Genomic DNA, 53,940 nt, shown 5'->3' with positions numbered 1-53,940 from the left:
TTCGTTCTACGCCGTCGACTATGCCGCTCGGGTGGCCGGTGAGCTGGGCGCGGACGTGGTGAAGGTGAACTTCCCGCACCCGGGCAAGCGCGACAACGTCAAGCCGCCGTACGAGGAGATCTTCACGCCGCAGCAGGCGATCGACGGTGTGGTCCGCTCCGCCAACCGCACGCTGGTGCTGGTCTCCGGCGGCGAGCGGTCCGGCGACGACGCGATGTACCGCAAGGCCGAGCAGGCGATGGACGCCGGCGGGCTCGGACTGATCTTCGGCCGCAACGTCTGGCAGCGCGGGTACGACGAGTCGCTGGCCTTCGTCGACGGCCTCAAGGAAATCCTCGTCCAGCATCCCAGTCGATGAAAGGAACCCGCTCATGACGAAGTACATCCTCGTCGGTGTCGACGGCTCGCCCGAGGCACAGATCGCGCTGCACTGGGCCGTCGACGCCGCGGCGGAGCGCGACCTGCCGGTCCGGGTGATCCGTGCCTACCTGGACGAGGCGAGCCGTTGGCCGGACATGGGGGCCGAGGGATACCTGCCGCCGCCGATGCCGCTCGACCGGTTCGAGCAGGAACTGGACGCCGCGGTGCGGTACGCGCGGGACCGGCTCGGCTACCAGGGCGGCTCGGGATGGCTGGCGAACTCCGATCCGGCCGATGCGCTGCTGATCGAGGCCGAGAACGCCGAGATGGTGGTGGTCGGGACCCGCTCGCGGAACAAGATGTCCGCCGCGTTCCTGGGCTCGGTGGCGACGGCGGTGTCGGCGAAGGCGCCGTGCTCGGTCGTCGTCGTCCGCGGCGAACTCCGGACCGGACCGGTTGTCGTGGGCACCGACGGGTCGCCGGACTCGGAGGCGGCCATGACCTTCGCCTTCGAGGAGGCGGCGCGCAGCGGTCAACGCTTGGAGGTCGTGTACTGCTGGCAACCGCAGGCCGACCACACGGCGTCGATCGACAGCACCGAAGGGCTGCTGAAGAACTGGCTCGCGGAGAGCCTCGAACCGTATCGGGACAAGTACCCCACGGTCGCGGTGCGCGCGTCCGTCCTCGACGGCCGGGCGAGTACACGACTGATCGAGAAGTCCGGCACGGCCTCGCTGGTCGTCGTCGGTTCGCGGGGCCGCGGCGGCGTCGCCGGGCTGCTGATGGGCTCGGTCAGTCAGAGCCTTCTGCACCATGCGGAGTCGCCGGTCGCGATCGTCCGCCGGCACAAGGAGTCGTGATGCGTCATTTCCTGACTGTCTCCGACGTGATGACCAAGGACGTGGTCACCGTCGCCGAGGACACTGCGTTCAAGACGGTCGCCGCCGTCCTGGCCGAGCACCACATCAGCGCGGTGCCGGTGCGCAGCGCGTTCGGCGGGATCGTCGGCATCATCTCCGAGACCGATCTGCTGCGGAAGGAGGAGTTCCAGCGCCGCCCGCGCCGGCCCTGGCAGCGCGGCGGGACGCGCACGAAGGCGGACGCGACGACGGCGCAGCTGCTGATGTCCAGCCCGGCGGTGACGATCGAAGGCGGCTGCACGCTGGACGAGGCGGCCCGGTTGATGGCGGCGCGCCGGATCACCCGGCTGGTGGTGATGGACGGTGACGAGCTCGCCGGCATCGTGACCCGGTCCGATCTGCTGCGCGCCTTCCTGGCTCCGGATCAGGAGATCCTGGCCCGGGTCCGGCGCGACGTCGTCGAGCGGCACCTGTGGGACGAGCCGCTGGCCGTGCGGATCGACGTACGCGAAGGTGTCGTGACCCTGTCCGGGCAGGTTCCGCAGCGCAGCACCGTCGCGCGGGCGGGCAATCTGGTCGCCGGGGTGGACGGCGTGGTCGGCGTGCGCAACGAGCTGACCTGGGCGTTCGACGACACCGCCCGCGCCACCGGACCGTTCTACTGACGGATCCTCGAGGGCGCCGACGTACCGTATGCGTCATGGCGCCGCGGCGGAGTTGGGTCGAGCAGATCATGGGTCTGCCGGTCAGCGTGCTCGCGCGTGGCGAGGCGGCTGATTCCGAGCAGGCGGAGGTCGCGGTGCGAGACGTCTTCGCCGAGCTGTCCGGGGTCGATCGGGTCTTCTCGCCGTACCGGACCGACAGCGCGGTGAGTCGGCTGGCACGAGGCGAGGTGGGTTGGGACCAGGTGGATCCGCTGGTGCGGGAGGTCGCCGAGCGGTGCGCGGCCGCGCGGGAGCTGACCGGTGGACTCTTCGACGCCCAGGTGCCCGGTGGCGGCTGGGATCCGTCGGGACTGGTGAAAGGGTGGGCTGTCGAGCGGGCCGGCGAACGACTGCGGGAGGTCGCCGACGTGGACTGGTGCCTGAACGCCGGCGGCGACGTCCTCGTGGTGTGCCCGAGCGGCGAGCCGTTCACCGTGGGCATCCAGGACCCGCGTGATCCGGGCCGGGTGATCGCCGGCGTGCCGCGGACCGGGGGAGCGGTGGCGACGAGTGGGACGGCTGCGCGGGGCGCGCACCTGTACGACCCGCGAACCGGTGGCCCGGCCGGGACACGGTGGCTGTCGGTATCGGTGACCGGACCGTCGCTGGAGTACGCCGACGTCCTCGCGACGGCCGCGTTCGTGGCCGGTGACGACTGGCCGGCCGTCCTGCTGCCCGGCTACGAGGGGCTCGGTGTTCTTGCCGACGGCAACTTGTCCGCCACGGCGTGCTGGGGGCGGGCGTGACGTCGAGGGTCCTGGTGATCGAGGACGACGCCGACCTGGCCCGCCTGCTGGAGCGCGTGCTGACCGACGAGGGGTATGCCGTCACGCTCGCGGCCGACGGGCACCGTGGGCTGCATCTCGCGCTCACGCGGCCGGTGGACGCGATGATCGTCGACCGTGGCCTGCCCGCCGTGGAAGGCCTGGACCTGATCGCGCGGCTGCGGAACCGCGGCGTCGGTACGCCGATCCTCGTGCTGTCGGCGCGGAACAGCACGGCGGATCGGGTCGAAGGCCTCGACGCGGGCGCCGAGGACTACCTGACGAAGCCGTTCGAGCTGACCGAGCTGCTGGCCCGCGTGCGTGCCCTGCTCAGGCGTCACCTGGACCATGCCGTCGAGCTCGCCATCCCTGGTGGCGCGCTGGACCTGGCCGCCCGGTCGGTCCGGCGGACCGACGGAGGATCCGTGGAGCTGTCGGAGCGGGAGGCGGCGCTGCTCGGGCTGTTGGCGGCCCGGCCGGCGGCGGTGTTCAGCCGGGCGGAGCTGCTGGATCGCGTGTTCGACGCCGCCGAGTCGGAGACCGTCGTCGACACCTACGTGCACTACTGCCGCCGGAAGCTCGGGCGGGACGTCATCAAGACTGTGCGCGGGCTCGGCTACCGGCTGGGGAAGCTGTGAGCGGCAGCCCGATCGGTGACGAGGTCCTCGTCCGTCGGGCCGGTCGCGGAGTCGCTGTGCAGGCCGCGGCTCTGGTCGCGCTGGCCATGCTGCTGCTGATCGCCCTGGTCACCGTGGTCGTCGTCCGTGGCCAGGCCGGCGCGGCCGACGATCTGCTCCGGTCGGCTGTCGCGACGGCCGACGACGTCGGCGATCCACCTGCAGGTACGTGGCTGGTCATGAGTGGCCCGTCCGGTACGACGAGCTCACCAGGCCTGCCGGACGAGCTGTTGCCTGAGCTGGAGGCGTTGCGGGCCCAGGCGACGGGACAGGTCCGGCTGACCACGGTGGAGAACGACGACGGCGAGTACCGCATCGCCACCGGCCTGGTGAAAGAGCGCCCGGTGCAAGCAGTGCTGAACCTCGCGACGGCCCACAAGGAGCGTGCTCGCCTCCTGCAGGCGATGGGTCTCGCGACCGTGCTCGCGCTGCTGCTGGCCGGCCTGCTGGGCGTACTGATCGGGCGACGCGCCGTACGGCCGTTGGCGCAGGCCCTGACCTTGCAGCGTGCGTTTGTGGCTGATGCCGGGCACGAGCTGCGGACACCGCTGACGCTGTTGAGTACGCGCGCGCAAGTTCTCGAAAGAGCCCTGCGACGGAGCGGCGCCGGCAACCAGCTTCTGGTCGACGCGAGCGGAGTGGTTGGCGACACACGACGGCTGGCCGACGTGGTGGACGACCTGCTGGCCGCGGCCGATCCGCGAGGCGCCGAGGACCACGAGCCGGTCGACCTGACCGGGATCGCCCAGGAGGTCGCAGCGGCGGCGGGCGCCCATGCCGAGCAGGCGGGCGTCCATCTGCACTGGACGGCGGACACCGAAGCGGCGACCGCTCTGGGGTCGCCGAGCGCGATCCGCCGGGCGACGTTGGCGCTGGTCGACAACGCGATCGACCACACGCCACGCGACGGCGACGTCCGCATCGCCGTACGACGGCAGCGCCGCGAGGTGATCCTGGCGGTCAGCGACACCGGCCCCGGGATCGGTCCGGAGGCTGCCCAGCGGGTCCTGCGCCGCTTCGACTCCGGCGGTCACCGGGCCGGGCGCAAGCACTACGGCCTCGGTCTGGCGCTCGCTCATGACGTCGCGAACCGGCTCGGTGGGCAGCTCCGGCTGGTCCCGAGCGACATCGGCGCGACCTTCGAGCTCGTACTGCCCGCCGTCACCGAGGGCGGTCCAAGGAAGGACTAAGAATCCGCGGTCATCGTCGGAGCATGACGAACCGCGGTGCTGCACCGGTGGCGAACCGGCCGCGAACGACGCACGCCCGCAGGCAGCCACGGCGTACGCCGTCGTGGTGGCGCGATCTGGCCGCGGTGCTGTGCTGGGCGAGCGTGCTGGTGGTCGTGGCGCTGTGGGTGTCCGGGCGTGGCGTGCAGACGCTCCTGAACGGGCCGGCCGATCTGTTCACGTCGCTCGGCCGGTTGTCCGGTCTGGTGGCCGCGGACCTGTTGCTGGTGCAGGTGTTCCTGATGGCACGAGTGCCGATGATCGAGCGGAGCTACGGTCAGGACGCGCTGGCGCGCCGGCACCGCCTGGTCGGCTTCTGGTCGTTCAACCTGCTGCTGGTCCACATCGTCCTGATCCTCGTCGGCTACACGGCACGCGATCACAACAACCTGCTGCGCGAGACGTGGACCGTGGTCACGACGTACGGCGGAATGCTCCTGGCCGTGGCGGCGAGCGTCGCGCTGACGGTGGTCGTGGTCACCTCGCTCAGGGTTGCGCGGCGGGCACTGCGGTACGAGTCCTGGCACCTGCTGCACCTGTACGCCTATGTAGGCGTCGGGCTGTCCGTTCCGCACGAGATCTGGACCGGAGCGGACTTCACGACCTCTCGGCTCGCGCAGGTGTACTGGTGGTCGGCGTACGGTGTCGCGCTCGGCGCGATCGTGTTGTACCGGGTGTTGCTGCCGGTCTGGCGGACGCTGCGGCACGGGCTCACAGTGCGCGAGGTCGTCCACGAGGCACCCGGTGTGGTGACCGTGACGCTCGGCGGACGAGGGCTGCACCGGATGCCGGTTCGGGCGGGGCAGTACTTCGTGTTCCGGTTCCTCGACGGTCCGGGCTGGTCACGGGGCAACCCGTACTCGTTGTCCGCGTCACCCGCACCTGACCGGCTCCGGGTGACCGCGAAGGCCGCGGGCGACGGCAGTAGTCGGCTGGCCCGGGTGCGGCCCGGAACGCGGGTCGCGGTCGAGGGGCCGTACGGGCGGCTGACCGCCGAGCGGCGGGCCACCGACCGGGTCGCGATGCTTGCCTGCGGCATTGGCATCACGCCGCTGCGGGCGCTGCTCGAGGAGCTCGACTATGAGCCGGGCGACGCGGTGCTGGTGTACCGGGCGCACAGCGTCGAGGACCTGGTGTTCCGCGACGAGCTCGACCAACTCGCCCGTCGCCGCGGCATCACGGTGCACTACCTGCTCGGGCCCCGGCTGCGTGGGCGTGCGTCGTGGCTGCCGGAGAGTGCCGCGTCCTGGTCCGACGCGGATGCCGTACGGCGGCTGCTGCCGGGACTCTCGCAGTACGACGTGTATGTCTGCGGCCCGGACCGCTGGATGGATGCGGCCTGTGCGGCTGTGCTCGCGGCCGGGCTGCCCGCGAACCAGCTGCACCAGGAACGGTTCTCGTGGTGAGAGGAGAGTGCTGGTGAGGCGCGGGCTCAAGGTGCTGATGACGATCGCGACGACAGCTGTGGTCGCGGTGGCGTTCCGGGCGAGCCTGCAGCCCCCCGCTGGAAGTGCCGCGGTGGTAGGCGCCGAGGTCGTGCCGTCCACTCGACCGACGGCGTCACCCCGCAGATCGCCGCGCGCGGACAAGAGCACCCGGGCCTCCCGGCGGGCGCCGAGCGCGCCGATCAGCCCGCCCAGCAGGTCACCCAGCAGCGCGCCGGCCGAATCGGTTGTCGTGGCGGGTGGCGTGGCCGATACGCAGTACGGGCCGGTGCAGGTCGAGATCACCGTCCGCAGTGGTCGGATCGTCAAGGCACGAACGTTGCAGCATCCGAGCGGCGACGGGCAGACCGACCAGATCAACGCCTACGCGGTACCGCGACTGGACCAGGAGGCGATGGCGGCACAGACCGCCCACATCGACACGGTGTCCGGGGCAACCTTCACCTCCGAGGGATACCGCCGATCGCTGCAGTCGGCGCTCGATGCCGCGCACCAGGCAGGCGCGCGATGACGGTGCACTCGCGCCGGCTCCGTCGCAACGTCGTGGTCGGCGGCACCACCGGCGTACTCCTGCTGCTGCTCTTCCTCTTCCCGACCAGCCGCAACCACGTCTCGGCCCCCGCGCGTCCAGTCGCGACACCGGGCGTCGTCAGCACCGGCTCAGGCGAGGTGACGGTGAACGGGACGTCCGAAGGCACCCGGTACGGACCGGTACAGGTGCGGATCACCATCCGCAGCCGGCGGCTGGTGGCGGTGACCGCCGTGACCTATCCGGCCTCGGGCGGCCGCGATCGCGAGATCAGCTCGTTCGCGCTGCCGCAGCTGGAGCGGGAGGCGGTCGCGGCCCAGGGTGCCCGTATCGACACGGTGTCAGGGGCAACGTTCACGTCGGACGGGTACCGCCGCTCGCTGCAGTCCGCCCTGGACGCCGCGCACTTCCGTGCGGCGGGCTGAGGCGTTCCAAGAATTCCCCAAGATCCGGCTGCCAGTGTGGGGCCTCCGAGTCGAGTCGAAGGAAACCTGAATGCAGACTGTCAACGGTCTCCCCGCCCACGTCCTGCTCGTGCACGCGATCGTCGTCCTGCTCCCGCTCTCCGCGGCGCTGCTGGCGCTGACAGCTCTCTGGCCCGCGGGCAGGCGTCGCCTGGCCGGGCCGAACGCAGTGCTGTCCGTGGTCGTCGTCGTGCTGGTCCCGATCACCACGAGTGCCGGCGAATGGCTTGAGCGTCGGGTCGCGCCCAGCGCTCTCGTCCATCGGCACGCCGAGCTCGGTGACACCGCCATCTACGCAGCGATCGCGGTCGCGGCGCTGGCGCTCGTGACCTGGTGGCGGCAGCGGGAGAGCACCGGACGGACGCCCGCGAAGCGCACGTTCCTCGCGCCGTCGTCGAACACCCTCACCGCGGCGCTGACCGTGCTCGCGGTCGTGGTCTCGGCCGCGGCGGTCTACGACGTCGTCCGGATCGGTGACTCCGGCGCCAAGGCCAGCTGGAGCAACTGGGCCGCGCGCCCCTGACCACCGCGCCGGTCACTGGCGCGTGGCCGGGCCGAACCGGCGCTCGGACACCCGGAAGGTGAGATGCGCGGTGAGGCTGATGCACCACAGGACCAGGATCGAGCCGATCGAGATGGTGGCGAGCAAGGCCGAGGGCACGGCGATCGCCACCGCGCCGGTGACCGCGGAAGCCACGGCGAGGGCGATGGCGAGCCACCCGCCGAGATCCGGGCGCAGCGTCCCGGCGAGGAGCAGGACGACGCCGCCGATCGCCATCAACGACAGGCACGCACCCGCACGGTTGCTCAACGCAACGAACGGGAGTTGGATCGCCAGCAGACCGATGATCAGCAGCGAGACGAGGACGTCGCGGCGCGGAAGGGTGGGCATGGTCAGCCTGCGTGTGCGGTCGAGATGTCGCGGCCGTCGAGGGCCGGCAGGGCGAACAGCGTGACGACTACCGCCCCGGCGACCAGCCACAGGTAGCTGAGCTGGAGCCCTGCGCCCAACGGCCCGTCGTGGAAGGCCTGGTGGATAGGGGAGTACGGCTGCCAGGACTCGAACCGCGGCAGGATCAGCCCGATCGCATACACGACGTACGCCGCCGTGGCGGCCGCGGCCGCGATCGCGAGAGCGGTGCCGCGACGGCCGGTCACTGCTCCGGCCGCGAGTGCGAGGACGCCGAACTCGATGCCGAGCAGGGTCAGCGCGAGCGCGCCGCCCGCGGCCTGCGGTACGGAGATCCCGAGGTCGAAGACCAGGCTGCCGATACTCGTCGCCGCGAACAGCGCGACACCCAGCGCGGCGACCGACACCGCCAGGGCCGCCGCCTTGTCGAGGACGATCCGCGAGCCCGAGACCGGTGTCACCAGCAGAAGCTCGAGCGTCCCGCGTTCCTCCTCGCCGGCCAGCGCCCGGGCGCCGTGCCCGATGCCGTAGACCAGGAACAGCGCCGGAAGCAGAAGCGTGAACAGCTCCGCGTTGAGGAAGCCGGCGCCGGTCGTCATCGCCTCCAGGTTGAAGAACTTGCGCAACTCCTCGGGGAACGACCGGTACAGCTCCTTCAGGTCCGGCATGTCCCGGACCGACGGCCACAGCGCGCACTCGAGCAGCACCAGGACGGCGATCGCGATCGACCAGCCGACCAGTCCGCGGCGGGCGTCGTGCAGCGACTTCAGGAAGACGTTGCGGAACATGGCTCCTCCGGGCCGTCGTAGTAGTCGAGGAACGCCGCCTCGAGGTCCGCCTCGTGGCTGAGCACGTTGGTGACGTCGTACGGCGCGACCGCCCGGATCAGCGCGGCCGTCGACCCGGTGACGGTGGTCCGTGCCGTGTGGCCGTCCACCTCGACGTTGTGCACGCCGGGGACGCCGCGGATCGCTGCGGCCGGTGGTACGTCGGCGAAGGTGAGGTCGAGACGGCGCCGGGCCCGGTCCTTGAGGGCCTGCACCGACTGGACGGTGACCAGGCGGCCGGCGCGCAGGATCGCGACGGTGTCGGCGACGGCCTCCACCTCGGACAGCACGTGCGACGACAGGAACACGGTCCGGCCGGCGTCGCGGGTCTCGCGCAGCAATGCGCGGAACTCGCGCTGCATCAGGGGATCGAGGCCCGAGGTGGGCTCGTCGAGGATGAGCAGGTCCGGGTCGTGCATGAACGCCTGGACGATGCCGACCTTCTGCCGGTTGCCGCGCGACAGCGTCCCGATGCGCAGGCCGAGATCGAGGTCGAACCGCTTCGCCAGCAGGTCGATCCGGCTGCTGTCGACGCCGCCGTACAGGTGGGCGAAGTAGTCCAGGTACTGCGTGCCGGTGAGGTCCGGGTAGGCCACGAACTCGCCCGGCAGGTAGCCGATCCGGCGCTGCAGGGCGTCGTACTGGTCGGCGGCGTCGAAGCCGAACACGATCGCGGACCCGGCGGTCGGGCGGATCAGCCCGGCCAGCAGCCGGATCGTGGTGGTCTTGCCGGCGCCGTTCGGGCCGAGGTATCCGACGATCACTCCGGGCGGTACGTCGAGGTCGAGCCGGTCGAGCGCGGTCCGGCGGCCGAAGCGCTTCGTCAGCCCGCGCGTCTTGATGACGGTGTCCATGTCACGGCTCCTGGTGGTGGACCACGGCGACCGGGCAGTGCGAGTGGTAAAGCAGCCCGCGCGCCACGGAGCCGAGCCGCAGCTCGGAGAACGCGGTCTGCCCGACGCCGCCGACGACGACCAGGTCGGCGTCCGCGGACTCGCGGGCCAGGACCAGGACGGGGTGGTCGGTGATGCCGTGCCGCTCCACCGGGACGCCGGGGTACTTCGCGGTCCAGCCGTCGAGGGTCTGGGTCAGGAGTTCGTCGCACTTGTCGATCCACGGCTGCCGGTCCGGGTCGAGCCACACGCGCGGATCCGGGTAGTTCTCCCGGATCTCGACGGCGTGCACGCCGACGATGCCGGAGTGCGTGGCGGCGGCCAGCTCGAACGCGTACCGCACGGCGTCCTGCCCCTCGAGCGAGCCGTCGACCCCGACCACGATCCGGCCGCGGGCCGGTGCGGCCGGGTCCCAGGTGTCGGGTACGACGATCAGCGGGACCTCGGTGCTCAGCGCCGTACAGACCTGGGACGTCGAGCCGAGGACCAGCTCGGCGAAGCCGCCCATACCGCGGCGTCCGACGACCAGGGCGATCGACCGCTCGGCGAGCTCGAGCAGTGTCTGCGCGGGATGCCCGTGCCGGACCTCGAGCGAGGCCGACCGGAAGCCGATCCGCTCCAGCTCCCGGAGTGCGTCGTCGAGGACCTCGGTGCCGTCGTCGGGCCCTTCGACCGGCGCGCCGGGCGGCGACTGCTGTTCGTCGTCGACCACGTACACCGCGTGCAGGGGCGCGCCTCGCAAGGTGGCGTACCAGGCGGCCCAGGTGAGTGCGATCAGGCCGTCGCGGGATCCGTCGATCCCGACCAGTACGGGCAGTTCGCTGGTCATCGGGCGCCTCCTCGGGGTCGTACCACCGCAGTTCCAGTCAAGCGGGGCACGCTGCCGCGGGGCAGGGCCGAAGGTCCCGCCGGGACGTGTTGTTCGGCCGCTGTCCGCGCTGTTCGGAGCAGCCAGAGTCGAAGGTGGGAAGTTTCGCTCAGGGAGGTTCGTGATGAAGGCATTGGTCTACAACGGTCCGGGCAAGCGGAGCTGGCACGACGTGCCGGATCCGGTGATCCAGGATCCCGAGGACGCGATCGTGCGCGTCGACGCGGTGACGATCTGCGGCACCGACCTGCACATCCTGAAAGGCGACGTACCCACCGTCGAGCCCGGGCGGATCCTCGGGCACGAGGCGGTCGGCACGATCACCGCCGTCGGCGACGGCGTGCGCGGTGTGGCGGTCGGCGACCGGGTCCTGATCTCGTGCATCACGGCCTGCGGCCGGTGCGAGTACTGCCGGCAAGGCCACTACGGTCAGTGCCTCGGCGGTGGCGGCTGGATCCTCGGTCACCTGATCGACGGCACCCAGGCCGAGCAGGTGCGGGTTCCGTTCGCCGACCGGTCGGTGTACAAGCTGCCGGACAACGTCAGCAACGAGGAAGCGGTGCTGCTGGCCGACATCCTGCCGACGTCGTACGAGGTCGGCGTCCTGAACGGTGAGGTGTCGCCCGGCGACACCGTCGTGATCGTCGGCGCCGGCCCGATCGGCCTGGCGGCGCTGGCGACCAGCAAGCTGTTCACGCCGGCGCGGGTCGTGATCGTCGACGCGGCCGACTCACGGCGCAAGGCCGCGCTCGAACGCGGTGCCGATCTGGCACTCGGGCCGGACGAGGACGTGGAGGCGAAGGTTCGGGAGCTGACCGGCGGGCTCGGCGCCGACGTGGCGATCGAGGCGGTCGGCGTACCGGCGACGTTCGAGCTCTGCGCCCGCGTCGTCCGTCCGGGTGGCACCGTCGCGAACGTCGGCGTCCACGGCGCCCCGGCGACGCTGCACCTGGAAGACCTGTGGATCAAGAACGTGACCATCAGGACCGGCCTGGTCGACACGTTCTCCACGCCGCGTCTGCTGTCGATGCTGGCGGCCGGCCGGCTGCAGCTGCCCGGCCTGATCACCCACCGGTTCGGCCTCGACGAGATGCAGGACGCGTACGACGTGTTCGCGGACCCGGCCACCACCGGCGCACTGAAGGTCGCACTGTTCGGGGAGCAGGGCTTCTAGCACCACAACGAAACCGCGGTCCGCGACGAGGTGTCGCGGACCGCGGTCCGTCGTGGCTCAGTGCACGACGGCGATCGGGCAGTGGGCGTGGTGCAGAACCGTCTGGCCCACGGATCCGAGCAGCAGGCCGGTGAACCCGCCGCGGCCGCGGGAGCCGACGACGACCAGGTCCGCGGACTCGGCCCGCCGTACCAGGGCCTGGGCGGCGCCGCCCATCGTCAGCTCTGTCGTCCAGTGCACGTCCGGGTGTTCGGCCGCCGCGCCGGCCACGGACTCCGCGACCAGCAGCCGGGCCTCCTCGCGGACCTTCGCCTCGTCGAACTGCAGCATCGACGCGCCGTCGGCGTAGGTCAGGAACGGGCTCGTCCACGCGTGCAGGGCGACGACCTCGGCGTGCATCGCCTCGGCCTGGTCGAACGCGAAGTCGATCGCCTTCGCCGAGGCCTTCGAGCCGTCGACACCGACGAGCACGGTCGGTCCCAGGTGCGCGTGCGGCCGTTGATCGTGCGGGATCACCACGACCGGGCACTGCGCGTGCGTGGTCACCTGCACGGCGACCGAGCCGACCAGGAGGCCGCTCCAGCCGCCGAGGCCGCGCGAACCGAGGACGACCGTGCGGGCCTCCGCGGCGGCGTCGATCAGCGCTCGCGCCGCCGGACCTCCCTCCAGCCGGGTCTCCACGGTGAGGCCGGGATGATGCAGACGGACGTTCTCGGCGACGGCGTCGAGCCCCGTCTGACGCGCCGTCCGGACCGCCTCGAGCGGTACGACGTGACCGGGGGAGGGCCGGGCGGTGATGACGAGTTCGAACGCTTCGACGAGCCGGAGCGGCGCCATCGTCCGGACGGCCTCCGCGGTGGCCCAGCGGAGGGCGCTCTGGCTGCCGGTCGAGCCGTCGTAGCCGACGACGATCGGGGCGGGCTGCGTGGTCATGGGATCTCCTTGTCTAGAACCACCGGTCGAAGGATTCGCGCCAGTTCCGGCGACCGGTGTGGCCGTTGGACTGCGCGGGATAGCCGATCCGCAGGACCATCTGCGGCCACCGGCCGCAGATGAGCTCGCGGACCTGGGCGCGCGGCGCCGGGCGCTCGAGGAGCTGGTCGAGGAACGACGCCCTGAGGTCGTACGACGTGGCCACGAGCAGCACCCGCTGCAAGGCCTCACCGGCCCGCGTCCAGGCGTCGGTGTCCTCGTCGTCGGTACTCAGCACGGCGATGGCCGGGGTCGTCTCGTAGACGGCCTGGCTGCGCTGCGTGCTGTCGAAGCCGGCGGACAGGTCGCGGACGAACGACGGCCGGACCGGCTGCGGACCCAGCGCGCTCTCGGGGACGCCGTCACCCGACCGGTCACCGCCGATCCAGGTCGCCCGCTCCTGACGGCGCTCCTCGTCGTAGTGGTCCTCGGCATCGGCCTGGCGGAGCAGCAGCTCGACGCCGGAGACGGCCGGCGGTTCGAGCCAGTGCAGCTCGGCCCCTTCCGCGCGCGCGGCCTCGCAGAGTTCGCGCCGTACGCCCGGGTGGACCGGGTGATCGAGCAGCGGCCCGCGGTACGTGTGCCGCTGCGCCACCTCGCCGTACAGGCAGCTGAGATCGGGGACCGGCGTGCCGCGGCCGTCCAGGTAGACCCGGGCCTTGATCTCGGGGCGGGCCGGGTCGGGTGACGTCGCGAGGCGGGTCCGGTGGCCGAGCATGGCGGCCGCGACCCGGATGTTGAACACCGCGGCGCCGACGCCGAGGTGGGCGCCGCGGCCGGAGACGTCCTCGAACGGCAGGCCGCGTTCCTCGTCGAGCAGGACGTCGACGACCGGGCCGTGCACCTCGAAGCGCCACGGCTGGGTGTTGTGCATGGACGGGGCGTGGACGGCGGCGGTCAGCAGGATGCCGATCTCGTCCTCGGTCAGTTCGGCGATCATCTCGGGTCCGTTCCGGTCCGCTCCCCGAAGCGGATCAGGGTGTGGTTCAGGCAGTCGGCGCGCACGTCGTGCGCGGTGGCGGTGAGCAGGACGCGTTCCAGGGCGATCCCGGCCCGGACCTGGTCCGCGGGTTCGGCGCCGGGCGTCACGACGACGGCCAGCGAGTCGAGCGGGAGCCAGGTCAGCCGCGCGTCCTCGATGGCGGCGGCGCGGGCGAGGATCCGGCGGACCTGCTCGTCCGGCGGCGTCGCCGGCCGGGCGAGCTCCCGGGACAGGATCGCGGTGTAGAGCTCCCGCAGCTCCTGGTCGGGAAGCCCGGTGGGCTCGACGAGGATCCGGGCGGCGAGGCCGGGATCGTGCGGGTACGGGTACAGGCTCACCCAGCTGTCGAAGCTGAGCGAGGCCGCGGCGCAGCGCAGGTTGAAGACGGCCGCGCCGGTCGCGATCCGCTGCACCCGCGCGACCGCGTCGGGCGTCGCCGGCCCGTCGTCGAGGTAGAGGTCGACGAGGTGGCCGTCGACCTCGGCGCGCCACGGACGCGGGACGTGCAGACCCGGCGCCGCCCCGGCCGCGTGCAGCAGCACGCCGAGCGCCGCGGACGTCAGTTGGTCGGTCAGCATCGGTACCTCCGTGCCGGCGGTTCTGTGCCTGTCTCTGGGATTCCAGCGTCGGCCCGCGGGCGCCCCGCCGGGCAGCGGCATACGTCCCGGGACCCACGGGCCGTTCGGCACCGGCTGCTGGGGTGACACGACTCTGAACGGCACGCCCGCGAACGACCACGATCGAAGTGACGGATCGATGGAAAGGACGAGACCATGACCAGCACGACGCATCGGCGTCAGTTCCCCGCTCCCACCATGGAGCCAGACGGTGATCGGCACCCGATCATCACCACCGCGGGCGGCCGGGCACTGGCGGTCCTGCGGATCGCGTTCGGCCTGACCTTCCTGTGGGCCTTCTTCGACAAGTTGTTCGGCTTCGGTTACGCCACCCCGTCCGGCAAGGGCTGGATCGACGGCGGCGACCCGACCGCCGGCTTCCTCGGCAAGGGAACCTCCGGCCCGCTGGCGGACTTCTACCAGTCGCTGGTCGGTGACTGGTGGGTCACCCCGCTGTTCATGGTCGGCCTGGCCGGTATCGGCTTCGCGCTGACTCTCGGTATCGGGATGCGGATCGCCGCCGTCGCCGGGTCGCTGCTGTACCTGCTGATGTGGTCCGCGAACCTGCCGCCGGAGAACAACCCGGTGCTGGACGACCACATCCTCGGCGCCATCACGCTGGTCACCCTCGCACTGCTTGCTGCTGGCAACGTGTGGGGCCTGGGCAGGTGGTGGAGCAGCCTGGACTTCGTCCGGAAGTACCCGTGGCTGCGGTGAACACGACGACCGTGCGACCGGTCATCCACGTGGGAGTCGACGGCTCCTGGCGTGACACCGGTGCGCTGGAGTGGGCCCTGCAGGAGTCGTTGCTCCGGCAGGAGCCCCTCCAGGCGGTGCACGTGATCGACGAGCGGCTGCGGCACGCACCCGGCTGGGAGCCGGACGCGGTCGACGACGCGTCGACGGAACTCGTCGACCAGGTCCAGCAGTATCTCGACGCCGCCCCGGGGACGCTCGACCACGAGGCCGACCTGCTGGTCGGCCCGCCGGCCCGCAAGCTGGTCGACGCGGCCGCGGGCAGCCGGATGCTGGTCGTCGGCCGCCGCGGACTGGGGACGTTCAAGCGGTTGCTGATCGGCTCCACGTCGGAGGCCGTCGTGACACACGCGGCCCATCCGCCCGTACCGGTGGTGATCGTGCCGCCGGACTGGAAGCCGACCGACCACGCGGGGCCGGTGGTGGTCGCCGTCGACGACAGCGGCCGGACCACCGGGGACACCACCGACGACAGCGCTGCGATCGAGTTCGCGATCGAGGCCGCCGCCGAACGGAACGTGCCGGTCCGCCTGCTGCACGTGTGGGACCTGCCGGCCATCTACAGCTGGGACGCCATGAACACCAGCAGTGCGGGCGCCGAGTGGGCCGACAACGCGCAGCGGCACTTCGAGAACCTCGCCGCCGAGTGGCAGAACAAGTACCCGGAGACGACCGTCCAGGTCGAGGTCCGGCGCGGCCACGCGGTCGACGGCGTGGTCGCCGGCGCCGAGGAGTCCGACGCCCAGCTACTGGTCGTCGGCAGCCGGCACCGCAGCAGGCTGATGTCCGTCCTGCTCGGTTCGGTCACCCGCGGCGCCCTGCATCACGCGACGTGCCCACTGGCCGTCGTACCAGTTCAAGTATGAGGTGAGAGAAATGAATGCCTGGAACCGGACCGGGCCCGTCGTGGTCGAGGTCGACGGGACCGCGGAGAACCTTCGGGTGGTGGACTACGCCGCCGCGGAGGCGCTGCGGTCCGGAGCCGAGCTGGTGCTCGTGGCGCCGTACTCGGCGCACGGCCCGGCCACCCCGATGACGGGGTACGTGCCGAAGCCCCCGGCCGAGATGGCCGACGCGGCGTTGCGTACGGCGGTCGCCCATCTGCGGCACCGCAACGGGTACGGGCTGGAGCTGGCGGCGGTCGCCGGTGAGGGATCGCGGTCGCGGGTGCTCGCCCACGCGGCGCGGACGGCGCGGATGCTGGTGGTCGGACGATCCCGCAGCCGCGGCCCGCAGCGGCTGGTGCACACGCAGGCGAACCTGACCCTGACGGCGCGCGCCGGTTGCCCCGTGGTCGTCGTCCCGCTGTCCTGGAAGCCGTCGCTGCTGGACCGCAAGGTTGCCGTCGGCATCGACGGTACGGCGCTGTCGGCCGAGGCGCTGGAGTTCGCGTTCGGGGAGGCGGCGGCCCGCGAGGGCGGCCTGATCGTGGTGCACGCCGGGTTGCCGGCCGAGCGCCCGTTCGTGGACGAGGATCCGGAATGCTCCTGGATCAGCCGGGCCGAGTACGTGCTGTCGGAGACGCTGGCACCGTGGACCAGCCGGTTCCCGGACGTGAAGGTGACGCGGTTCCTGAGCAGCCGGCCGCCGGCCGCGGCGCTGGTGCACGAGAGCGGCGAGGTCGGCCTGGTGGTCGTCGGCGCGCACGGCGGGCCGTTGCCGATCGACCCGGTCGCGCGCCGGTCGACGGCCGCGATGACCTGCCCGGTCGCGATCGTCCCGCATCACCTGACCGAGACGGAGCGGGAACGCCAGGTCGTGGCCCGGCGCGCCGGCGCCGTCGTCCCGGCGACCTGAGAGGAAGGAAGAGTCATGTCTGGGACAGGTCGTGCACTGATCGTGTACGAGACCATGTTCGGCAACACCGAGCGGATCGCGCGAGCGATCCGGGACGGGCTGCGAACCTACGTCCAGGCCGACATGGTGCCGGTCAACCGGGCACCGGATGTCGTGCCCGGTGACGTCCGGCTGCTGGTGGTCGGCGGACCGACCCACGCGTTCTCGATGAGCCGGCCGTCGACGCGCAAGGACGCGTGGCAGCAGGGCGATGTGGTGATGCCGACCGAGGTCGGTATCCGCGAATGGCTGGACGCGCTCGAGCGCGCGGGCGGGAACCGCCCGCGGGACCTGCGGGTGACGACGTTCGACACCCGGATCGCCAAGGTCCGGCGGCTGCCGGGCTCGGCGGCCCGGTCGGCGGCGAAACTCCTGCGCCGGATGGGCTACCGGATGATCGGCACGTCCGAGAGCTTCTTCGTCAACGAGATGACCGGACCGATCCGCGACGTCGAGATCGAGCGGGCCCGGCGCTGGGGCGCGGAGCTCGGCCGGCTGACGACCGGTGCCGCGCGGGTCGCCGGGTAGGGGAGGGACCGACGATGATGCACTCGACAGCGGACGCGGCCTTCTGGTCGATCCTGGTGCTCGTCCTGTGGATCCTCGTGGTCGGCGGGGCGGCCGTGGCAGCGGTCCGGATCATCCGGCACCCGCAGCCCAAGCCGCCCGCCCTCCCGTCCCCGCTGGACATCCTCGAACGCAGGTACGCCGCCGGCGAGATCACCCGTGAGGACTTCGACGAGGCCCGGGCCCGGCTGCGCGAACACGAGATCGACGTCTGAACCCGATGCCCGGGGGTTGCCCAGATCGTTGCCTGCCGCATCGGCTCCTGGCTCACCAGGAGCGGATGCGGCGGCCGGTGATCCGGCGGGGGTCGACGACCATGTAGGTGTCGCGGGTGCCGCCGGCCCAGGGGTCGACGCGGCCGCGGGCGGCGGCGGTCTCGGCCTCGGTGGCCGGACGGACCATCCCGTTGACCAGGACGCTCCAGCCGTCCTGCATCCCTTCGTCGAACAGGTCGAGCTCGAACGCGACCGGCTCCAGGTCGAACTGCGCGACCGCGCTGTCGGCCGCGGTGCGGAAGACGATCAGCTCGTCGCGGTAGCAGTAGTTCACCGGGATCACGACGACCTCGTCGATCCCGGCGTACGCGATCCGCCCGACCGAGCCGGACCGGATCAGCACGATGCACTCCTCGCGCCGCATCGGCTCCAGGACGGGGTCGATCGGCGGCTGGTGCGCGCCCGCCGGGTGCCGTGGCCCGGTCAGCTCCTCGATCGTGGCGTCGAGCGCGTGGGCGAGCCGGAGCAACTCGGCCCCGGTCAGCGCGAACGGGCGGGTCTCGATCTGCTTGATGCGGTCGGCGGTGAGTCCGGCGCGTTCGGCGACCTCCGCGGGGCTCAGACCGAGGGCCTGCCGGCGGTGCCGGATCCGGGTGCCGAGGCTGCTCGGCCCGCCTGTGGTCTGGGTGTCCATCGGGGTGTCCATCGGGCTCTGCCTTTCCGGTCGGTCTGTCAGTTCCAGACAACCAGCCGGACGTCCGCGCGGGCAGGGTCCGAGGTCACTCCCGGACGGGCCGGACGGCACGCGCCGAAGGTCCCGGCACGGTCGGGACCGAGGTCCCTGGCAGTACCGTGGGGACAGCGGCATGCTGAAGCGAGCGCCCGGCTGGGGCGGGGTACGGCGTGAAGCCAAGGAGACGACGATGACGATCAAGGTGTTCCTTCTCGACGACCACGAGGTGGTCCGGCTGGGGCTGCACCAGCTGCTCGACGCGGAGCCGGATATCGAGGTCGTCGGGGACGCGGCGACGGCCGCCGAGGCGGTCGCCCGGATCCCCGCCGTCCGGCCCGATGTCGCGGTGCTGGACGTGCGGCTGCCCGACGGCGACGGCATCAGCGTGTGCCGGGAGGTCCGCTCGCAGATGGACCAGCCGCCGGCCTGCCTGATGCTGACGTCGTTCTCCGACGACGAGGCGCTGTTCACCGCGATCATGGCCGGCGCCGCCGGGTACCTGCTCAAGCAGGTCAACGGCCAGGCGCTGATCGACGCCGTCCGCCGGCTGGCCGCCGGGGAGTCGCTGCTCGACCCGTCGATGACGGTGAAGGTGCTCGAGCGGCTGCGGCACCCGGCCGAGGCGGAGGACCCGCGGTACGCGTCGCTGACCGAGCAGGAGCGCCGCATCCTCGCCGAGATCGCCGAGGGCAAGACCAACCGCCAGATCGCCCAGTCGCTGTTCCTGGCCGAGAAGACCGTGAAGAACTACGTGTCCTCACTGCTGCGCAAGCTCGACCTGGAACGCCGCACCGAAGCCGCCGTCTTCGCCGTCGAACACGCGAAACGGCAGAACCGCCGCTAGCCCACGACGTCAGCCTTGTGCGCGGCCCTCATCGGGTTCGGCCGGGACGTCGACCTCGTTCTCCGCGGCGATGTGCAGCAGGCTGTCGAGCTCACCGGCGTACACGCGCTCGGCATCGAGATCCGCGGCGGCTCGTGCCGCGCGCAGCGCGTCGCGCGCGGCGGCGATCCTGCGGTTCAGTTCGACGGCGAACTCGGTCATGATCTGCCGGCTACCGGACCGAGGCGCCTTCCGGGGTGTAGGTGGCCAGTTCCACCTGGTAGCCGTCGGGATCCTCCAGGGTGAGCGCCTGGGCGGGGGCGGTGGCAGTCGTGCGTGGATGGACCGATCCGTGGACGGCGTGCAGTTGCTCGGCGCGCTCGTACAGGGCGTCGATCGAGGCGTCGGCGATCAGGCAGACGCCGATCGACCCGCGCGGCGCCGGTGTGCCGGCGCGGAGCCGGATCGCCTGCCCGCCGACGACGAACGACACCTCCCCTTCATGGTCCAGCGTCGCGTGAGCACCGGTCAGCGCCGACCACCAGCGCCGGCTCGCGTCGACGTCGGAGACGTTCAGGACAACATGGTCCAGACAAGTGGTGCGAATCTTCATGACATGACTCCTTCCACCACTTCTGACTGTCCTCCGCCGCACCACCGCACGTCCAGACGCAGGCGGGACCGTCCGGTGCCCGTCGTCCCGGCTAGGCGGTCTCGGGCCGCGGGGCCGGGTGCTCGGCCAGGAGCCGGAGCCGGCGTCCGAGATCCTGCTGGTCGACCACACCGAGCAGCCGGTGGTCGTGGTCGATGACCAGGGCGAGGGTGCGTGCGCCCATCCGGACGGCCAGGTCGGCGACGCGGTCGTCCGGACCCGCGACCGGGACGTCCTTGAGCGGGGTTCTGATCTCGGCGATCCGGGTCGACGGAGCGAGGCTGCGCGGCACGCGGACGAGGCGGTGCAGTGCGACCGTTCCGGCGGCGCGGCCGTCCAGGTCGACGACCGGGTAGACGAGCTCGGGGGTCCCGGGGACGATCTCGGCGAGGAAGCGGTCGACGCTCGTCGCGTCGTACGCGATCGCGCGGGGTGCGGACATCACGTCGGCGACCCTGGTCGTCCCGAGGGCGATGCGCAGCCGGGCCGTCTGCGACTCCGCCCCTGCCGACGTCATGATCATCAAGCCGACGAGGACCAGCCAGAGCCCCGCGAACTCACCGGTGAACGACTGCACGAAGCCCAGCGCGATCAGGAGGACGCCGAGGACCTGTCCGGCTCGCGCCGCCCCGGCCTCCGCACGGTCGGGGTCACCGGATCGCCGCCAGAGGACGGCGCGCAGGATGCGGCCGCCGTCCAGCGGATTGCCCGGAAGCAGGTTGAACACGGCGAGGAAGACGTTGATCGTGCCCAGCCAGAGCGCGGAACTCACCACCAGTTGCGGAGCTCCGAAGAGGCTCAACGCCAAAGCGCCACCGCCGGCGACCATTCCCAGCCCGATACTCGTCAGCGGACCCGCCGCCGCGATCCAGAACGCCGACCGGGGCGACGCCGGCTCGCCACCGAGCACACTCACCCCGCCCAGCGCCCACAAGGTGATGCGTTCCACGGGCACGCCGGCTCGTCGCGCCACGACGGAGTGCGCGAGCTCGTGCAGCAGCAACGAGCCGGCGATCAGCAGCCCGCACACTGCTCCGGCCGACCAGTACCCGGTTGTGCTGTGCCCCGGCGTCAGCTCGGGCAGGACTACCGTGGCGAGCCCGTTGGTCACCAGGAAGATCAGCACGAGCAGGGACCAGTTGGCCCCGACGTCGACACCGAAGATCCGGCCGAACCGAACCGTCTGCCTCATCTACCCCTCCAACCACTGCCAAACCACTGCCAATCCACTGCAGCCGCTCGTGCAGCCGGTCCCCGTCGGTGAGGTCCGCGGCGTCGGTCGGTCGTCATCGGGTCGCGGGGCGATGCCAGGTGCTGCGTTCGGTGGCGTCGATGGAGGCGCTGATATCGCCTGCCCAGGCGCGGATCTTGTCCCAGTCGCGGGAGTCGCCGGCGAGGTTGCCGGTGGCCAGGCGGCGGGCCAGGAAACCCTTGGCGGTGTCCGGTTCGAGACGGCCGGCGAACGTCACCGCGGGCGTCGCACCGATCTCGTGGGCAAGCCGGCCGACGGCCGGTGGCATGTCCTGCTCCTCGTCCTTGTCCGGTCCGACGGGACCGCTGTGGAACAGCCAGACCTGGCGCTCGCGGAGCGCGTCGGCGTTGTGGCGCAGGAACCGTACGGCGTCCTTCCGCCACCGGCGGATGTAGATCGCGCTACCCAGGATCACGACGTCGTACCGCGTGAGGTCCTGGACCTGGTTGACATCGAGGACGTCGGTGTCGTGCCCGTGCGCCCGGAGTTCGGCGCCGATCGCCTCGGCGATGCCGGCCGTCGCCCCCGCCTTGCTGGCGTACGCGACGAGTACCTTCTTGGACATCACGACCTCCTTCGATCCTTCCCAGAACATCAGCCGGCGCCCCCGCGCCGGCAGTGCCGAACGACCCGGCTAGACGGGACCTTCGATCGCGGCCTGCGGGATGACCGCGACCGGGCAGGGCGACTGGTGCAGCATGGTCTGGCTCACCGAGCCGAGCACCATCCGGGCGAAGCCGCCGCGGCCGCGGGACCCGACCACGAGCAGCTCGGCGTCGGCGGACCATTCGAGCAGCAGCTCCGACGGATGGCCGGTCACCTCGACGAGTTCGGTGTCGGCCGCGAGAGCGTGCCGGCGGACTCCGGCGAGGAGGGCGTGGTCGTCGTCCTTGTCGTTGGCCCGGACCGCGACGATCCGGGCGGGCAGCCCGCGCCGGCGCGCGTACTCGAGGCCGAAGTCGACCGCGACGTCGGCCGGGCGCGAGCCGTCGTACCCGATCACGACGCGGCTGCCGGCGAGCGCGTCCTCGGTGGGCCGGACGACGACCACCGGGCAGTGGGCGTGCACCGCGAGCTCGGCGCCGGGTGAGCTGACGATCAGCCTGAGCAGCCGTCCGGTGACCCGGCTGCCGATCACGACGACATCGGCGTGCCGCGACGCGACCCGCAGGACGGCGGCCGGGAAGCCGTCGACGCGCTCTCCGGTGACCGGTACGCCGGGCTCGCACTTGCGGGCCAGCTCGACCGCGTCCGCGACGATGAGGTCGGCCTGCGCGCGCAGGCCCGGCGCCATGTCGCTCGCGCCGAGCGGGACCCCGCGGAACTCCGACCAGACGAAGGCGTGCACCAGGTGCAGGGGAACGCCGCGGGCGGCGGCTTCGGCGGCCGCCCAGCGGATCGCGTTCTCCGAATCGGGCCGGCCGTCGATACCGACGACGACCTTGCCGGCGTTCATGGCGTCCTCCACTGCCAGTTCCGGATCTCGGGCAGGTCCTCGCCGTGCTCGAGGATGTAGGCGTGGTGCCGGGCCCGCTGGTCGATCAGCCACTGGCGGACGTCGGCGGCGCGCTGCCCGAGACCGGGCACCCGGTCGATCACGTCGAGCGCGAGGTGGAAGCGGTCGAGGTCGTTGCGTACGACCATGTCGAAGGGCGTCGTCGTGGTGCCCTCCTCCTTGTAGCCGCGCACGTGCAGGTTGTCGTGGTTCGACCGCCGGTAGGTGAGCCGATGGATCAGCCACGGGTAGCCGTGGTAGGCGAAGATGATCGGCTTGTTCGTGGTGAACAGCGCGTCGAAGTCGGCGTCGGCCAGACCGTGCGGATGTTCGCTCGCGGGCTGCAGGCGCATCAGGTCGACGACGTTGACGACGCGGATCTTCAACGACGGCAGGTGCTCGCGCAACAGGCTGACAGCGGCGAGCGTCTCCATCGTCGGTACGTCGCCGGCGCAGGCCATCACCACGTCGGGGGTGCCGTCGTCGTTGCTCGCGAACTCCCAGACGCCGAGACCGCGGGCGCAGTGCAGGGCGGCGGCCTCGGGGCCGAGCCAGTCGGCCTGCGGCTGCTTCCCGGCGACGACGACGTTGATGTAGTCCTTGCTCCGCAGGCAGTGGTCCGCCGTCGCCAGCAGCGTGTTGGTGTCCGGCGGCAGGTAGACGCGGATGACCTCGGCCTTCTTGTTGACGACGTGGTCGATGAAGCCGGGGTCCTGGTGCGAGAAGCCGTTGTGGTCCTGCCGCCACACGTGCGAGGTCAGCAGGTAGTTGAGTGAGGCAAGCGGCCGGCGCCAGGGGAGTGCACGGGTGACCTTGAGCCACTTAGCGTGCTGGTTGACCATCGAGTCGACGAGGTGCACGAACGCCTCGTAGCAGGAGAACCAGCCGTGCCGTCCGGTCAGCAGATAGCCCTCCAGCCAGCCTTGGCAGGTGTGCTCGCTGAGGATCTCCATCACCCGGCCGTCGACGGCGAGGTGCTCGTCGGTCGGCAGCACCTCGGCGTTCCAGGCCTTGCCGGTGACGTCGTAGAGCGCGTCCAGCCGGTTCGAGGCGGTCTCGTCGGGCCCGAAGACCCGGAAGTTGCGATGCGGCAGGTTGGCGCGCATCACGTCGCGCAGGTAGTCGCCGAGCACCCGCGTCGGCTCGTCCTCGGTCTGACCGGGCAGCTCCACCGGTACGGCGTACTGCGAGACGTCGGGCAGGTCGAGGTCACGCCGGAGCAGCCCGCCGTTGCTGTGCGGGCTGGACCCCATCCGGCGCTCGGAGTCGGGTACCTGACGGAGCAGGCGCTCCACCGGTCTGCCGTCCGCGTCGAACAGCTCCTCCGGCCGGTAGCTGCGCAGCCATTCCTCCAGCATCCGCAGGTGATCAGGCGACGTCCGTACGCCGGACAGCGGCACCTGGTGCGCCCGCCACGTCCCCTCCACCGGCACGCCGTCGACCTCGCGCGGACCTGTCCAGCCCTTCGGCGTCCGCAGCACGATCATCGGCCACGGGCGACGCGCCACGTCGTTGCGCGACCGCGCGTCGGCCTGGATGGTCGCGATGTCGTCGAGCGCCTGGTCGAGCGTGAGCGCGAGGGCCTGGTGGACGTGCTCGGGTTCCGCGCCGTCGACCAGGTACGGCCGGTACCCGTACCCCTCCAGCAGCCGGGTGAGCTCGTCGTCGCCGATCCGCGCCAGCACCGTCGGGTTGGCGATCTTGTACCCGTTGAGGTGCAGGATCGGCAGGACGGCGCCGTCGGTCGCCGGGTCGACGAACTTGTTCGAGTGCCACGACGCCGCCAGCGGACCGGTCTCGGCCTCACCGTCGCCGATCACGCACGCGACGACGAGATCGGGGTTGTCGAGTACGGCGCCGTACGCGTGGCTGAGCGAGTACCCGAGCTCGCCGCCCTCGTGGATCGAACCGGGCAGCTCGGGCGCCACGTGGCTCGGGATACCGCCGGGGAACGAGAACTGCCGGAACAGCCGGGCCATGCCGGCCGCGTCGCGGGACACGTCCGGGTAGGTGTCGCTGTAGCTGCCTTCGAGCCAGGTGTTCGCGGCGATCGCCGGGCCGCCGTGGCCGGGGCCGATGACGTACATCATGCTCAGGTCGCGGCGGCGGATCACCCGGTTGAGGTGGGTGTAGAGCATGTTGAGACCGGGCGTCGTACCCCAGTGCCCGAGGCGTCGCGGCTTGATGTGCTCGGCCCGGAGCGGCTCGGTCAGAAGCGGGTTCCCGAGCAGGTAGATCTGACCGGCGGACAGGTAGTTGGCCGCCCGCCAGTACGCGTCCAGGTCGGCGACTTCCTCAGCGGACAGGGGCTTTCCGGTGAGTTCGTGCATGAATTCTCCTCCGAGGCAACGGCGATCCGGTCGACGCCTTCAGCGTCGCGGCAACCGGCGGGGGCGCCCTAGAGGCGAAGGTCCCGGCGGCCCGGGACCCAACGGCTCTGGAGCCGGACTCCTGTGCCGCGGTGAGCTGGTGGAGTGTCGAAGGGAGCCGCGATGACGGCTGTGGAGCACCCGGGCGCGGGGTGGGACGTGCTGGCCGCGGACGGATCGGTGATCCGGATCCGGCCGGTGCGCGAGGACGACGAGCCGGCGCTGACGGCGATGAACAGCCGGGTGTCGGACGAGTCGATCTACCTGCGGTTCTTCGGCATCAGTCGCTTGATGGCCGACGAGTACACCCATCACCTCGCCGTCGAGCACGACGGGCACGTCGCCCTGGTCGCGGAGTACGGCGAGGACGTGGTCGGGATCGCGAGCTACGAGGTGCTCCGGGCGGGCGAGGCCGAGATGGCCTTCCTGCTGCAGGACTCCGTGCACGGCAAGGGGATCGGGACGCTGCTGCTCGAGCAGCTGGCCGCGACGGCCCGGGAGAACGGCATCCAGCGGCTGCGCGCCGACACGCTGGGGGAGAACGCGAAGATGCTGCGGGTGCTCGCCGATTCGGGGTTCGAGCAGGTCCGCAAGCTCGACAGCGGCGTGGTGGAGCTCGTGCTCGACACGGCGTACCACCCGCTGACGCTGGAGAAGATGGCCGACCGCGAGCGGGCGGCCGAGAACCGCTCCCTGCAACGCCTGTTCTCGCCCCGGACGGTCGCGGTCGTCGGCGCGGGCCGCACCCCTGGCGGCATCGGGCACGAGGTGCTGCGCAACATCGTCACCGGCGGCTTCACCGGTACGGCGTACGCCGTGAACCCGTACGCGACGCGGATCGCCGAGGTCGCGGCGTACCCGGCGATCGGGGCGGTGCCGCAGCCGGTCGATCTCGCGGTGATCGCGGTCCCGGCCGAGCAGGTGGCCGACGTCTTGGCGCAGTGCGGCGCGGCCGGTGTCGGCGGCGCGGTGGTGCTGACCGCCGGTTTCTCCGAGCTCGGCGCGGCCGGTCGCGAGCTGCAGCGCGAGATGCTCGCGGTGGCCCGCCGGCACAGCATCCGGCTGATCGGCCCGAACTGCCTCGGCCTGGTCAACACCGCCGCGGAGATCAGGCTGAACGCCACATTCGCCGAGGTGGCGCCGCGGCCCGGTGTGCTGGCGATCGCGGCCCAGTCCGGCGCGGTCGGGATCGCTGTCCTGGAGCACGCCGGGCGGACCGGGCTGGGCATCTCCGAGTTCGTCTCGCTCGGCAACAAGGTCGATGTCAGCGGCAACGACATGCTGCTGCACTGGTGGGGCGAACCACGGACCGCGGTGATCGGCCTGTACCTGGAGTCCTTCGGGAACCCGCGCAAGTTCGGCGGCCTGGCCCGGATGATCGGGCGGACCAAGCCGATCCTGGTCGTGAAAGGCGGACGCTCGGCAGGGGGCCGGCGCGCCGGCGCCTCGCACACGGCCGCGGCGGCGACGCCGGAGACCGCCGTGGACGCGCTGTTCGCACAGTCCGGCGTACTGCGGATGGACACCATCGAGGAGCTGGTGGAGACGGCCCGCGTGCTCGCTGTGCCGCCGCTTCCGCGCGGACGCCGGGTCGCGGTGGTCGGGAACGCGGGCGGCGCCGGGATCCTGGCGGCCGACGCCGCCGGGCGGCTCGGACTCGAGCTGCCCGAGCTGAGCGACGGCGTCCAGCGGCGGCTCGAGGAGGCCGGCGCGGTAGCGAGCGGGAACCCGGTCGATCTCGGTGCGGCCGCGTCTGCGAAGAGCCTGGCTGAAGCCTTGCAGGTGATCAGCGACAGCGGCGAAGCCGACAGCATCGTGGTCAACTACGCGGTGACCAGGGCCGGCCGGGTCGAGGACATCTACGACACCATCGCCGCCGCTGCGGCGCCGGGTGACCTGCCGATCGTCGTGAACTGTGTCGGTTCACCCCGTGCCACTCCGGAGATCGCGCTGCCCGACGGACGGCGGCTGCCGGTGTTCCCGTTCCCGGAGAGCGCGGTCCGTGCCTTGTCCCACGCCGTGCGGTACGCCGAGTGGCGTGCCCGGCCGCAAGGCGTCGTACCCGTGGTGGGCCGTGTTGACGTGGCCGGCGCTCACGGTGTGGTCCGGCGGTTCGTCCAGCAGTCGCCGGACGGCGGGTGGCTGGACCCGCACCAGGCGAACCAGCTGTTGCGGCGCGCCGGAATCTCGGTCATCCCGGTGCTGCCCGCGTCCACTCGGGCGGAGGCGATCGCGGCGGCGGAGCAGGCCGGGTACCCGGTCGCGTTGAAGACCGCCGCGCCCGGTGTCGTGCACAAGACCGACATCGGCGGCGTGCGGATCGGTCTGGCGGACGAGCCGCAGGTGAGCACGGCGTACGACGAGGTGACGGCGGCCGCGGGAGATCCGCACGTGGTGATCCAGGCGATGGCGCCGAGCGGGACCGAGCTCGTCATCGGCGCGGTGCGCGACCAGCTGTTCGGGCCGCTCGTGATGGCCGGCAGCGGCGGGACGCTCACCGATCTGCTGGCCGACCGGCAGTGGCGCGGTCTGCCGCTCACGGACCTGGACGCGGCTGACATGGTGCGCTCGCTGCGATGCGCGCCGCTGCTGGCCGGTTACCGGGGCGCGGACGCCGCCGACCAGGCCGCGGTCGTGGACGTCATCCACCGGATCGCCTGGCTCGCCGAGCAGGTCCCGGAACTGGCCGAACTCGACATCAACCCGCTCGTCGCCGGCCCGTCGGGCGCGTTCGCGGTCGACGTCCGCCTGCGCCTGACACCGGCCGCCCCCGAGCCCGACTGGCACGCCCGCCGGCTGCGCGGCGACTGATCAGCGCCGCACCCGGATGGTGAGAGCGGTCATCGGGCGGGTGTCTGCTCGAAGCGCAGGGCGACGGTGGCCAGGGCGCGGAGTGCGGCGACCGTCTCGGCGATCCTGCGGTGCGAGTCGGTCGGGTGCACGGTGCGGAAGAGGTCGTTGCGGAGGTCTTCGAGGGCGTCCAGAAGGTGTTCGATCTCGTCGACGACGACCGCGTCCGCGCCGCCGCTCAGGATCGGCAGGATGTGGCCGCGGAAGGCGACCAGCGTGTGCTGGGCCTCGGCGAGCCGGCGTTCCTCCAGGAACCAGTTGTCGGTCTGGCTGGATTCGGCGATGGTCGTGAGGTCGGCCTCCCACCGGTCGATCTCCTGGCGCAGCGTGGTCATGACGGCTCCTTCGGGAGGAAGTCGGCGACCGGGCGGCGGGCGGTCCCGGTGTGGGACCGGCTGTGGCCGAAGCGGATGATCATGTGGGCATGGCCCGGGCGGCCGGTCAGGCGCTGGACCTTGCGGCGCAGGTCGTCGTACTCGAGCGGCTGGTTCAGGAACGACGCGCTGACCCCGTCACGGGTCGCGGCGAGCAGCACATGCTCGAGCGCGGTCCCGGCCGCCACCTGGTCGGTGGGGTCGTCGAACTCGGTCGACAGCACGGCGAGATCCGGGTGCTTCTCGAACGTCTGCTCGCCGCGGATCCGGTCGGCCGGCCGCGTCCCGAGATCGCGGACCGCGGACGGGTACGCGGCCGCGCGCGGCCCGAGGGCCGAGCTCGGCACGCCGTCCCCGCTGCGCGCGCCGCCGACCCAGTGCGCCCGCTCGGCGCGGCGCTGCCAGTCGTGGATCTCCCGCAGGTCGGCGTCGAGCACCAGGTCGAGCACGGTGTGGACGTCGTCCTCACCGAGCCAGGTCAGCTCGGCGCCCTCGGCGTACGCCGCCCGCAGCAGCCGCACCCGGACGTCCTCGGTCAGCGGGATCGCGTCCGAGGGGTTCCGGTCGGTGTGCCGGTACGGGATCTGGACGGCGAGGTCGCGCAGCTCGTCGTCCCGGGCGGCGGTCGGCTCGAGCACGACCCGGGCGAGCAGATCAGGCTCTTCCCGCGGGTACGGCGCCAGCCCGAACCAGGTGCCGTACCCGAGGCTCTCGGCCGCGCACCGCAGGTTGAAGGTGGCGGCGCCGGCGGCGATCCGCATCGCCCGGCCGGTCGGGTCCACGGCGGGAAGCGTGCGGGAGCCGTCCAGGTACACGTCGATCACGTGGCCCTCGACCTCGAAACGCCACGGCTGGGTGTTGTGCATGCTCGGCGCGGCCACGGCGGCGGCGAGCAGGGCGTCGACGTCTTTCGCCGGCAGCTGATCGGACACCTGAGGCTCCTCCCACTGGTTCTCCGCCTTCAGGTTCGCCGGTGGGAGGCGTGTGGCGCTGCGGGCAAGAGTCCCGACCTGGGAGGCCCTTTGTCAGTGCGTCAGTCGGTCGGTGCGGTGAACTCGACGACCGTGCCGTGCGGGTCGTTGCCGGCCAGCCGGACCGTGCCGCCGAGGGACTGCGCCCGTTCGGCGAGGTTGCGCAGACCGCTGCGCCGGGTGCTGGAACCGAGGCCGACGCCGTCGTCCGAGACCCGCGCGACGACCTGACCGCCCCCGACGGTGATCTCGACCAGCGTGTTCGACGCGTCGGCGTGCCGCACGACGTTCGACAGCGATTCCCGCACCACCGCGAGGATCTGCGGCCGGACCGACGCCGGCACACCGGTGTCGATCGGGCCGGTGCAGATCAGCCGCGGACGGAAGCCGAGGCCGTCGGCGTACTCCGACACCATCGCCTGCAGGTCGCTGCGCAACGAGCTGGACTCGGGGGCCTGCTGCAGTTCGAAGATCGCGGCCCGCAGGTCGTGGATGGTGATGTCGATGTCCTCGACCGCGCGGCCGAGACGCTCCTGGTGCTCGGGGCGCGCCATCCGGTACATGCCCTGCAGTTGCAGGCCGGTCGCGAACAGCCGCTGGATGACCAGGTCGTGCAGGTCGCGGGCGATCCGGTCGCGGTCCTCGAGGACGGCGAGCATGTCCCGGTCGTGCTGTGCCTGGGCCCGCTCGAGCGCCAGCGTGGCCTGGCCGGCGAACGCCCGGACCAGGTCGGCGCCCTCGGCCAGACGGCTGTTCGCACCCTGTTCCAGCGCCACCACCAACAGGCCGCCGGTGTCGGTCCCGCCCGCCGGCAGCGGCGCGATGGTCGTCCGGCCGAGTGTGGCCGCCTCCGGGAAATCGGCCAGGCCGCCCGCGTCCTTGAGCACCTGGGCGAGATCCTCGATCACCACGACCTGCCCGTCGTCGGAGACCATCCGGCGCAGCACGGGCAGGTCGGCCGGCAGCCTGCGGCCGACGTACCGGCCGTAGTCCGCGGGACCGTCCACCGCCCGCACGACCAGCTCGTCGTGATCGGCGATCAGGACGGCGGCCACCTGTGCCCGGGAGATCTCCCGCGACCGTTGCGCGATCAGCTGGAGCGCCTGGTCGGCGTCGAACTCGCCGAGCATCAGCTGGGTGATCTCGGCGTTCACCTCGTGCCAGCGCCGGCGCTGCTCGGTGTCGGCGTACAGCCGGGCGTTGTCGATCACCACACCGGCGGCCGCGGCCAGCGCCGTGACCGTCCGCTCGTCGTCCTCGGTGAAGTCCGCGCCACCCGTCTTCTCGGTCAGGTACAGGTTGCCGTAGACGTGCTCGCGGGTCCGGATCGGGACCCCGAGGAAGCTCTTCATCGGCGGGTGGTTCGACGGGAAGCCGTACGACCGGGGGTGTTCGGCGAGGTCGTGCATCCGCAGCGGCTCCGGATGCTCGATGAGCAGGCCGAGGATGCCGTGTCCCTCCGGATACGGGCCGATCGCGGCGATCTCGCCCTCGGTGACGCCGTGGGTGATGAAGCGGACCAGCCGCTTGCCGTCCGGGCCGACCACACCCAGCGCGCCGTACTGCGCCCCGACGAGCTCACAGGCCGCCGTGACGATGCGGTCGAGCGTGCTGTTCAGGTCCAGGTCGGCGCCGATGCCGACGACCGCGTCGAGGAGCGCGCGGAGGCGTTCCTGATACTCCATGATCTCGTCGACGCGGCCGAGGAGCTCCTGCAACAGCGCGTCAAGACGCACCCGGGACAGCCCGGCGTACTCCAGCGCCCCCTCGTCCCAGGTCCCGCGTGCCGCGTGCGAGTCGCCTGCCACCCGCTCAGCCTAGGGAAAGGTGCAGGCAATGGGAAGGTGATTCCGGTCTAGGCGCCCTCGCGTGGCCGCTTTCCCCAGGGGACGAGGCGTCGCCCGTGCACCGACTCGACCCCCACCCGGACCAGTTGCGGGTCCTCCATCGGCAGCCAGGAGCGCACCGGCAGGGTACGGCGCAGGTCGGCGGCCTCGTCGTCGCTGACCACCGAGAGGTGACCGATCGCGGTCACCGTCCAGCCGGTGTGCCGTTCGAGGTCCACGTCGTCCGCCTCGAACGCCACCACGTCGCCCCGTTCCGCGGCCCGGAGCTTGTCGCCGCGACCCGAGCTGAAGACCACGGTGTCGGCGTCCAGGAGGAAGTTGACCAGCCGGACCGCGGGCAGACCGCCGGACGTGTACACCAGGCGCCCGATCGGTACCGACTGCAGCAGCCGCAGGCATTCGTCACGGCTCACGATCTCGAGCCGTGAGTGGTCGAAGTGAGAGGTGATGGTCATCGGACTGCCTTCCCTGGCTGCGTGAGGCAACTTTCGCGAGATCCACGATCGTGGAGTAGGGCCGAAGGTCCCGGACCACCGGGACCACGCGGCCGGGGCACTGGTCATCGCGGCAGGTGACCTTCGGCCCGTGCGTGTGGCCGGGGTGCGGCGCACGCTGGGCAGATGAACGTGTTCGGCAGTTCGACAGCACTTCCCCGGGAACCGTGGTTCCGGCGGCACCCGGCGGCCGCACTGGTCGTCGCGGGTGTGCTGTTCGCCGCGGTGTGGCTCGTGCGCCTGGTCGACGGTGATGCTGTCGACGCGTCGATGCTGCTGTTCACGCTCCCGGTCGCGCTGATCGCGGTCGCCTTCGGGCGGCGTGCCGGTCTCGCCGCGGGGACGCTGGCTGTGCTGATGGTCGTGACCTGGGTGGTGGCGACCGGCACGGACCTCGGCCCGGTGGGCTGGATCGCTCGCTGCCTGCCCGAGCTGCTGCTCGGGTTCCTGCTCGGCGACGCGTCGGACCGGCTCCGCCGGGCGGAGGCCGAGCGCCGCCGTCTGGAGTCCGGGGCGTTGCTGTACCGCGAGGCGATCGAGATCAACGACTCCCTGGTCCAGGGGATGGCGGCGGCCCGCTGGGCGCTGGAGGCGGGCCGGGCGGACGACGGCCTGAAGACACTCGAGAACACGATCGGCGAGGCCCAGGACCTGGTCTCCGACCTGATCCGCCAGGCCGGCATGGGCGCCTCGATCCACTCGGAGTAAGGACTTCGGACTCCGGGAAATGACGACGTACCAGGCACGGCGCCGGGACACCGGCGCCGTGCCTGGTAGGTCAGTTGCTGGAGTGCCCGCCGGCGATGGGGGAGCGGCTGGGGTACGGGCCGGTGGCGTAGCGGTTGACCTCGGCGACGGTGCCGTCGGCCTCGCGGATGATGTGGCACAGGCCGTTCCACCTGGCCACCTCGACGCCGACGGCGATCAGCCGGACCCGGCTGGGGCCGGAAGCGAACGGCTCCGGGGAGTCGCAACGGCGCGTGTGCCAGGCGCCGTGCTCGTAGTAGGTCTCGACGTCGGCGTGGAGTTCGGTACCGCCTTCGGGGGCGGCGGCTTCGTACGTTGTCTCGTACGTTGTCTCATGCGTTGTCTTGTGCGTTCTCATGGTCCGGTCCTCCGGGCAGGAGTCCTGGCAGCGCCCCCAGACCTGGCCAGTTGAATCGACGGGGTCCAGCAGAACACTGCCGCATCCTCGTCGCCGGGCCGTGGGCCGAAAGTCCCGAAAGCGCGAGGACAACGGTCCTGACCTCGGGCAGCGCGGGCGGTCTGCACAGCCTGTTGCGACCACGCGGCGAGTGGTAACGTCAGGTCATCATCGAGGTGGCCCTGGACCCGGCGCCTGTTCGTGTGCGCAGGGGGTCACATGCTCGTTTCGCCGGATCGCTCGATCGTTGACGCCGAAGAATTCTCGTCGGCCGCCGGGGCGATTCCGGCTGCGCTCTGTGCGCACCAAGAACCTCGGAGCGTGACCGCTCGTCGCGACCCGGCTCGGCATCCGGCCGGGAAGTGCGACGGCAGCCGCTCTGGCGGGAGGGCAGAAAGATGACGGCCGCGTATCTGGACCGGCTGGCGCACTCGGCGCGGTTCGACTCCTGGCGGACCGAGGAACTGGCGGACGCGCTGGTGAGGCTCGACGCGGAGATCGGCGAACGCTGGGAGTCGCCGGACGCCGGCCCGAGAGTTCTCAACATCCGCCTCCAGGTGTATCGGCAACGCCTGCAACGGGAACTGGATCGCCGCGCGGCGGGAGGAGACGGATGACGCGCTGCTGACTGACTGCCGCATCGCGGTGCGGACTCGCCGGGACGCCGGACGACGCTCCTCTCGTCGTCCGGCGGTGGGAGGGGTGCCCGGCGACGGCCGGCCTCCGCCTGTTGCACACCGATGGCGCATGGTGCAGCGGGCGGAGGCCCGGCTGCTTTCGGCACCGGCAGCGTGCGCGGTGCTGACGAGGCCGGCGCTAGCGGGGGCTGTGCGCGGGGAGAGTGAGCGTGCCGTCGAGGACCGCGGCGGCGACGCCGACGAGACGCTCTCCGTTGTTCCTGGCGTGTCGCCGCATCACCGTGAAGGCATCGTCGAGGCTGAGCCCGAGCCGCTCGGAGAGCAGCCCCTTGGCCTGCTCGATGAGGACGCGGCTGTCCAGAGCCGTCTGCAGCTGGTCGGTACGGATCTCGAGCTGGGCCGCCTGGTGACTCTCGATGCCGAGCGCCACCGTGCTCGCCAGCACCTGCCCGGCCACGAGCGCTACGTCGGACAGGCCGCCCGGCTCACTCATGAACATTGTCAGCACCCCGATGGTCCGAGCGGGCGACGGCAACGGAAAGGCGTGCACGGCTTGGACGCCGCGACGTCGCGCGACGGGGGCGAACCGGGGCCACCTCCTGTCGGCGTCGAACGCATCGAGGCAGTCGACGCGCGCACCGCGGTCGTAACTGTCGTGGGCAGGTCCCTCGGCGACTCGCAGCTCCGCTTCCTGGAGCCGGCGGACCGGCGCCGACGACGCCGCGGCGACGCTCAGCGTGCCCTGCCGATCGACGAGCAGCAGCGCCGACGCGGTCACGCCGGGCAGCCTCGCGCATTCTTCGGTGAGCCACGCGAGGGTCCCGGAAAGGTCCTCGTCGGTCACCAGCCTGGCGACGAGGTCGGACACGGTATCGCAGGCCTGATACCGGACGTCGTCCATAGCCGTTCTACCTCCTAGCGGGTGTCCAGGCGCAGACGCTTCGCGACGATCCTCCGCGCGACCTCGGTCACCTGTTCCTCGTGGGCGAAAGCCCAGGCCCTGATCAGTGACGAGGCGTCGTCGACACTGCAGTCGTTCTGCGCCGCGACCATCCCGACGGCCTGATGCAGCACCAGCCGCTGGTTGGGTGAATCGAGCACGTCGGCGGTTCCCGATGCCTCGGGCGCGAGCCCGGCGACGGTCTCCGCGGTCAGCAGCATCGTGTGCGTCAGCGCGTCGGCGAGCTCTTCGAGCTCTCCGGTCAGCGGCCCGGGCAGCTCGGGCCGCGGCGGATCGAGCACGGTGAGCGCACCGACGCAGCGGTCAGGCGGTCCCAGCGGGACGACCGCGAGGGCGTGCACGCCGAGCGCGGCGATCGCGGGTGAATAGTGCTGCCAGCGACACCACAGCGCCTCCCCGGTCGCGACCACCGGCCGGCCGGTGGAGGTCGAGTCGTGCATCGGTCCTTCACCCAGGGTGAGCTCCAGGTCCTGGGCGGCCAGCGCGATCTCGTCGGAACCGGTCACGGAGGCTTCGGTACGCCAGGAGTCCAGCAGGGTGAGCCCTGCGCTCCGGGCGCCGGTCAGTTCTGCGACGGCCGAGATCAGCCGGGGACGCTCTTCGTCCAGATCGTCCGCCGAGAACCATCGGGTGAGGCGGCGGATGTGGGCCTCGTGCAGTTTCGCAGCGGTCAGATGCCGTTCCTCGCCGCGGCGGTGGACAGCAGCCATCCGTTGGTGGAGAGCGCGCATCGAGGCGGGATCGGTGATCAGCAGCCGCTCGTGCCGGCGGGCGATCGCGGCAGAACGGTCCGCTCGGTCGCGCTCGATGGCGGCTCGTTCCCGAGCGGGTCCGATCCAGAAGGACAGTCCGCTCACCACCTTCGGAGTCTAACCCTCATCCTCGGCCGGCCGGACCTCTTCGACCGATAAGACGACGCCTTCCGCCTGGTTGGCCAGCGGCGAGCAGACGACCGAGCATTCGATCTTCCGGCCCCTCCGGTTCACGGCGATCACGCTGACCGGCTCGGTCCGCTGACCGGACGTCAGACAGCGCTGCACGACGTCGACGAGGGCGTCGGTCGGCAGGCCGAAATCGAGCTGGAAGAACGGCTGCCGCTGGACCTCGTCGCTGCGCAGCCCCCACAGTTCCTCCGCGCCGCGGTTCCAGCTGCGTACCCGGAGCTCGCGGTCGAGGACCACTACCGCCGCGGCGACACTGGCCAGTACTCCCTCGAGGAAGGTCCGCGCCTCGTCGAGTTCGGTACTGCGGATGCGGATCTCCTCGTTCATCGTCTCGAGTTCCTCGTTGCCCGACTGGAGCTCTTCGTTGGTGGTTTCGAGTTCCTCGTTGGTGGACTGGAGTTCCTCGTTGGTGGTTTCGAGTTCCTCGATGCTGGACTGGAGCTCTTCGTTGGTGGTCTCGAGTTCCTCGTTCGTGGACTGCAGCTCCTCGTAGGCGGTCTCCAGGTCCTCTCGGTTGCGCTTCACCTCCAGCTGCAGCCGGGTGAGGGTGGTGGAGTCGATGAAGGCCACCGACGATCCGACGACCATGCCGTCGTCGGCGGTCAGCGGCTGGACGATGATGTCGAGGTACTGCACGTCCTGGGCGGACAACCGGCGTTCCACGGCGTTCACCCGGACGGTGCGGCGCTCGGAGTGCGCCTGCTCGATCAGCGAGCGCAGCTCGGTCGGCCGGTAGGAGACCTCGAGGTCGCGCAGCGGCCGGCCGACGTCCTGGGAGGTGAGCCCGAACTGTGCTCTCGCCTGACTGTTGACCTGGGTGATCGACCCGTCCAGATCGAGGGCGATCATCGCGTTCGGGGCCGTCTCCATCACCAGATCGCGCAGTTGCCGGCGGCGCGCAGCGTCCCGCCGCTCGACGCCCGTCGGCGCGGTCAGCTTCAGCGGGGTCGGCTGGTGCGGCGGCTCGGAGCGGCCTGCCCGGCGCCGGAACACGCGCTGGCGCATGCTGACGACGTCGAATCGTTCACCGTCGGACAACAGCATCTCGGCCTTGCCGAGGAACAGGTAGCTCTCCGGGCGCAGGGCGAAGTGGAACCGGTCGATGATCTGCGACTGTGCCTCCACGTTGAAGTACATCAGCGTGTTGCGGCACACCAGCAGGTGCAGCCGGGAGATCGGCGCGTCCCGGGTGATGTCGTGCCGGCCGAAGATGACGCGGCGGCGCAGATCGGACCGGAAGACGAAGCGGGAACCGCTCTGCTCGAAGTACTGGTCGCGCAGGTCGCCGGGAACGGCGTCGAGGGCCTTCTCCGAGTAGGCGCCGGTCCGGGCCTCGCGCAGCGCTTCCTCGTCCACGTCGGTGCCGTAGATCTTGACGCGTCGCGCACACTCCTCGATGCCGAGCGCCTGCGCGAACATGATGGCCAGCGAGTACGCCTCCTCGCCGCTGGAGCAGCCGGCACTCCAGACCCGGATCTCCTGGTCGGAGCCCGCGTTGCTCAGCAGGTCGGGAATGATCTCGCGCTGCAGGTAGGCCCAGCTCTCGGTGTCGCGGAAGAAGCTGGTGACGTTGATCAGGATCGTGTTGAACAGGAACTCGAACTCTTCCGCGCTCGTCTCCAGCAGATCGCGGTAGTCCAGGTAGTCGCCGACTCCGACGTCGCTCATCCGCTTGCGCACCCGGCGGGCCAGCGAGGACCGTTTGTAGCCGGTGAAGTCGAAGCCGCGCGCGTCCCGGATGAACGCGAGCAACTGCTCCAGGCCGGGGTTCACGCTCTCGTCGGTGTCCTCGGCCATCACACGCTCCTCGCCTCGACCAGGGCGACGATGACGCCCGGGATCTCCTGCAGCGGCAGGACGAAGTCGACCGATCCGGTGCCGACCGCCGCCTCCGGCATTCCGCTGAACTCCGCCGACTCCGGATCCTCGACGATGACCGTGCCACCCCGTGACTTGACCGCACTCACACCCATCGCCCCGTCGCTGCCGGATCCTGTCAGGACGCAGGCTATCGCCCGCGCGCCGTAAGCCCCGGCCACGGACTCGAACAGCAGGTCGGCCGACGGCCGGACGAAGTGCACCAGTTCGCTGCTCGACAACGTGAGCTCGCCGTCGGCGCCGACGAGCAGGTGCCGGTTGGGCGGCGCGACGTACACCGTGCCCGGCCGTGCGTGCTCGCCCGCTGCGGCGAGCTTCACGGCCATCGCACTGCGTCGCCCGAGCACATCGGCGATCACGGTCTCATGGCGTGGATCGAGGTGCTGGACGATCACCACCGGTACCGACAGACTTCGGGGGAGTGCGCCGAGCACCATCCCGAGCGCCCGGATGCCGCCGGCCGACGACCCGATGGCGACGATGTCGAACCGGTCACGCTGCTCCGTCACGAGGGGCTCCGGAGGCTGGTTCATGAGCTGGTGCGAGGATGGCGAACACCTTCCGAGCCTAGCGGATTCGTCGTGTCTGCCGAGGGCTTTCGGGGTGCGTCAGGTGGGGAGAGTCCAGCGACAGCTGTCGCCGGGTTTGAGCTGCCGCGTACGCCCGAAGCAACGGACGGCGATCGCTCTGCCCGGCCCGGGATCGATCGTGACGGCGACGGCCGTGCTCGTGATCGTGACCGTCGTGCGGTGACCGTGGTAGCGCAGCACCATCTCGAGCGCTCCGAGCCTGGCCGGCCAGTGCGGGCGGAAGCGCAGGACGCCGCCGGTCGTGGTGAGTCCGGTGAAGCAGCGCTGGACGAGGTCCGCGGCTCCTGCCATCGCCGCGAGGTGGACACCCTCGGCGGTGGTGCCGGTGCGGAGTGCGTCCCCGGCGTCGCTGTGCAGGGCCTGTTCGAGGAACGCGAGGGCGCGGTCGGGGTCGAGCGTCGCGAGGCCCCAGGCGTGGACGACGGCGCTCAGCGACGAGCCGTGGCAGGTCCGAGCGAGGTAGTACTCGACGGTCTTGCGGATGATCTCGGCCCCGAGCGGGTACCCGAGCCGCTCCATCAGCGCGTAGAGGTCGCGGCGGGGGAGCAGGTACAGCAGCATCAGGACGTCGGCCTGCTTGGAGACCTGGTACGTCGTCACATCGCGCCCCTCGGCCTCGAGGATCCGGTCGAGCCGCCGGATGTCGCCGTACTGGTCCCGGTACCGCGGCCAGTCGAGTTCGGTCAGTTGTTCGTAGCCTTCGAACTGGCTGATGACGCCGTCGTGGAAGGGCACGAACATGCGGCGGGTGAGTTCGTCCCAGTGGTTGCGCTCCTCCTGCCGCAGGCCGAGTGACTCGATCAGCTCGGTGCGTCGCCAGGCCGGGAGCAGGTCCAGGGCGCGGGCGGCGACGCCGAACAGCCAGACGGCCATGACGTTGGTGTACGCGTTGTTGTCGATGCCCGGCTCCGCGCGGCCCGGGTACGCCGTGTGGAACTCGTCGGGTCCCATCACGCCCCGGATCACGTAGCGGTCGCGGCCGGCGTCGTACTCGGCGAGGGCCGCGAAGAAGCGGGCGACCTCGACGATGACCTCGGCGGCGTGATCGGACAGGAAGTCGGTGTCGCCGGTGGTCTCGACGTACTGCCACATCGAGTAGGCGACCGCCAGGCCTACGTGCCGCTGCCGGAACGACACGTCGTCGGTCCAGTGCCCGGAGAGCGGGTTGAGGTGCAGACGCTGGCTCTCCTCGCGCCCGTCGGAGGCGGACTGCCAGGGGAACATCGCGCCCTGCAGTCCGCTCTGCTGTGCCGCGAGCCGGGCCGCAGGCAGCCTCCGGGCGCGGTAGCGCAGCAACGCGCGGGTCAGTTCGGGCAGCCGGAGCGTGAGCACCGGGAAGACGAAGAGCTCGTCCCAGAAGACATGTCCGCGGTACGCCTCGCCGTGCAGCCCGCGAGCGGGTACGCCGGCGTCCGTGTCCGGGCTGTGCGGCGACACGGTCTGCAGCAGGTGGAAGATGTTCAGCCGGAGCGCGGCCAGCGTCCCGTCGTACGCCTCCTCGAGCTCCACGCTGAAGCGCCGCCACAGCTGGGACCAGGCCAGCACGTGGTGCTCCAGGAGATCACCGAGGCACGGCGCGCACCCCAGTGCGAGCTCGGTGGCCAGTTGCGGTTCGGAGATCCCGACATCGCGCGAACCGTGGAGCGCCGCGACCTTCTCGACGCCGACCGTGTCGCCCGCGCTCACCGCGACCGTGAGTTCGGCGTACGCCGAGGTGTCGTCGGTCCTGGTGATCCAGCCGTCGAGCGCCGATCCGTTCCGGGTGGCGGTGACCCGCGTGCCGACGCAGACCCGGTGTCGTGACTGGGTCGTCGCGGCCGTCACCACGAGATTGCCATCGGCAACCAGTGGCGCGACGCGGGTCAGGTGCCGCCCGGCCAGTTTGCGGTATCGCTCGACGCCGGAGTTCGTCACGTCGCCGTGCACCGCGGACCCGATCCGGAGCCGGCCGGACCAGTTCACCGCGGTGACGGCGAGCGTCTGCCCGGCGAGGTGCGGGTCGGCCATGCTGATGAAGCGGCGCTCGACGCCGTGGATCTCACGCCCGGCCGCGTCCCGCAGACGGAACCGGCGGGTCACCACGCCGCGGCGGACGTTGAGCTCCAGGTCATGGTCGAGCACCTCGGTGGTGTCCGGCGTCCACCACTCGCCGTCGTCGGCGGCAAAGGTGAGAGGCAGCCAGTCGGGAAGGTTGACCAGGCTCTCGTTCTCGACGCTGACGTCGCCGATCGTGTCGGTCAGGCGGTTGTAGTAGCCGGCCAGGTACGTCCCCGGGTAGTGGTGGTCGTCGGCAACCGACCCCGCCCACGCCCCGCGCGTCGCGAAGTACCCGTTCCCGGTGGTGCACAGGGCCTCCCGGCGGCGCTCGTCGCTCGGGTCGTAGCCGCCGAACGCGAGGATCCAGTCGGCCACAGCGTGACGCGCCGGGGGGTCTGCCGGATGCTGGGACATCAGCGGGCCACGTAACCGCCGTCGATGTACAGCTCGAGGCCGGTGACGAACGAGGCGTCGTCGCTGGCCAGGTACGCGACGCCCGCCGCGACCTCCTCCGGCCGGCCGAGGCGGCCCATCGGCGTCAGCTGCGTCATCACGTCCCAGAACGGCGTGTTCCGCGCCGTGTCCAGGATCGGGGTGTCGATGAAGCCGGGATGGATCGAGTTGACCCGGATGTTGTCGGTCGCCCAGTGCAGCGCCGCGTTCTTGGTGAGGGTCCGGACCGCGCCCTTCGCCGCGTGGTACGCCGGCGACGTACCGAAACCGCCGCTGGTGCCGAAGATCGAGCTGATGTTGATCACCGACGCGTGGCCGGACGCCTTCAGGTACGGCGCGGCGGTGCGCATCCCGAGGAAGACCCCGGTCTGGTCGACGTCGATGGTGTGCTGCCAGTCCTTGAGCGTCGTCTCCTCGATCGTCGCCAGGTCACCCATACCGGCGTTGTTGACGAGGATGTCGATCCCGCCGAACTCCGCGGCGGCGAGCTCGCAGACGGCCCGCCAGTCGGCTTCGCTCGCGACGTCGTGCCGGGCGAACCGGGCACGTGCCCCGGAGTCCCGCAGGCCTTCCGCCACGGCCTCGCCGGCCTCGACCGCGATATCGGTCAGCAGGACCGCCGCACCCTCGGCGGCGAGCCGCCACGCGGTGACCTCGCCGATACCGCTGGCCGCACCGGTCACCAGCGCGACCCGATCATCAAGCCTGCCCATGTCGTCGCTCCCCTCCGGTAGCTGCTACGGCTTCAGACTCGCAACGGTGCGGGCGGCCGGGCAGGTCCGTTGGGCCCCGAAGCCGGGGCATTGGTCCCGGCCGCGCCGCTTCGGGGCGAAGGTCCCGGGCCGGTCGGGACCTTCGGCCCTTCGACCGGCCCACCGCTCGCAGTCCACTGGAAGTGGCGAGGAGGACCCGGCGGAGCCCCGGTCCCGCGAGCGGATGACCGCAACGGACGCCGAGGCTTCGAATCACCAGGGAACCGGATCCTCCTCGTCATCGTTCCGGCCCGGTCCGACGGGCATCGAACGAGATGCCGGAGCGCGGGGTCAGGGGCGCGCTGCTCCAGCCGCCGGGCGCTGGGCGACCGTCACCTCACCGGTCGCGCGGCGCCCGCTCGGTCCCGCGGTATTGGGGGTGGGTTTCGATGGCGAACCCGGTGATTCACTTCGAGATCGGTGGTCGCGATCTCACGCGGATGACGTCCTTTTACGGCGAGCTGTTCGGCTGGAACCCGCAGCCGGCCGGACCGGAGTACGCACTGGTGCCGGCAGGTACCAGCGGTGGTCTTGGCGGGGGCCTGTTGCAGACCAGCGGCGAGATGCAGCCGTACGTGACCGTGTACGTCGCGGTCGACGACCTGCGGGCGATGCTCGACCGCGCTGCCGCGCTCGGCGCGAAGACGGTGGTCACGCCCACGATGATCCCGGGCGTCGGCGAGTTCGCGCTGTTCGCGGATCCCGACGGCAACGTGATCGGTCTGCTCCATCAGCAAGCGGAGGCCGTCGCATCATGAAACGCCGGTCCACGATCGCGGTCGGCGTGGACGGGAGCTGGGCAGGCAACGGCGCCGTCGATTGGGCGTTGCACGAGTCGGAGCTGACCGCGGCCCCGATCCGGGCGGTGCACGTGATCGACGACCGGCCGCCGCTGGGTGCGTACTTCAACTTCCCCGGCGCCGACGCCGCGGCCAGGGCTCTGGTCGGCGAGGTCTGCGCGTACCTCGATCATCACGACCGTCCGGGACTGCACACGGGCCTGGTGTTATGCGGTCCGCCGGCACATACGTTGGCGGGCGCCACCGGCGGCGACCGGATGCTCGTGGTCGGGCGGCAGGGCCGCAGCGTCCTCGGCCGGTTGCTCATCGGGTCGACGGCCGAGGCCGCGGCGCACGAATCCCGGACCGCGGTGGTCGTCGTACCGCCGAGGTGGCGGCCCGGCGACCCGCAGGCACCGGTCGTGGTCGGCGTCGACCGGCCCGACCGCTGGGCAGCGGCGGTCGACTTCGCCGCGCGGTTCGCCGCTGAACGCGATGCGTCGATCCAGCTGGTGCACGTCTGCAAGACGATCACGCACGACGAAGCTGTCGAGGACGCCCGGCGCAGGCTGGACGAGATCCTCGGCCGATGCCGCGACGAGCACCCCGGCACCACGTTCCGCCCCGAGCTCAGACGCGGTCACCCGGTCGCGGCCCTGACCGCCGCGGCGATCGAGGTGAACGCCCAGCTACTGGTCGTCGGCGGCCACCCCCACGGCCGGGTCGCATCAACCGTCCTGAGCGGAACCGCCCACGGAGTCCTGCAGCACGCACCCTGCCCAGCAGCAATCGTCCACCAGCCCGAGAGGCCGCACTGAGGAGGTGCTCGACCATCGGGCCTCGACGCGCCTCACGTACCTGGACAACCTCAAGGTCGTCCTGATCGCCGCGATCATCGCGCTGCACGCGATCCTCGGGTATGCCGGCATCGTCGAGGCGTGGACGTACTCCGAGTTGCGTGAGGTGACGCTCAACCCGGTCGTGGAGACGGTCCTGATCGTGCTTGTGGGGCCCTTCGGTTTCTTCGTGATCGCGCTGCTCTTCCTCGTGGCCGGGCTGCTGACACCGGCGTCGTACGACCGCAAGGGCGCGCGCCGGTTCGTCACCGACCGGCTGCTGCGCCTCGGCGTACCGTTCGCGGTCTACGTGTTCGTGGTGCAGCCGACGCTGGTGTACGCGGTCGCGCACCCGTTGGGCCACGCGCCAGGTTCCTACTGGGACGAGTACCTAGGGGCGGAGCGGCAGCTCGACACCGGGCCCTTGTGGTTCGTCGGGGTGCTGCTGATCTACTCGCTCGGGTACGCCGGGTGGCGCCGCGGGAGGAGAGCGCATCACGCCGTACGGCCGATAACGCTGAAGACTCTGGTGCTGACCGCGCTCGTGGTCGCTCCGGCGTCGTTCGCCATCCGGCTGGTCTACCCGTACGGCTCGGAGAGCGGGTTCTCGGACCTGAACCTGTGGGAATGGCCCGCTTGTATCGCGGTGTTCGCGCTGGGAGTCGTCGGCTGCCGGCAGGGCTGGCAGTTGGCCGTGCCGTCCGACATCTCCCACCGTTGCCGAGCGGTGACGCTGTTCGCGGTTGTCGCGATGGCGGCGCTGCTGTTCCTCGCCGGCGCGCTGGACGCGGTCGACGACGCGCTCGGAGGCCTGCACTGGCTTGCGGGAGCGTTCGCGGTCGTCGAGGCGATGCTGACCGTCTTCGGTTCAGTGTGGCTGTTGAGCGTGGCGCAGCACCGGCTGGCCCGGCAGTACCGGTGGGGACCCGCGGCGAGCCGGAGCGCCTATGCGGCCTTCGTGCTCCAGACCGTGTTTCTGGTCGCGCTCGCCGTGGCGCTGCGACCCGTCGATCTCCCTGCTGAGGCCAAGGCGCTGATCGTCGCTGTCGGCGGCATCGGCGCGTCGTTCGGCGTCGCCTGGCTCCTGGTCACGGAGGTGCCAGGCGTCGCGCGGATCCTCTGACTCGGGCCGTTGCCGTCAGAGCGTGCTGAGGCGGCTGATCTGGACGCCGATGACGCCGCGGACCGTGCCGGCGAGGACTTCCGCGAGGTGGCGTTCGCGGGGGTCGGTGGGGCCGATGACGGTGACGATGCCGTCCTGGACCTGGACCTGCCAGTCCGGGCTCTCCGGCTGGAGGAGCTCGGTCACCTCGGTCTGGATGCGGCGGTCACGGTTGGCGAGCAGGTGGATCACGTCGCTGCGGCTGATCATCCCGACCACCCTGTCGTGTTCGACGACGGGCAGGCTCTTGACCATGGTCGAGCGCATCAGGTCGATCGCCGCCTCCAGCTCCTCGTCCGGCCGCACCGTCACGACCAGGTACGTCATCACCTCGGCGACCCGGCGCGGCGGCGTCGGACCGGGGACCCGGACGACGGTGACCGGGACGCGGTCGCTGATCAGGTTCTCCTCCTCGACCAGGTCGGCCTCGCTCACGATCCCGAGCAGTGCGCCGTGCCGGTCGAGCACCGGCAGCGAGGTGATCTTCGCCTCGTCCATCAGCTGCAGCGCCGACGCGATCGGAGTCTCCGGCGCCACTGCGATGACGTCTTTGGTCATCAGCTCCCGGATCAGCATCGCCCTCACCTTCCTCATCCACCAGATCTTGCGCCCAGCGTCGCTCGCACCGCCCGGAACCAGTAGGGCGAGAGGTCCCGCCAGGCCGGGGTACGACGACCTGGTCAGCGGCCGAGGAGTCTGTCGAGCCAGCTGCCGCCGGTGCGCTCGGCCTTGGGGTGGCCGGGGCACCACTGGTCGGCGGGGACCATCGCCTTGACCTGGGCGACGTGCTGGCCGCAGCCTGCCCAGGTCGTCTTGGCGCAGGTCTTGCAGCTGACGGGTCGGCACATGGGTTCTCCTTCGGGGTGATTCGGGGATTCGGATGGGGCAGGGTGTCAGGCGTCGGGTCCGACGAGGTGCAGTCCGGCCTTCCTGGCGTTCTCGAACTGGTCGTCGACGGCGACGGGCCGGCGGCCCGTCGCGTCCAGGAAAGAGGCGGCGATGGAGGCGCGGTAGCCGGCCGCGCAGTGCACCCACACCTCGCCGGGCGGGACCTCGGCGATCCGGCCGGGCAGTTCGTGGATCGGGATGTTCACCGCGTCCTCGATCCGCGCGGCCCGGTGCTCCTCCGCGCGCCGGACGTCCAGCACGACGACGTCGCGATGGTGCCGGACCTGCTCGAGGTCGGCGAAGGTCGCCGTCGGGAACGACACCGGCACCTCGGAGGTCCAGTCCCGCGGACCTCCGGTCGCGTGCGCCGCGGGACGGTCGATGCCGATCCGGACCAGCTCCCGCTGCGCCCGGGCGACGTCGTCGGCGGTCTCGCCGAGCAGGGTCAGGGGAGTGCCCCACTCGATCAGCCAGCCGAGGTACGTCGAGAACGAGCCGTCGAGCCCGAAGTTCAGCGTGCCGGGCGCGTGCCCGGCCGCGAAGGCGGTCCGGGTCCGCAGGTCGACGACCCACTCGCCGGCTTCGATCCGGCGCCGCAGCTCCGCGGCATCCGCCCGCACGGGCAGCGACAGATCGGGCGCGTCGGGGCCGGCAGAGTTGGCGGGCGCCATGTGCACGTAGTACGCCGGCCAGGCACCGAGGCCGGCCAGCAGGTCGCGGACGTAGTCCTCTTCGTCCTGGGTCAGGGCGGGGTTGGAGCGCTTCTCCTGCCCGATGGTGGATTCGGTCGCCTCGGACTGCGTCGCGGAGCAGAACGAACCGAACCCATGGGTCGGGTAGACGCCCGTCGAGTCGGGCAGCTCGCCGGCAAGCCTGTGGGCCGACGAGTGCTGGTGGCGGACCAGCGCGTCGGTGTGCTCCGGACCGAGCAGGTCGGGACGCCCGGTCGCGCCGTACAGCAACGAGCCGCCGGTGAAGACGGCGACCGGCTCGTCGCGGTCGCTGAGCGCGTACGACAGGTGGGTGAACGTGTGCCCCGGCGTGTGGATCGCCCGCACCCGCATCCGGTCGCCGACGTCGATCGTGTCGCCGTCGCGGATCGGCGTACGGTCGAAGCCGACCCGGTCGTCGGCGTTGACCAGGTACGCCGCCCCGGTCGCCCGCGCCAGCGCGAAGCCGCCGGTGACGTAGTCGTTGTGGATGTGTGTCTCGAAGACGTGCGTCAGCCGGACACCGTCCGCGTCGAGCAGCTCGAGGACGCGGTCGAGGTCGCGCTGCGGGTCGACGACGAACGCCACCGCGCCGTCGTGAACCAGGTAGCTGCGGTCACCCAGTGACGGCGTGTCGATCACGCGAACGGTCACGCCGGACCGCGGTACGGCGTGGTGCTGGTCGGTGCCGGTGTCTCGCATCGAGGGTCCTCTCCCGGCTCGTGGAAACGTCGAACCGTATCCCCCTAGGGGGATCTCTCGTCACCGTAACATATCCCCCCGGGGGGATGTAGACTGAGCCTTCCACCCTGGGAGAAGGAGCACCGATGGAGCTCGAGACCGCCGAGATCAAACCCGTCATCGCGCGGATGAAGCGCGCCCAGGGACACCTGGGCAGCGTGATCCGGATGATGGAGGAGGGGGCGGACTGCGAGGCGGTGCTCACCCAGCTCGCCGCCGTCAACAAGGCGCTGTCCCGCGCCGGCTACGCGATCGTCGCGACCGGCCTGCAACGCTGCCTGACCGACGAGGACAGCGACGTCGACGTGGCCAAGCTGGAGAAACTCTTCCTCGCCCTCGCCTGAATGCTCTCGCCTGGCGTGCTCTGTTGCTATTGCTCGTCGACAGCGCGCCCGACGTCGTGCGACGGACGCAGGGTCAGCTCGGCGAGTCTTTCGGTGGGGACGCGTTCGATGCGGGTCCAGCCTTTCCAGCCTCGTTCCTCCAGGAGGGCCAGGACCCGTTCGGCGCCGGGGGAGACCTCGAGGATCGCGGTGTCCATCAGGGTCACCAGCTTGTCGTCGAGGCCGTATGAGCCGGCCTCTCCGGCGTGCACGGCGGCGACCATGATGCGCTCCAGGATGTCGACCACCTCGACGATCCGCGCGTCGTCCGGCGGCGAGTCGAGGGCCTCGTTGACGATCCGGTAGAGCTTCAGCATCTCGGGGTGTCGCAGCGCCTCGTGCTTCTTCGCGATCACGGCGTCGATCAGCTCGGGTACCTGGGCGGCGACCATGATCCAGGCGTCCCGCTCCATCTCGATGTACTGCTCCTTCATACCGAGCTCGCGCAGCCGGTCGAGGTAGTCGACGACGCTCTGCGGCAGGGCCAGCTGGTCGCCGGCGGCGAGTCGGGCCAGCCGTTTGCGGGTGTCCTGCAACCGCCGGACCTCGGCGCGTAGTTCCTTGTCGATCTCCTCGACGCCGCCGGAGAAGTCCTCCGGGGCGGCGTCGAGGAGCTCCTGCACCCGCGCCAGCGGTACGCCGGCGTCCGCGAGCGTGCGGATCCGGATCAGGCGGACGACGGCGGCGGCGTTGTACGTGCGGTACCCGGACCGGTCCCGGTCGGGCTCCGGCAGCAGCCCGATCTTGTGGTAGTGCCGGACCGCCCGCACCGTCACCCCGGCGTACGCCGCCAGCTGGCTGATCGTGAGCATGCGCTACAGCCTGCCTCACGCGACCTTGCGGCGATAGGCAGCCATCGCGAACGCGTACGCCACGACCAGGACGCCGACGCACCACGCCAGCGCGGTCCAGATGTCGTCGCCGACCAGCTGCCCGGCGAACAGCTGCCGGATCGTGTCGACGATCGACGTCACCGGCTGGTGCTCGGCGAACCATCGCACCGGTCCGGGCATCGTCTCCGTCGGCACGAACGCCGAGCTCACGAACGGCAGGAAGATCAGCGGGTACGCGAACGCGCCCGCACCCTCGACCGTCGACGCGGACAGCCCGGGAATCACGGCGATCCAGGTCAGCGCCAGCGTGAACAGGAACAGCATGCCGGCGACCGCGAGCCAGTCCAGCACGCCGGCGTCCGAGCGGAAGCCCATCAGCAGCGCGACCCCGACGACGACCACGAGCGAGATCAGGTTCGCGACCAGGGACGTGACGACATGCGCCCAGAGCACACCGGACCGGATGATCGGCATCGACTGGAACCGTTCGAAGATCCCGCTCTTCAGGTCCATGAAGATCCGGAACGCGGTGTAGGCGACGCCGGACGCGACCGTGATCAGCAGGATCCCGGGCAGCAGGTAGTTGACGTAGGCATCGGCCCCGGTGTCGATCGCGCCGCCGAACACGTAGACGAACATCACCATCATCGCGATCGGCGTCAGCACCGTGGTGATGATGGTGTCCAGGCTGCGGGTGATGTGGCGCAGCGTCCGGCCGGCGAGCGCGCCGACGTCGGTGAAGAAATAGGTGCTCATCGCTGGGCCTCGTTGCTGGTGATGGCGAGGAAGACTTCCTCGAGGGTTGGCTGCTTCTCGACGTACTCGACCTTGGCGGGCGGCAGGAGCTGCTTCAGCTCGCGGAGGGTGCCGTCGACGATGATCCGGCCCTGGTGCAGGATCGCGATCCGGTCGGCGAGCTGTTCGGCCTCTTCGAGGTACTGCGTGGTGAGCAGCACCGTCGTCCCGTGGCCGGCCAGCTCCTTGACCGTGTTCCAGACCTCGATCCGCGCCTCCGGATCGAGTCCGGCGGTCGGCTCGTCGAGGAAGATCACCGGTACGTCGCCGATCAGGCTCATCGCGATGTCCAGCCGGCGGCGCATCCCGCCCGAGTACGTCGCCACGCGCTGCGCGGCCGCATCGGTGAGCGCGAAGCGGCGGAGCAACTCGTCGGCGACCGCGCCGGGGTCCGGGACGTGCCGCAGCTTCGCGACCAGGACGAGATTCTCCCGGCCGGTGAGGATCTCGTCGACGGCCGCGAACTGCCCGGTGAGGCTGATCGATCGGCGGACGTCGGCCGCCTGTGTGGCGACGTCGAACCCGTTGACGACGGCCGTGCCCGCGTCGGCCGTGAGGAGGGTCGAGAGGATCCTGATCGTGGTGGTCTTGCCTGCCCCGTTGGAGCCGAGCAGGGCGAAGATGCTGCCGGGCGCTACGTCGAGATCCACGCCGCGAAGCACCGGTTTCTGTCCGTACGACTTCTGCAGACCCTGCACGTGGATCGCAGGATCGACGGTCGATGTCACTGTCATACCGGCAGCGTGCAGGGTTGACCCTGCGTCAAGGTCAAGCCGCCGCGACCGGGCTGTTATTCGATTGACGGTGCCGGTGACGGGCTGGTCTGCTGTCAGGACGTGCGCCGGACCGGCCGGCGCGGACCGGAAGGAGGAAGGCCATGTCTGTCCTGTCCCGTAGCTTTGCTCTGAAAGGTCTTTCGGTTTGGTATTCGCACGTTCGTTCAGCTGTGAACATTGCGGCGTAGAGGTCTCCCTCGACGCCCCCGGAACCACCCATCGCAATCACTGCCCGAGCTGTCTGTGGTCGCGGCACCTCGACCGCAACGTGCCGGGCGATCGCAAGGCGGACTGTGCCGGCGGCATGGAGCCGATCGCGGTCACGGTCCGCGGCGAGGGCCGCTGGGTCCTCGTCCACCGGTGCACCAACTGCGGCCGGCTCCGGCTCAACAAGACCGCCGGTGACGACAACGTCCTGCTGCTGATGCGGCTCGCGGCGCTCCCGCTGACCATGCCGTTCGTCCCGTTCGCCGCCGAACCCGGCGCCAACGGGACCATCAACGGCAACGGAAGCGGCAACGGCAACGGTTCGCATCCGGCCGGTCGCAAGCCGAGAGCGCGCAAGGCCAAGGCGGCCGTGCAGCCCGACGCGACGTGATGCGGGCGGGTCTGGGCGATTCCGGTCGCCCAGACCCGCTGCTTTACTGAGGATGTGCGTCCGTCGGGTGCGGCCGCGGTGCTGGTGGCCGCGGTCCTTGGACTGACCTCGTGTACGTCTTCCCGGCCGCACGAGACGGCGTCCATCGAGTGGGGGGACTGCGCGGGCGTCACCGACGTACACGCAGCGAATCTGCCTGCGCAGCGGTCTGCCCGGCTCGAATTCCGCTGCGGCGCGGTGGACGTCGACCTCGATCCCGCCCACCCGGAGGCCGGAACGCTCGCGGTCCAGCTCATCCGGGTCCACCAGTCGGGCGGTGCCGAGAAGGAGCCGCTGCTGCTGATCGCCGGCGGTCCCGGTCAGTCCGGGGTGGAGTACGCCGTGGTCGCGGCCGGGCTGCTACCGGAGGCGCTGCTGGATCGGTTCGACCTGATCGGCTTCGATCCCCGCGGCGTCGGCCATTCGCAGCAGATCCGGTGTGGGCACAAGGATTCGGACCCGCCCGGGTTACCGGATCTCCTGACTCCCGCGGGTTACAGCCGAGCCGCGGACACGATGCGCGCGAGGACCGCCGAATGCGCGACGGCACTGGGGTCCAAGGCGGCGCTGTTCAGCACGACCGCGACCGCGGTCGACATCGACCGCATTCGCTCGGCGCTCGACCGGCCGGCGTTGACGTACCTGGGCTGGTCCTACGGAGCCAAGCTCGGCGCGGAGTACGCCCGCCTGTACCCGGACAAGGTGCGCGCGGCCGTACTCGATGCCCCGAGCAACCCACGGACGACCTGGATCCAGACCGTCGAGCGTCAGGTCGCGGGCTTCGAGGACGCCTTCGACGAGTTCGCCGCCTGGTGCGCGACGCAGGAAAGGTGCAGTGCCCTCGGCGCCACCCGCGGCTTCGTCACCGGCCTGGTCCGCAGGGCGGAGAAGTCGCCCATCCCGAGCGGGAGGCCGGGCGACGACGAACCGACGTACGGCACCGATGTGCTCGACGCGGTGGTCGGCGCGCTGTACGACGACGCGCGCTGGCCGGATCTCGCCGACGGGCTGGCAGAGGCCACGGCCGGCGACTCGGGCACGCTGCGGGACCTGGCCGACGCGGCCCGCAGCGGGGATGATGCCGCGGACGCGCAGCTCGTGATCAACTGCAACGACAGCGCGCCCGGGCCGACCGAGACCGAGATCAAGGCGGCCGGCGCGCGCTTCGCCCAGCGGTACCCGCTGTTCGGGGTGTGGCTGTCATGGTTCTTGTTCGGGTGCACGTTCTGGGAGCCGGACCGGCACACCCTGCAGCCGCCGGTCGCAGCCACCGAACACCCGATCCTCGTGATCGGCACCCGTCACGACCCGGCCACGCCGTACAGCGGAGCGGTGGACATGGCGGCCAGCCTGGGTACTGCGCAACTGCTGACCTGGGAAGGCCAGGGCCACGGTGCTGTCGGGCGCAACGAGTGCATCACCCGGCTCGTCACCGATTACCTGGCCTCCCTGGCGGTCCCGTCCCGCAATACCCGCTGCCCGGCCTGACCGGGATCAGGTGGTGAGCAGGGTGGCGAGACTCGTGCGGGCCCGGGCCACCCGGGATCGGACGGTACCGACCGGGCAGCCGAGGTGGGCGGCGGTCTGGGCGTACGGGACGCCGGCGAGCTGGGTGAGGACGAAGACCTCGCGGCGGTCGCCGGGGATCTTGTCGAGCAGCTCGGTCAGCGCGATGCCGTCGTCGAAGCCCGGGAGGTCCCGCGGCTGGGTCTGCTCGGCGGCGAGCTGCCAGTCGTACCGGGAGATCCGCGGCCGGGCGGCCTTGCGGCGCAGGTCGTCGGCGACGGTCCGCCGGGCGATGGACAGCAACCACGTCCGCGCCGACGAGCGTCCCTCGAAGCGGTGCAGACTCTGCAACGCCCGCAGGAACGTCTCCTGGGTGAGGTCGTCGGCCGCGTGCGGGTCGGCGCTCAGGTGTGCGACGTAGCGGCGGACGTCGCGGTGCAGCGCGCGGATGAAGTTGTCGAGGGCAACGAGGTCGCCGTCGCGGGCCGCGAGGGCCAGTTCGGTCGAGGTTTCGTCGAGCAAGGCAGAAGCCATGGCTTGAGTCCTTCGGGAGTCCAGGATCCGGCGGCGCGCGGCATCGCGCGTCGCCGGTGAGCGGAGGGCCGGGCAGTACCTGCCCGGATGGGTCGTGCTGTCAGAAGGCAGCGGTTCCGCGGGGTGGACCTCTCGAAGTGATGGCATGACCGAGCAGCAGGTCGGTGTACGGCGTGGGGGAGTGGACGGCCTGGATCCGCGGCCGGTGCGCGGTGATCTGTGGTGACGCGAGCAGGCGCAACGGCAGCAGGACCAGGCCGGCGACGGATCGCAGGACGGCGAACGCGGCCCGCTCGCCGTACGCGAGCCACAGGCCGCACAGGAACGCCGCGAGCAGGTGGGCCGCGAGCATGCCGAGCGACGACGTCCCCGTCATGTGGCCCGTCATGTGGCCCGTCGTGTCGCCTGGCATGTGGTCGTGCAGCGCGGGCGGTGCGGCCATCGACTGCGCCAGGGTGAACACGGTGTGCAGCGCGGCCTGGGCGACCAGCGTGGCAAGGACGACGAACGGTACGTCGCGTTCGCCGTCGGCCACGATCCACGCGGCGGTCCCGATCGACGCCGCGCCCGCGACCATTGCCCACCACGGGACCGGCGTACCGGACATCACGACGTGACCGAGGGCGGCGAGCAGCACGCAGGTGGCCGCGAACATCGCGGCCCGTGCGGCTCGGAACCCCAGGCTCTCCTGCATGGCGCACCCATCGTCGCATCCCGTCCAACCGTGTGTCCCACGCCACATGCGACGGAAGGAACCGGGCGGACCGGCGATCCGACTCCTGTTCCGGACCGTGCGGAGAAGGAGTGGACGTGAGCGCAGTACAGGAGCTGGAGGCCCCGGCGAAACGGACCGGCGGCAGCCCGCGGGGGACCGGGCTGTTCAGGGCGTTCTGGCGGTGGCACTTCTACGCGAGCTTCCTGGTCATCCCGGTCCTGCTGGTCCTGGCCGCGACCGGGTTGATCTACCTCTTCCGGTTCCAGCTCGAGCCGATGCTGCACGCCGACCTGATGAAGGTCGACCAGCCGGCCGGTCTGGTCGCGCAGCCGTACGAGACCCAGCTGGACGAAGTACGACGCGCCTTCCCCGACGCGACCGTGGTGTCGATGACCGAGCCGTCCGCGCCGAATCGCTCGACGGTTTTCTCCGTCGACACCGCCGCCGGCTCGCGGGACGTGTTCGTCGACCCGTACGAGGGCAAGGTGCTGGGCTCGCTCGACCCGGACCGCACGTTGTCCGGCGCCGCCATCCTGCTGCACGGCGAACTGATGGCCGGCCGGTGGGGAGACTCCGTGATCGAGATCGCCGCCTGCTGGGCGATCGTGATGGCGTTGACCGGCTACTACCTTTTCGTTCGCGGCAGGGTCGCGCGAGCGCGTCGGCGAGCGGCTGGTGCGGCCGGCGCGGTCCTGCGGTCGCGGCACGGCCGGACGGGAGCGGTTCTCGGTCTCGGGCTGTTGTTCCTGGTCGTGTCCGGCCTGCCGTGGACCGGGTTCTGGGGCGCGAAGACCCAGCAGCTCGCGACTCATCAGGGGACGTCGTTCTGGGCCGAGGACCCGGGCGCGCTGTCGAACCCGACGTCGACGCTGGACGAGTCGCTGCCGCACAGTCACTCGGTGCCGTGGGCGCTCGGCAAGTCCGAAGTGCCCCGCTCGGACCCGGCCAACCGGAACCGTTCCGTGGCCACGGTCGACACCGCGATCGCGGTCGGCGAACGCAACGGGCTGCGACGCCCGATGACGATCGCGCTGCCGAGCGGCGACGAGGGCGTGTTCTCGGCGATCGGCTACGCGTTCAGCGACCCCGGCAAGGAACGCACGCTGCACGTCGACCGGTACGGCGGGGGCGTGGTGTCGACGTACGGCTACCGCGACTACCCGGCGCTGGCGAAGGTCGTTGCCCAAGGCATCGCTCTGCACGAAGGCCGGCGACTGGGCGTCGTCAACTTCTGGCTGACCACAGCCTTCTGCCTCGGCGTGATGTTCATGTGCGTCACCGGCCCGCTGATGTGGTGGCGCCGCCGCCCGAAAGGCAAAACACTCGGCGCACCCCGCGGCCGCCTCCCCCTCCGCGCAACCCCGGGCCTGGCGGTCCTCGTCGCCGCCCTCGCACTCTTCCTCCCACTCTTCGGCATGACATTGCTGGCCGCCCTGCTCCTCGACCAACTACTTCTCCGCAAGCTCCCGGCCCTGCGGTCCTGGTTCAACGTCCCCGACCCGTCACCACGAGCCTGACGCCACCCACCCCAGACAGCCCCACGCGTGCTACGCGGCCGCTCCTTCGTCGCTACGCTCCTCAACGCGCCCGCTACGCGCGCTCCCACCCACCCCAGACAGCCCCACGCGTGCTACGCGGCCGCTCCTTCGTCGCTACGCTCCTCAACGCGCCCGCTACGCGCGCTCCCACCCACCCCCGGCTACCGCCGGACCATCCACTTCCAGCTTCCGCCGGGGGTT

The 53,940-nt window shown here is 71.1% G+C and carries 60 protein-coding genes (1 of these 60 only partly in view); 27 read left to right on the top strand and 33 right to left on the bottom strand.

What is annotated here, in order from left to right:
* The 10 genes from ABZW60_RS27815 to ABZW60_RS27770 all read left to right on the top strand — a co-directional run.
* Nucleotides 1–358: the end of a fructose-bisphosphate aldolase gene (locus tag ABZW60_RS27815; RefSeq protein WP_355481630.1), read on the top strand. Its footprint begins 536 nt before the window's first position; 358 of the gene's 894 nt are visible here — the last part of the coding sequence; its start codon lies off the left edge, out of view; its stop codon occupies nucleotides 356–358.
* 13 nt (nucleotides 359–371) lie between these two features.
* Nucleotides 372–1,220 carry a universal stress protein gene (locus ABZW60_RS27810; protein WP_355481629.1) on the top strand — a complete coding sequence of 283 codons (849 nt, stop codon included), beginning with the start codon at nucleotides 372–374 and terminating at the stop codon, nucleotides 1,218–1,220.
* Entirely contained in the window at nucleotides 1,220–1,885 is a 666-nt protein-coding gene (locus tag ABZW60_RS27805) for a CBS domain-containing protein (protein ID WP_355481627.1), read from the top strand. The genes ABZW60_RS27810 and ABZW60_RS27805 overlap by 1 nt, the downstream gene beginning before the upstream one ends.
* A gap of 35 nt (nucleotides 1,886–1,920) precedes the next feature.
* Entirely contained in the window at nucleotides 1,921–2,670 is a 750-nt protein-coding gene (locus ABZW60_RS27800; protein ID WP_355481625.1) for an FAD:protein FMN transferase, read from the top strand.
* Nucleotides 2,667–3,326 (top strand): response regulator transcription factor, encoded by a 660-nt coding sequence (locus ABZW60_RS27795; RefSeq protein WP_355481624.1) that lies wholly within the window; start codon nucleotides 2,667–2,669, stop codon nucleotides 3,324–3,326. The genes ABZW60_RS27800 and ABZW60_RS27795 overlap by 4 nt, the downstream gene beginning before the upstream one ends.
* Nucleotides 3,323–4,555, top strand: coding sequence for a HAMP domain-containing sensor histidine kinase (locus tag ABZW60_RS27790; protein ID WP_355481622.1), 1,233 nt, complete (start codon nucleotides 3,323–3,325; stop codon nucleotides 4,553–4,555). Before ABZW60_RS27795 ends, ABZW60_RS27790 begins: the two co-directional genes overlap by 4 nt.
* A gap of 23 nt (nucleotides 4,556–4,578) precedes the next feature.
* A complete protein-coding gene (locus ABZW60_RS27785; RefSeq protein ID WP_355481621.1) occupies nucleotides 4,579–6,000 on the top strand; it encodes a ferredoxin reductase family protein in 1,422 nt (473 codons plus the stop codon).
* 13 nt (nucleotides 6,001–6,013) lie between these two features.
* A complete protein-coding gene (locus tag ABZW60_RS27780) occupies nucleotides 6,014–6,550 on the top strand; it encodes an FMN-binding protein (RefSeq protein ID WP_355481619.1) in 537 nt (178 codons plus the stop codon).
* Nucleotides 6,547–6,993: an FMN-binding protein gene (locus tag ABZW60_RS27775; RefSeq protein ID WP_355481617.1), complete on the top strand. Its 447-nt coding sequence runs from the start codon at nucleotides 6,547–6,549 to the stop codon at nucleotides 6,991–6,993. Before ABZW60_RS27780 ends, ABZW60_RS27775 begins: the two co-directional genes overlap by 4 nt.
* A 70-nt stretch (nucleotides 6,994–7,063) precedes the next feature.
* Nucleotides 7,064–7,555 carry a DUF2231 domain-containing protein gene (locus ABZW60_RS27770; protein WP_355481615.1) on the top strand — a complete coding sequence of 164 codons (492 nt, stop codon included), beginning with the start codon at nucleotides 7,064–7,066 and terminating at the stop codon, nucleotides 7,553–7,555.
* A 12-nt stretch (nucleotides 7,556–7,567) separates the two neighbouring features.
* Here ABZW60_RS27770 and ABZW60_RS27765 read toward each other — a convergent pair whose 3' ends face one another.
* From ABZW60_RS27765 to ABZW60_RS27750, 4 genes are read right to left on the bottom strand one after another with little or no spacing between them, the layout of a single operon-like run.
* The gene (locus ABZW60_RS27765; protein WP_355481614.1) at nucleotides 7,568–7,924 is read right to left on the bottom strand and encodes a hypothetical protein; all 357 of its coding nucleotides are present in this window, start codon (nucleotides 7,922–7,924) and stop codon (nucleotides 7,568–7,570) included.
* A gap of 2 nt (nucleotides 7,925–7,926) precedes the next feature.
* Nucleotides 7,927–8,730, bottom strand: coding sequence for an ABC transporter permease subunit (locus ABZW60_RS27760; protein WP_355481612.1), 804 nt, complete (start codon nucleotides 8,728–8,730; stop codon nucleotides 7,927–7,929).
* On the bottom strand, nucleotides 8,709–9,623 hold the full coding sequence (locus ABZW60_RS27755; protein ID WP_355481610.1) for an ABC transporter ATP-binding protein: 915 nt from the start codon (nucleotides 9,621–9,623) through the stop codon (nucleotides 8,709–8,711). The genes ABZW60_RS27760 and ABZW60_RS27755 overlap by 22 nt, the downstream gene beginning before the upstream one ends.
* 1 nt (nucleotide 9,624) lies before the next feature.
* Complete coding sequence (locus tag ABZW60_RS27750) at nucleotides 9,625–10,491, bottom strand: universal stress protein (RefSeq protein ID WP_355481607.1); 867 nt, start codon at nucleotides 10,489–10,491, stop codon at nucleotides 9,625–9,627.
* A 163-nt stretch (nucleotides 10,492–10,654) separates the two neighbouring features.
* Here ABZW60_RS27750 and ABZW60_RS27745 point away from each other — a divergent pair, with 163 nt between their 5' ends.
* Nucleotides 10,655–11,704, top strand: coding sequence for a zinc-dependent alcohol dehydrogenase family protein (locus tag ABZW60_RS27745; protein ID WP_355481605.1), 1,050 nt, complete (start codon nucleotides 10,655–10,657; stop codon nucleotides 11,702–11,704).
* A gap of 57 nt (nucleotides 11,705–11,761) precedes the next feature.
* Here ABZW60_RS27745 and ABZW60_RS27740 read toward each other — a convergent pair whose 3' ends face one another.
* Genes ABZW60_RS27740 through ABZW60_RS27730 form a run of 3 tightly spaced genes read right to left on the bottom strand, consistent with a single transcriptional unit; the run spans nucleotide 11,762 to nucleotide 14,236 of the window.
* Nucleotides 11,762–12,637, bottom strand: coding sequence for a universal stress protein (locus ABZW60_RS27740; RefSeq protein ID WP_355481603.1), 876 nt, complete (start codon nucleotides 12,635–12,637; stop codon nucleotides 11,762–11,764).
* A 13-nt stretch (nucleotides 12,638–12,650) separates the two neighbouring features.
* A complete protein-coding gene (locus ABZW60_RS27735; RefSeq protein ID WP_355481601.1) occupies nucleotides 12,651–13,616 on the bottom strand; it encodes a hypothetical protein in 966 nt (321 codons plus the stop codon).
* On the bottom strand, nucleotides 13,613–14,236 hold the full coding sequence (locus ABZW60_RS27730) for a hypothetical protein (RefSeq protein WP_355481600.1): 624 nt from the start codon (nucleotides 14,234–14,236) through the stop codon (nucleotides 13,613–13,615). Before ABZW60_RS27730 ends, ABZW60_RS27735 begins: the two co-directional genes overlap by 4 nt.
* A 195-nt stretch (nucleotides 14,237–14,431) precedes the next feature.
* Between ABZW60_RS27730 and ABZW60_RS27725 the strand changes: the two genes are divergently transcribed.
* The 5 genes from ABZW60_RS27725 to ABZW60_RS27705 are packed head-to-tail and all read left to right on the top strand — an operon-like array spanning nucleotide 14,432 to nucleotide 17,649.
* Nucleotides 14,432–14,992, top strand: coding sequence for a hypothetical protein (locus ABZW60_RS27725; RefSeq protein WP_355481598.1), 561 nt, complete (start codon nucleotides 14,432–14,434; stop codon nucleotides 14,990–14,992).
* Entirely contained in the window at nucleotides 14,989–15,897 is a 909-nt protein-coding gene (locus ABZW60_RS27720) for a universal stress protein (RefSeq protein WP_355481596.1), read from the top strand. Before ABZW60_RS27725 ends, ABZW60_RS27720 begins: the two co-directional genes overlap by 4 nt.
* A 10-nt stretch (nucleotides 15,898–15,907) precedes the next feature.
* Nucleotides 15,908–16,828 (top strand): universal stress protein, encoded by a 921-nt coding sequence (locus ABZW60_RS27715; RefSeq protein WP_355481594.1) that lies wholly within the window; start codon nucleotides 15,908–15,910, stop codon nucleotides 16,826–16,828.
* A gap of 15 nt (nucleotides 16,829–16,843) precedes the next feature.
* Nucleotides 16,844–17,395, top strand: coding sequence for a hypothetical protein (locus ABZW60_RS27710; protein ID WP_355481592.1), 552 nt, complete (start codon nucleotides 16,844–16,846; stop codon nucleotides 17,393–17,395).
* A 14-nt stretch (nucleotides 17,396–17,409) separates the two neighbouring features.
* The gene (locus ABZW60_RS27705; RefSeq protein ID WP_355481591.1) at nucleotides 17,410–17,649 is read left to right on the top strand and encodes an SHOCT domain-containing protein; all 240 of its coding nucleotides are present in this window, start codon (nucleotides 17,410–17,412) and stop codon (nucleotides 17,647–17,649) included.
* Nucleotides 17,650–17,701: 52 nt separating this feature from the next.
* Here the strand turns inward: ABZW60_RS27705 and ABZW60_RS27700 are convergent, their stop codons facing one another.
* Nucleotides 17,702–18,355, bottom strand: coding sequence for a pyridoxamine 5'-phosphate oxidase family protein (locus tag ABZW60_RS27700; RefSeq protein WP_355481589.1), 654 nt, complete (start codon nucleotides 18,353–18,355; stop codon nucleotides 17,702–17,704).
* Nucleotides 18,356–18,572: 217 nt separating this feature from the next.
* Between ABZW60_RS27700 and ABZW60_RS27695 the strand changes: the two genes are divergently transcribed.
* Nucleotides 18,573–19,226: a response regulator transcription factor gene (locus tag ABZW60_RS27695; RefSeq protein ID WP_355481813.1), complete on the top strand. Its 654-nt coding sequence runs from the start codon at nucleotides 18,573–18,575 to the stop codon at nucleotides 19,224–19,226.
* A gap of 9 nt (nucleotides 19,227–19,235) precedes the next feature.
* Here the strand turns inward: ABZW60_RS27695 and ABZW60_RS27690 are convergent, their stop codons facing one another.
* The 6 genes from ABZW60_RS27690 to ABZW60_RS27665 all read right to left on the bottom strand — a co-directional run bounded on the left by ABZW60_RS27690 (nucleotide 19,236) and on the right by ABZW60_RS27665 (nucleotide 24,934).
* Nucleotides 19,236–19,427, bottom strand: coding sequence for a hypothetical protein (locus ABZW60_RS27690; RefSeq protein ID WP_355481587.1), 192 nt, complete (start codon nucleotides 19,425–19,427; stop codon nucleotides 19,236–19,238).
* 10 nt (nucleotides 19,428–19,437) lie between these two features.
* Nucleotides 19,438–19,818 (bottom strand): VOC family protein, encoded by a 381-nt coding sequence (locus ABZW60_RS27685; protein ID WP_355481585.1) that lies wholly within the window; start codon nucleotides 19,816–19,818, stop codon nucleotides 19,438–19,440.
* A 91-nt stretch (nucleotides 19,819–19,909) separates the two neighbouring features.
* A complete protein-coding gene (locus ABZW60_RS27680; protein ID WP_355481583.1) occupies nucleotides 19,910–21,049 on the bottom strand; it encodes a site-2 protease family protein in 1,140 nt (379 codons plus the stop codon).
* Between the two features lie 94 nt (nucleotides 21,050–21,143).
* A complete protein-coding gene (locus ABZW60_RS27675; protein ID WP_355481581.1) occupies nucleotides 21,144–21,674 on the bottom strand; it encodes a flavodoxin domain-containing protein in 531 nt (176 codons plus the stop codon).
* A 69-nt stretch (nucleotides 21,675–21,743) separates the two neighbouring features.
* On the bottom strand, nucleotides 21,744–22,565 hold the full coding sequence (locus tag ABZW60_RS27670) for a universal stress protein (protein WP_355481579.1): 822 nt from the start codon (nucleotides 22,563–22,565) through the stop codon (nucleotides 21,744–21,746).
* Nucleotides 22,562–24,934: a phosphoketolase family protein gene (locus tag ABZW60_RS27665; protein WP_355481577.1), complete on the bottom strand. Its 2,373-nt coding sequence runs from the start codon at nucleotides 24,932–24,934 to the stop codon at nucleotides 22,562–22,564. Before ABZW60_RS27665 ends, ABZW60_RS27670 begins: the two co-directional genes overlap by 4 nt.
* A gap of 162 nt (nucleotides 24,935–25,096) precedes the next feature.
* Here ABZW60_RS27665 and ABZW60_RS27660 point away from each other — a divergent pair, with 162 nt between their 5' ends.
* Entirely contained in the window at nucleotides 25,097–27,784 is a 2,688-nt protein-coding gene (locus tag ABZW60_RS27660) for a GNAT family N-acetyltransferase (RefSeq protein ID WP_355481575.1), read from the top strand.
* Nucleotides 27,785–27,813: 29 nt separating this feature from the next.
* Here ABZW60_RS27660 and ABZW60_RS27655 read toward each other — a convergent pair whose 3' ends face one another.
* The 4 genes from ABZW60_RS27655 to ABZW60_RS27640 all read right to left on the bottom strand — a co-directional run bounded on the left by ABZW60_RS27655 (nucleotide 27,814) and on the right by ABZW60_RS27640 (nucleotide 31,470).
* The gene (locus tag ABZW60_RS27655; protein WP_355481573.1) at nucleotides 27,814–28,158 is read right to left on the bottom strand and encodes a hypothetical protein; all 345 of its coding nucleotides are present in this window, start codon (nucleotides 28,156–28,158) and stop codon (nucleotides 27,814–27,816) included.
* Nucleotides 28,155–29,129 (bottom strand): hypothetical protein, encoded by a 975-nt coding sequence (locus tag ABZW60_RS27650; protein WP_355481571.1) that lies wholly within the window; start codon nucleotides 29,127–29,129, stop codon nucleotides 28,155–28,157. The genes ABZW60_RS27655 and ABZW60_RS27650 overlap by 4 nt, the downstream gene beginning before the upstream one ends.
* A gap of 101 nt (nucleotides 29,130–29,230) precedes the next feature.
* The gene (locus ABZW60_RS27645; protein WP_355481569.1) at nucleotides 29,231–30,976 is read right to left on the bottom strand and encodes a GAF domain-containing protein; all 1,746 of its coding nucleotides are present in this window, start codon (nucleotides 30,974–30,976) and stop codon (nucleotides 29,231–29,233) included.
* A gap of 47 nt (nucleotides 30,977–31,023) precedes the next feature.
* Nucleotides 31,024–31,470, bottom strand: a complete 447-nt coding sequence (locus tag ABZW60_RS27640) for a pyridoxamine 5'-phosphate oxidase family protein (RefSeq protein WP_355481567.1) — start codon at nucleotides 31,468–31,470, stop codon at nucleotides 31,024–31,026.
* 165 nt (nucleotides 31,471–31,635) lie between these two features.
* On the opposite strand from ABZW60_RS27640, the gene ABZW60_RS27635 reads away from it, so the two are divergent.
* Nucleotides 31,636–32,217, top strand: coding sequence for a hypothetical protein (locus ABZW60_RS27635; protein ID WP_355481565.1), 582 nt, complete (start codon nucleotides 31,636–31,638; stop codon nucleotides 32,215–32,217).
* A gap of 70 nt (nucleotides 32,218–32,287) precedes the next feature.
* Here ABZW60_RS27635 and ABZW60_RS27630 read toward each other — a convergent pair whose 3' ends face one another.
* Entirely contained in the window at nucleotides 32,288–32,614 is a 327-nt protein-coding gene (locus ABZW60_RS27630; protein WP_355481563.1) for a hypothetical protein, read from the bottom strand.
* A gap of 437 nt (nucleotides 32,615–33,051) precedes the next feature.
* Between ABZW60_RS27630 and ABZW60_RS27625 the strand changes: the two genes are divergently transcribed.
* The gene (locus ABZW60_RS27625; protein ID WP_355481562.1) at nucleotides 33,052–33,270 is read left to right on the top strand and encodes a hypothetical protein; all 219 of its coding nucleotides are present in this window, start codon (nucleotides 33,052–33,054) and stop codon (nucleotides 33,268–33,270) included.
* 199 nt (nucleotides 33,271–33,469) lie between these two features.
* On the opposite strand, the gene ABZW60_RS27620 is transcribed toward ABZW60_RS27625, so the two are convergent.
* From ABZW60_RS27620 to ABZW60_RS27595, 6 genes are all read right to left on the bottom strand, one after another.
* The gene (locus ABZW60_RS27620) at nucleotides 33,470–34,192 is read right to left on the bottom strand and encodes a GAF and ANTAR domain-containing protein (protein WP_355481560.1); all 723 of its coding nucleotides are present in this window, start codon (nucleotides 34,190–34,192) and stop codon (nucleotides 33,470–33,472) included.
* 14 nt (nucleotides 34,193–34,206) lie between these two features.
* Nucleotides 34,207–35,112 carry a GAF and ANTAR domain-containing protein gene (locus ABZW60_RS27615; protein ID WP_355481558.1) on the bottom strand — a complete coding sequence of 302 codons (906 nt, stop codon included), beginning with the start codon at nucleotides 35,110–35,112 and terminating at the stop codon, nucleotides 34,207–34,209.
* Between the two features lie 9 nt (nucleotides 35,113–35,121).
* A complete protein-coding gene (locus ABZW60_RS27610; RefSeq protein ID WP_355481556.1) occupies nucleotides 35,122–36,993 on the bottom strand; it encodes a CheR family methyltransferase in 1,872 nt (623 codons plus the stop codon).
* A complete protein-coding gene (locus tag ABZW60_RS27605) occupies nucleotides 36,993–37,583 on the bottom strand; it encodes a chemotaxis protein CheB (protein ID WP_355481554.1) in 591 nt (196 codons plus the stop codon). The genes ABZW60_RS27610 and ABZW60_RS27605 overlap by 1 nt, the downstream gene beginning before the upstream one ends.
* A gap of 99 nt (nucleotides 37,584–37,682) precedes the next feature.
* A complete protein-coding gene (locus tag ABZW60_RS27600) occupies nucleotides 37,683–40,076 on the bottom strand; it encodes a glycosyl hydrolase family 65 protein (protein WP_355481553.1) in 2,394 nt (797 codons plus the stop codon).
* 38 nt (nucleotides 40,077–40,114) lie between these two features.
* A complete protein-coding gene (locus ABZW60_RS27595) occupies nucleotides 40,115–40,867 on the bottom strand; it encodes a glucose 1-dehydrogenase (RefSeq protein ID WP_355481552.1) in 753 nt (250 codons plus the stop codon).
* Nucleotides 40,868–41,295: 428 nt separating this feature from the next.
* Here ABZW60_RS27595 and ABZW60_RS27590 point away from each other — a divergent pair, with 428 nt between their 5' ends.
* From ABZW60_RS27590 to ABZW60_RS27580, 3 genes are read left to right on the top strand one after another with little or no spacing between them, the layout of a single operon-like run.
* Nucleotides 41,296–41,664, top strand: a complete 369-nt coding sequence (locus tag ABZW60_RS27590) for a VOC family protein (RefSeq protein ID WP_355481550.1) — start codon at nucleotides 41,296–41,298, stop codon at nucleotides 41,662–41,664.
* Nucleotides 41,661–42,503: a universal stress protein gene (locus ABZW60_RS27585; RefSeq protein WP_355481549.1), complete on the top strand. Its 843-nt coding sequence runs from the start codon at nucleotides 41,661–41,663 to the stop codon at nucleotides 42,501–42,503. Before ABZW60_RS27590 ends, ABZW60_RS27585 begins: the two co-directional genes overlap by 4 nt.
* A gap of 4 nt (nucleotides 42,504–42,507) precedes the next feature.
* A complete protein-coding gene (locus ABZW60_RS27580; protein ID WP_355481548.1) occupies nucleotides 42,508–43,644 on the top strand; it encodes an acyltransferase in 1,137 nt (378 codons plus the stop codon).
* Nucleotides 43,645–43,659: 15 nt separating this feature from the next.
* On the opposite strand, the gene ABZW60_RS27575 is transcribed toward ABZW60_RS27580, so the two are convergent.
* The 3 genes from ABZW60_RS27575 to ABZW60_RS27565 form a co-directional block, all read right to left on the bottom strand.
* The gene (locus tag ABZW60_RS27575) at nucleotides 43,660–44,277 is read right to left on the bottom strand and encodes a CBS domain-containing protein (RefSeq protein ID WP_355481546.1); all 618 of its coding nucleotides are present in this window, start codon (nucleotides 44,275–44,277) and stop codon (nucleotides 43,660–43,662) included.
* Nucleotides 44,278–44,363: 86 nt separating this feature from the next.
* Nucleotides 44,364–44,531 (bottom strand): hypothetical protein, encoded by a 168-nt coding sequence (locus tag ABZW60_RS27570; RefSeq protein ID WP_355481544.1) that lies wholly within the window; start codon nucleotides 44,529–44,531, stop codon nucleotides 44,364–44,366.
* Nucleotides 44,532–44,576: 45 nt separating this feature from the next.
* The gene (locus ABZW60_RS27565) at nucleotides 44,577–45,983 is read right to left on the bottom strand and encodes an MBL fold metallo-hydrolase (protein ID WP_355481542.1); all 1,407 of its coding nucleotides are present in this window, start codon (nucleotides 45,981–45,983) and stop codon (nucleotides 44,577–44,579) included.
* Nucleotides 45,984–46,108: 125 nt separating this feature from the next.
* On the opposite strand from ABZW60_RS27565, the gene ABZW60_RS27560 reads away from it, so the two are divergent.
* Complete coding sequence (locus tag ABZW60_RS27560) at nucleotides 46,109–46,366, top strand: metal-sensitive transcriptional regulator (protein WP_355481540.1); 258 nt, start codon at nucleotides 46,109–46,111, stop codon at nucleotides 46,364–46,366.
* A gap of 26 nt (nucleotides 46,367–46,392) precedes the next feature.
* Here the strand turns inward: ABZW60_RS27560 and ABZW60_RS27555 are convergent, their stop codons facing one another.
* The 3 genes from ABZW60_RS27555 to ABZW60_RS27545 are packed head-to-tail and all read right to left on the bottom strand — an operon-like array spanning nucleotide 46,393 to nucleotide 48,767.
* Entirely contained in the window at nucleotides 46,393–47,217 is an 825-nt protein-coding gene (locus ABZW60_RS27555) for a MerR family transcriptional regulator (RefSeq protein ID WP_355481538.1), read from the bottom strand.
* 15 nt (nucleotides 47,218–47,232) lie between these two features.
* Nucleotides 47,233–47,994 carry an ABC transporter permease gene (locus tag ABZW60_RS27550; RefSeq protein WP_355481537.1) on the bottom strand — a complete coding sequence of 254 codons (762 nt, stop codon included), beginning with the start codon at nucleotides 47,992–47,994 and terminating at the stop codon, nucleotides 47,233–47,235.
* Entirely contained in the window at nucleotides 47,991–48,767 is a 777-nt protein-coding gene (locus tag ABZW60_RS27545; RefSeq protein ID WP_355481535.1) for an ATP-binding cassette domain-containing protein, read from the bottom strand. Before ABZW60_RS27545 ends, ABZW60_RS27550 begins: the two co-directional genes overlap by 4 nt.
* Nucleotides 48,768–48,954: 187 nt before the next feature.
* Here ABZW60_RS27545 and ABZW60_RS27540 point away from each other — a divergent pair, with 187 nt between their 5' ends.
* Nucleotides 48,955–49,407, top strand: a complete 453-nt coding sequence (locus ABZW60_RS27540; protein WP_355481533.1) for an RNHCP domain-containing protein — start codon at nucleotides 48,955–48,957, stop codon at nucleotides 49,405–49,407.
* Nucleotides 49,408–49,461: 54 nt separating this feature from the next.
* Nucleotides 49,462–50,934 carry an alpha/beta hydrolase gene (locus ABZW60_RS27535; RefSeq protein WP_355481531.1) on the top strand — a complete coding sequence of 491 codons (1,473 nt, stop codon included), beginning with the start codon at nucleotides 49,462–49,464 and terminating at the stop codon, nucleotides 50,932–50,934.
* 6 nt (nucleotides 50,935–50,940) lie between these two features.
* Here ABZW60_RS27535 and ABZW60_RS27530 read toward each other — a convergent pair whose 3' ends face one another.
* A complete protein-coding gene (locus ABZW60_RS27530) occupies nucleotides 50,941–51,486 on the bottom strand; it encodes a sigma-70 family RNA polymerase sigma factor (protein ID WP_355481528.1) in 546 nt (181 codons plus the stop codon).
* Between the two features lie 100 nt (nucleotides 51,487–51,586).
* Entirely contained in the window at nucleotides 51,587–52,180 is a 594-nt protein-coding gene (locus ABZW60_RS27525; RefSeq protein ID WP_355481526.1) for a hypothetical protein, read from the bottom strand.
* 116 nt (nucleotides 52,181–52,296) lie between these two features.
* On the opposite strand from ABZW60_RS27525, the gene ABZW60_RS27520 reads away from it, so the two are divergent.
* Nucleotides 52,297–53,718 (top strand): PepSY domain-containing protein, encoded by a 1,422-nt coding sequence (locus ABZW60_RS27520; RefSeq protein WP_355481524.1) that lies wholly within the window; start codon nucleotides 52,297–52,299, stop codon nucleotides 53,716–53,718.
* Nucleotides 53,719–53,940: the final 222 nt, after the last annotated feature.

It is taken from the genome of Kribbella sp. NPDC003557 (assembly GCF_040610805.1).
Lineage (GTDB): Bacteria > Actinomycetota > Actinomycetes > Propionibacteriales > Kribbellaceae > Kribbella.
Note: the sequence above shows the minus strand (reverse complement) of the source record. Positions and strands in the feature narration are given on the sequence as shown.

Bases quoted from the DNA above. Each gene is read 5' to 3' on its own strand.
- ABZW60_RS27775 (WP_355481617.1), top strand. From the start codon at position 6,547: ATGACGGTGCACTCGCGCCGGCTCCGTCGCAACGTCGTGGTCGGCGGC.
- ABZW60_RS27705 (WP_355481591.1), top strand. From the start codon at position 17,410: ATGATGCACTCGACAGCGGACGCGGCCTTCTGGTCGATCCTGGTGCTC.
- ABZW60_RS27730 (WP_355481600.1), bottom strand. From the start codon at position 14,236: ATGCTGACCGACCAACTGACGTCCGCGGCGCTCGGCGTGCTGCTGCAC.
- ABZW60_RS27555 (WP_355481538.1), bottom strand. From the start codon at position 47,217: ATGCTCACGATCAGCCAGCTGGCGGCGTACGCCGGGGTGACGGTGCGG.
- ABZW60_RS27800 (WP_355481625.1), top strand. From the start codon at position 1,921: ATGGCGCCGCGGCGGAGTTGGGTCGAGCAGATCATGGGTCTGCCGGTC.
- ABZW60_RS27570 (WP_355481544.1), bottom strand. From the start codon at position 44,531: ATGTGCCGACCCGTCAGCTGCAAGACCTGCGCCAAGACGACCTGGGCA.
- ABZW60_RS27620 (WP_355481560.1), bottom strand. From the start codon at position 34,192: ATGGACGACGTCCGGTATCAGGCCTGCGATACCGTGTCCGACCTCGTC.
- ABZW60_RS27595 (WP_355481552.1), bottom strand. From the start codon at position 40,867: ATGGGCAGGCTTGATGATCGGGTCGCGCTGGTGACCGGTGCGGCCAGC.
- ABZW60_RS27625 (WP_355481562.1), top strand. From the start codon at position 33,052: ATGACGGCCGCGTATCTGGACCGGCTGGCGCACTCGGCGCGGTTCGAC.
- ABZW60_RS27530 (WP_355481528.1), bottom strand. From the start codon at position 51,486: ATGGCTTCTGCCTTGCTCGACGAAACCTCGACCGAACTGGCCCTCGCG.
- ABZW60_RS27635 (WP_355481565.1), top strand. From the start codon at position 31,636: ATGAACGTGTTCGGCAGTTCGACAGCACTTCCCCGGGAACCGTGGTTC.
- ABZW60_RS27805 (WP_355481627.1), top strand. From the start codon at position 1,220: ATGCGTCATTTCCTGACTGTCTCCGACGTGATGACCAAGGACGTGGTC.
- ABZW60_RS27585 (WP_355481549.1), top strand. From the start codon at position 41,661: ATGAAACGCCGGTCCACGATCGCGGTCGGCGTGGACGGGAGCTGGGCA.
- ABZW60_RS27785 (WP_355481621.1), top strand. From the start codon at position 4,579: ATGACGAACCGCGGTGCTGCACCGGTGGCGAACCGGCCGCGAACGACG.
- ABZW60_RS27675 (WP_355481581.1), bottom strand. From the start codon at position 21,674: ATGTCCAAGAAGGTACTCGTCGCGTACGCCAGCAAGGCGGGGGCGACG.
- ABZW60_RS27590 (WP_355481550.1), top strand. From the start codon at position 41,296: ATGGCGAACCCGGTGATTCACTTCGAGATCGGTGGTCGCGATCTCACG.
- ABZW60_RS27550 (WP_355481537.1), bottom strand. From the start codon at position 47,994: ATGAGCACCTATTTCTTCACCGACGTCGGCGCGCTCGCCGGCCGGACG.
- ABZW60_RS27690 (WP_355481587.1), bottom strand. From the start codon at position 19,427: ATGACCGAGTTCGCCGTCGAACTGAACCGCAGGATCGCCGCCGCGCGC.
- ABZW60_RS27750 (WP_355481607.1), bottom strand. From the start codon at position 10,491: ATGACCAGCGAACTGCCCGTACTGGTCGGGATCGACGGATCCCGCGAC.
- ABZW60_RS27740 (WP_355481603.1), bottom strand. From the start codon at position 12,637: ATGACCACGCAGCCCGCCCCGATCGTCGTCGGCTACGACGGCTCGACC.
- ABZW60_RS27560 (WP_355481540.1), top strand. From the start codon at position 46,109: ATGGAGCTCGAGACCGCCGAGATCAAACCCGTCATCGCGCGGATGAAG.
- ABZW60_RS27715 (WP_355481594.1), top strand. From the start codon at position 15,908: ATGAATGCCTGGAACCGGACCGGGCCCGTCGTGGTCGAGGTCGACGGG.
- ABZW60_RS27565 (WP_355481542.1), bottom strand. From the start codon at position 45,983: ATGCGAGACACCGGCACCGACCAGCACCACGCCGTACCGCGGTCCGGC.
- ABZW60_RS27665 (WP_355481577.1), bottom strand. From the start codon at position 24,934: ATGCACGAACTCACCGGAAAGCCCCTGTCCGCTGAGGAAGTCGCCGAC.
- ABZW60_RS27655 (WP_355481573.1), bottom strand. From the start codon at position 28,158: ATGACCACGCTGCGCCAGGAGATCGACCGGTGGGAGGCCGACCTCACG.
- ABZW60_RS27760 (WP_355481612.1), bottom strand. From the start codon at position 8,730: ATGTTCCGCAACGTCTTCCTGAAGTCGCTGCACGACGCCCGCCGCGGA.
- ABZW60_RS27770 (WP_355481615.1), top strand. From the start codon at position 7,064: ATGCAGACTGTCAACGGTCTCCCCGCCCACGTCCTGCTCGTGCACGCG.
- ABZW60_RS27735 (WP_355481601.1), bottom strand. From the start codon at position 13,616: ATGATCGCCGAACTGACCGAGGACGAGATCGGCATCCTGCTGACCGCC.
- ABZW60_RS27660 (WP_355481575.1), top strand. From the start codon at position 25,097: ATGACGGCTGTGGAGCACCCGGGCGCGGGGTGGGACGTGCTGGCCGCG.
- ABZW60_RS27755 (WP_355481610.1), bottom strand. From the start codon at position 9,623: ATGGACACCGTCATCAAGACGCGCGGGCTGACGAAGCGCTTCGGCCGC.
- ABZW60_RS27695 (WP_355481813.1), top strand. From the start codon at position 18,573: ATGACGATCAAGGTGTTCCTTCTCGACGACCACGAGGTGGTCCGGCTG.
- ABZW60_RS27680 (WP_355481583.1), bottom strand. From the start codon at position 21,049: ATGAGGCAGACGGTTCGGTTCGGCCGGATCTTCGGTGTCGACGTCGGG.
- ABZW60_RS27700 (WP_355481589.1), bottom strand. From the start codon at position 18,355: ATGGACACCCCGATGGACACCCAGACCACAGGCGGGCCGAGCAGCCTC.
- ABZW60_RS27745 (WP_355481605.1), top strand. From the start codon at position 10,655: ATGAAGGCATTGGTCTACAACGGTCCGGGCAAGCGGAGCTGGCACGAC.
- ABZW60_RS27810 (WP_355481629.1), top strand. From the start codon at position 372: ATGACGAAGTACATCCTCGTCGGTGTCGACGGCTCGCCCGAGGCACAG.
- ABZW60_RS27575 (WP_355481546.1), bottom strand. From the start codon at position 44,277: ATGAGGAAGGTGAGGGCGATGCTGATCCGGGAGCTGATGACCAAAGAC.
- ABZW60_RS27685 (WP_355481585.1), bottom strand. From the start codon at position 19,818: ATGAAGATTCGCACCACTTGTCTGGACCATGTTGTCCTGAACGTCTCC.
- ABZW60_RS27610 (WP_355481556.1), bottom strand. From the start codon at position 36,993: ATGGCCGAGGACACCGACGAGAGCGTGAACCCCGGCCTGGAGCAGTTG.
- ABZW60_RS27630 (WP_355481563.1), bottom strand. From the start codon at position 32,614: ATGAGAACGCACAAGACAACGCATGAGACAACGTACGAGACAACGTAC.
- ABZW60_RS27710 (WP_355481592.1), top strand. From the start codon at position 16,844: ATGTCTGGGACAGGTCGTGCACTGATCGTGTACGAGACCATGTTCGGC.
- ABZW60_RS27670 (WP_355481579.1), bottom strand. From the start codon at position 22,565: ATGAACGCCGGCAAGGTCGTCGTCGGTATCGACGGCCGGCCCGATTCG.
- ABZW60_RS27525 (WP_355481526.1), bottom strand. From the start codon at position 52,180: ATGCAGGAGAGCCTGGGGTTCCGAGCCGCACGGGCCGCGATGTTCGCG.
- ABZW60_RS27545 (WP_355481535.1), bottom strand. From the start codon at position 48,767: ATGACAGTGACATCGACCGTCGATCCTGCGATCCACGTGCAGGGTCTG.
- ABZW60_RS27725 (WP_355481598.1), top strand. From the start codon at position 14,432: ATGACCAGCACGACGCATCGGCGTCAGTTCCCCGCTCCCACCATGGAG.
- ABZW60_RS27640 (WP_355481567.1), bottom strand. From the start codon at position 31,470: ATGACCATCACCTCTCACTTCGACCACTCACGGCTCGAGATCGTGAGC.
- ABZW60_RS27765 (WP_355481614.1), bottom strand. From the start codon at position 7,924: ATGCCCACCCTTCCGCGCCGCGACGTCCTCGTCTCGCTGCTGATCATC.